This window comes from Pseudomonas sp. GP01-A4 (assembly GCF_058780865.1).
In genome coordinates, this window is sequence record NZ_JBYSWF010000023.1 from 1 (window position 1) to 53,806 (window position 53,806).

Annotated in this window: 61 protein-coding genes (1 of these 61 cut by a window edge); 27 read left to right on the forward strand and 34 right to left on the reverse strand. The window is 60.9% G+C overall.

What is annotated here, in order from left to right; all coding sequences use genetic code 11:
- From AC3WKX_RS15260 to AC3WKX_RS15280, 5 genes are all read right to left on the reverse strand, one after another.
- Positions 1-385, reverse strand: a 385-nt coding sequence (locus tag AC3WKX_RS15260; RefSeq protein ID WP_158244629.1) for a LysE family translocator, incomplete at its 3' end; no start/stop codon positions are given.
- 74 nt (positions 386-459) lie between these two features.
- Positions 460-1,251 carry a helix-turn-helix transcriptional regulator gene (locus AC3WKX_RS15265; protein ID WP_173883055.1) on the reverse strand — a complete coding sequence of 264 codons (792 nt, stop codon included), beginning with the start codon at positions 1,249-1,251 and terminating at the stop codon, positions 460-462.
- A gap of 80 nt (positions 1,252-1,331) precedes the next feature.
- Complete coding sequence (locus AC3WKX_RS15270) at positions 1,332-1,802, reverse strand: arsenate reductase ArsC (protein ID WP_087693911.1); 471 nt, start codon at positions 1,800-1,802, stop codon at positions 1,332-1,334.
- A 13-nt stretch (positions 1,803-1,815) separates the two neighbouring features.
- Positions 1,816-3,099, reverse strand: a complete 1,284-nt coding sequence (locus tag AC3WKX_RS15275; protein WP_003212605.1) for an arsenic transporter — start codon at positions 3,097-3,099, stop codon at positions 1,816-1,818.
- An 18-nt stretch (positions 3,100-3,117) separates the two neighbouring features.
- Entirely contained in the window at positions 3,118-3,474 is a 357-nt protein-coding gene (locus AC3WKX_RS15280; protein ID WP_102604921.1) for a metalloregulator ArsR/SmtB family transcription factor, read from the reverse strand.
- Between the two features lie 177 nt (positions 3,475-3,651).
- On the opposite strand from AC3WKX_RS15280, the gene AC3WKX_RS15285 reads away from it, so the two are divergent.
- From AC3WKX_RS15285 to AC3WKX_RS15295, 3 genes are all read left to right on the forward strand, one after another.
- Positions 3,652-3,867: a hypothetical protein gene (locus tag AC3WKX_RS15285; protein WP_003212603.1), complete on the forward strand. Its 216-nt coding sequence runs from the start codon at positions 3,652-3,654 to the stop codon at positions 3,865-3,867.
- 72 nt (positions 3,868-3,939) lie between these two features.
- Positions 3,940-4,635, forward strand: a complete 696-nt coding sequence (locus tag AC3WKX_RS15290) for an AzlC family ABC transporter permease (protein WP_003212602.1) — start codon at positions 3,940-3,942, stop codon at positions 4,633-4,635.
- Positions 4,632-4,943, forward strand: coding sequence for an AzlD domain-containing protein (locus AC3WKX_RS15295; RefSeq protein WP_008432487.1), 312 nt, complete (start codon positions 4,632-4,634; stop codon positions 4,941-4,943). The genes AC3WKX_RS15290 and AC3WKX_RS15295 overlap by 4 nt, the downstream gene beginning before the upstream one ends.
- Before the next feature lie 152 nt (positions 4,944-5,095).
- Here AC3WKX_RS15295 and AC3WKX_RS15300 read toward each other — a convergent pair whose 3' ends face one another.
- Positions 5,096-5,356: a hypothetical protein gene (locus AC3WKX_RS15300; protein ID WP_003212600.1), complete on the reverse strand. Its 261-nt coding sequence runs from the start codon at positions 5,354-5,356 to the stop codon at positions 5,096-5,098.
- Between the two features lie 109 nt (positions 5,357-5,465).
- Between AC3WKX_RS15300 and AC3WKX_RS15305 the strand changes: the two genes are divergently transcribed.
- A complete protein-coding gene (locus AC3WKX_RS15305; protein WP_087693907.1) occupies positions 5,466-5,819 on the forward strand; it encodes a hypothetical protein in 354 nt (117 codons plus the stop codon).
- Between the two features lie 141 nt (positions 5,820-5,960).
- Here AC3WKX_RS15305 and AC3WKX_RS15310 read toward each other — a convergent pair whose 3' ends face one another.
- The 7 genes from AC3WKX_RS15310 to AC3WKX_RS15340 all read right to left on the reverse strand — a co-directional run bounded on the left by AC3WKX_RS15310 (position 5,961) and on the right by AC3WKX_RS15340 (position 12,567).
- Complete coding sequence (locus tag AC3WKX_RS15310) at positions 5,961-6,665, reverse strand: YoaK family protein (RefSeq protein ID WP_003212598.1); 705 nt, start codon at positions 6,663-6,665, stop codon at positions 5,961-5,963.
- A 77-nt stretch (positions 6,666-6,742) separates the two neighbouring features.
- Positions 6,743-7,771, reverse strand: coding sequence for a DNA topoisomerase IB (locus tag AC3WKX_RS15315; RefSeq protein WP_003212597.1), 1,029 nt, complete (start codon positions 7,769-7,771; stop codon positions 6,743-6,745).
- A gap of 91 nt (positions 7,772-7,862) precedes the next feature.
- Positions 7,863-8,948 (reverse strand): molybdenum ABC transporter ATP-binding protein, encoded by a 1,086-nt coding sequence (modC, locus tag AC3WKX_RS15320; protein ID WP_102604920.1) that lies wholly within the window; start codon positions 8,946-8,948, stop codon positions 7,863-7,865.
- On the reverse strand, positions 8,948-9,628 hold the full coding sequence (modB, locus tag AC3WKX_RS15325; protein ID WP_102604919.1) for a molybdate ABC transporter permease subunit: 681 nt from the start codon (positions 9,626-9,628) through the stop codon (positions 8,948-8,950). Before modB ends, modC begins: the two co-directional genes overlap by 1 nt.
- Positions 9,629-10,396: a molybdate ABC transporter substrate-binding protein gene (modA, locus tag AC3WKX_RS15330; protein ID WP_102604918.1), complete on the reverse strand. Its 768-nt coding sequence runs from the start codon at positions 10,394-10,396 to the stop codon at positions 9,629-9,631.
- 117 nt (positions 10,397-10,513) lie between these two features.
- The gene (locus AC3WKX_RS15335; RefSeq protein WP_102604917.1) at positions 10,514-11,578 is read right to left on the reverse strand and encodes an NAD(P)H-dependent flavin oxidoreductase; all 1,065 of its coding nucleotides are present in this window, start codon (positions 11,576-11,578) and stop codon (positions 10,514-10,516) included.
- A gap of 110 nt (positions 11,579-11,688) precedes the next feature.
- Positions 11,689-12,567, reverse strand: coding sequence for an alpha/beta fold hydrolase (locus AC3WKX_RS15340; RefSeq protein ID WP_102604916.1), 879 nt, complete (start codon positions 12,565-12,567; stop codon positions 11,689-11,691).
- A gap of 176 nt (positions 12,568-12,743) precedes the next feature.
- Here AC3WKX_RS15340 and AC3WKX_RS15345 point away from each other — a divergent pair, with 176 nt between their 5' ends.
- Positions 12,744-13,328, forward strand: coding sequence for a CGNR zinc finger domain-containing protein (locus tag AC3WKX_RS15345; protein WP_087693903.1), 585 nt, complete (start codon positions 12,744-12,746; stop codon positions 13,326-13,328).
- 6 nt (positions 13,329-13,334) lie between these two features.
- Here the strand turns inward: AC3WKX_RS15345 and ada are convergent, their stop codons facing one another.
- The 5 genes from ada to AC3WKX_RS15370 all read right to left on the reverse strand — a co-directional run bounded on the left by ada (position 13,335) and on the right by AC3WKX_RS15370 (position 16,423).
- On the reverse strand, positions 13,335-14,399 hold the full coding sequence (gene ada, locus AC3WKX_RS15350; RefSeq protein WP_102604915.1) for a bifunctional DNA-binding transcriptional regulator/O6-methylguanine-DNA methyltransferase Ada: 1,065 nt from the start codon (positions 14,397-14,399) through the stop codon (positions 13,335-13,337).
- A gap of 76 nt (positions 14,400-14,475) precedes the next feature.
- Positions 14,476-15,156, reverse strand: coding sequence for a DNA oxidative demethylase AlkB (gene alkB / locus AC3WKX_RS15355; protein ID WP_102604914.1), 681 nt, complete (start codon positions 15,154-15,156; stop codon positions 14,476-14,478).
- Positions 15,146-15,862, reverse strand: coding sequence for a 2OG-Fe(II) oxygenase (locus tag AC3WKX_RS15360; protein ID WP_008432503.1), 717 nt, complete (start codon positions 15,860-15,862; stop codon positions 15,146-15,148). The genes alkB and AC3WKX_RS15360 overlap by 11 nt, the downstream gene beginning before the upstream one ends.
- Positions 15,863-15,944: 82 nt before the next feature.
- Entirely contained in the window at positions 15,945-16,109 is a 165-nt protein-coding gene (locus AC3WKX_RS15365) for a hypothetical protein (protein ID WP_166742130.1), read from the reverse strand.
- A gap of 11 nt (positions 16,110-16,120) precedes the next feature.
- Positions 16,121-16,423, reverse strand: a complete 303-nt coding sequence (locus AC3WKX_RS15370) for a DUF1883 domain-containing protein (RefSeq protein ID WP_003212586.1) — start codon at positions 16,421-16,423, stop codon at positions 16,121-16,123.
- 212 nt (positions 16,424-16,635) lie between these two features.
- Between AC3WKX_RS15370 and AC3WKX_RS15375 the strand changes: the two genes are divergently transcribed.
- The 4 genes from AC3WKX_RS15375 to AC3WKX_RS15390 all read left to right on the forward strand — a co-directional run bounded on the left by AC3WKX_RS15375 (position 16,636) and on the right by AC3WKX_RS15390 (position 19,046).
- Positions 16,636-16,986, forward strand: coding sequence for a hypothetical protein (locus AC3WKX_RS15375; protein WP_003212585.1), 351 nt, complete (start codon positions 16,636-16,638; stop codon positions 16,984-16,986).
- 195 nt (positions 16,987-17,181) lie between these two features.
- Entirely contained in the window at positions 17,182-17,832 is a 651-nt protein-coding gene (locus tag AC3WKX_RS15380; RefSeq protein ID WP_102604913.1) for a c-type cytochrome, read from the forward strand.
- Complete coding sequence (locus tag AC3WKX_RS15385) at positions 17,829-18,752, forward strand: c-type cytochrome (protein WP_003212583.1); 924 nt, start codon at positions 17,829-17,831, stop codon at positions 18,750-18,752. Before AC3WKX_RS15380 ends, AC3WKX_RS15385 begins: the two co-directional genes overlap by 4 nt.
- A gap of 63 nt (positions 18,753-18,815) precedes the next feature.
- Complete coding sequence (locus AC3WKX_RS15390) at positions 18,816-19,046, forward strand: hypothetical protein (RefSeq protein ID WP_003212582.1); 231 nt, start codon at positions 18,816-18,818, stop codon at positions 19,044-19,046.
- On the opposite strand, the gene AC3WKX_RS15395 is transcribed toward AC3WKX_RS15390, so the two are convergent.
- A complete protein-coding gene (locus tag AC3WKX_RS15395) occupies positions 19,047-19,331 on the reverse strand; it encodes a hypothetical protein (protein WP_003212581.1) in 285 nt (94 codons plus the stop codon). It abuts the gene before it with no gap.
- 144 nt (positions 19,332-19,475) lie between these two features.
- On the reverse strand, positions 19,476-19,661 hold the full coding sequence (locus AC3WKX_RS15400) for a hypothetical protein (RefSeq protein ID WP_003212580.1): 186 nt from the start codon (positions 19,659-19,661) through the stop codon (positions 19,476-19,478).
- Between the two features lie 307 nt (positions 19,662-19,968).
- Between AC3WKX_RS15400 and galU the strand changes: the two genes are divergently transcribed.
- Complete coding sequence (gene galU, locus AC3WKX_RS15405; RefSeq protein ID WP_003212579.1) at positions 19,969-20,808, forward strand: UTP--glucose-1-phosphate uridylyltransferase GalU; 840 nt, start codon at positions 19,969-19,971, stop codon at positions 20,806-20,808.
- Between the two features lie 55 nt (positions 20,809-20,863).
- On the opposite strand, the gene AC3WKX_RS15410 is transcribed toward galU, so the two are convergent.
- On the reverse strand, positions 20,864-21,631 hold the full coding sequence (locus AC3WKX_RS15410) for an AraC family transcriptional regulator (RefSeq protein ID WP_102604912.1): 768 nt from the start codon (positions 21,629-21,631) through the stop codon (positions 20,864-20,866).
- 133 nt (positions 21,632-21,764) lie between these two features.
- Between AC3WKX_RS15410 and AC3WKX_RS15415 the strand changes: the two genes are divergently transcribed.
- Entirely contained in the window at positions 21,765-23,903 is a 2,139-nt protein-coding gene (locus AC3WKX_RS15415; RefSeq protein ID WP_102604911.1) for a TonB-dependent siderophore receptor, read from the forward strand.
- Positions 23,904-23,959: 56 nt separating this feature from the next.
- Positions 23,960-25,318: a glutathione-disulfide reductase gene (gorA, locus tag AC3WKX_RS15420; RefSeq protein WP_102369015.1), complete on the forward strand. Its 1,359-nt coding sequence runs from the start codon at positions 23,960-23,962 to the stop codon at positions 25,316-25,318.
- Here the strand turns inward: gorA and AC3WKX_RS15425 are convergent, their stop codons facing one another.
- Positions 25,319-26,326, reverse strand: a complete 1,008-nt coding sequence (locus AC3WKX_RS15425; protein ID WP_102604910.1) for a DNA-binding protein — start codon at positions 26,324-26,326, stop codon at positions 25,319-25,321.
- Between the two features lie 161 nt (positions 26,327-26,487).
- Here AC3WKX_RS15425 and AC3WKX_RS15430 point away from each other — a divergent pair, with 161 nt between their 5' ends.
- From AC3WKX_RS15430 to ahpF, 3 genes are all read left to right on the forward strand, one after another.
- Positions 26,488-27,414, forward strand: coding sequence for a site-specific integrase (locus AC3WKX_RS15430; RefSeq protein WP_102604909.1), 927 nt, complete (start codon positions 26,488-26,490; stop codon positions 27,412-27,414).
- A gap of 149 nt (positions 27,415-27,563) precedes the next feature.
- Complete coding sequence (gene ahpC, locus AC3WKX_RS15435) at positions 27,564-28,127, forward strand: alkyl hydroperoxide reductase subunit C (RefSeq protein WP_003173835.1); 564 nt, start codon at positions 27,564-27,566, stop codon at positions 28,125-28,127.
- A 127-nt stretch (positions 28,128-28,254) separates the two neighbouring features.
- Positions 28,255-29,820, forward strand: a complete 1,566-nt coding sequence (gene ahpF, locus AC3WKX_RS15440; RefSeq protein ID WP_003212573.1) for an alkyl hydroperoxide reductase subunit F — start codon at positions 28,255-28,257, stop codon at positions 29,818-29,820.
- 63 nt (positions 29,821-29,883) lie between these two features.
- Here ahpF and gloA read toward each other — a convergent pair whose 3' ends face one another.
- Positions 29,884-30,405 carry a lactoylglutathione lyase gene (gene gloA / locus AC3WKX_RS15445; protein ID WP_008432524.1) on the reverse strand — a complete coding sequence of 174 codons (522 nt, stop codon included), beginning with the start codon at positions 30,403-30,405 and terminating at the stop codon, positions 29,884-29,886.
- Between the two features lie 193 nt (positions 30,406-30,598).
- On the opposite strand from gloA, the gene AC3WKX_RS15450 reads away from it, so the two are divergent.
- Positions 30,599-31,135: a DUF4946 domain-containing protein gene (locus tag AC3WKX_RS15450; RefSeq protein WP_008432526.1), complete on the forward strand. Its 537-nt coding sequence runs from the start codon at positions 30,599-30,601 to the stop codon at positions 31,133-31,135.
- 169 nt (positions 31,136-31,304) lie between these two features.
- On the opposite strand, the gene AC3WKX_RS15455 is transcribed toward AC3WKX_RS15450, so the two are convergent.
- The 3 genes from AC3WKX_RS15455 to AC3WKX_RS15465 all read right to left on the reverse strand — a co-directional run bounded on the left by AC3WKX_RS15455 (position 31,305) and on the right by AC3WKX_RS15465 (position 34,408).
- Positions 31,305-31,670 (reverse strand): histone-like nucleoid-structuring protein, MvaT/MvaU family, encoded by a 366-nt coding sequence (locus tag AC3WKX_RS15455; RefSeq protein WP_003212570.1) that lies wholly within the window; start codon positions 31,668-31,670, stop codon positions 31,305-31,307.
- 196 nt (positions 31,671-31,866) lie between these two features.
- Entirely contained in the window at positions 31,867-33,411 is a 1,545-nt protein-coding gene (locus AC3WKX_RS15460; protein WP_102604908.1) for an EAL domain-containing protein, read from the reverse strand.
- A gap of 124 nt (positions 33,412-33,535) precedes the next feature.
- A complete protein-coding gene (locus AC3WKX_RS15465; protein WP_003212568.1) occupies positions 33,536-34,408 on the reverse strand; it encodes a LysR family transcriptional regulator in 873 nt (290 codons plus the stop codon).
- 77 nt (positions 34,409-34,485) lie between these two features.
- Between AC3WKX_RS15465 and AC3WKX_RS15470 the strand changes: the two genes are divergently transcribed.
- From AC3WKX_RS15470 to AC3WKX_RS15480, 3 genes are all read left to right on the forward strand, one after another.
- A complete protein-coding gene (locus tag AC3WKX_RS15470; RefSeq protein ID WP_003212567.1) occupies positions 34,486-35,409 on the forward strand; it encodes a DMT family transporter in 924 nt (307 codons plus the stop codon).
- Positions 35,410-35,658: 249 nt separating this feature from the next.
- Positions 35,659-36,735: a 4-hydroxyphenylpyruvate dioxygenase gene (hppD, locus tag AC3WKX_RS15475; RefSeq protein WP_003212566.1), complete on the forward strand. Its 1,077-nt coding sequence runs from the start codon at positions 35,659-35,661 to the stop codon at positions 36,733-36,735.
- A gap of 158 nt (positions 36,736-36,893) precedes the next feature.
- Positions 36,894-38,126 (forward strand): dermonecrotic toxin domain-containing protein, encoded by a 1,233-nt coding sequence (locus AC3WKX_RS15480; protein ID WP_256579786.1) that lies wholly within the window; start codon positions 36,894-36,896, stop codon positions 38,124-38,126.
- Here the strand turns inward: AC3WKX_RS15480 and rarD are convergent.
- The 3 genes from rarD to AC3WKX_RS15495 all read right to left on the reverse strand — a co-directional run bounded on the left by rarD (position 38,095) and on the right by AC3WKX_RS15495 (position 41,103).
- The gene (rarD, locus tag AC3WKX_RS15485; protein ID WP_023658818.1) at positions 38,095-38,976 is read right to left on the reverse strand and encodes an EamA family transporter RarD; all 882 of its coding nucleotides are present in this window, start codon (positions 38,974-38,976) and stop codon (positions 38,095-38,097) included. The genes AC3WKX_RS15480 and rarD overlap by 32 nt on opposite strands.
- A 137-nt stretch (positions 38,977-39,113) precedes the next feature.
- A complete protein-coding gene (locus AC3WKX_RS15490) occupies positions 39,114-40,124 on the reverse strand; it encodes an aldo/keto reductase (RefSeq protein ID WP_102604906.1) in 1,011 nt (336 codons plus the stop codon).
- A 76-nt stretch (positions 40,125-40,200) separates the two neighbouring features.
- Entirely contained in the window at positions 40,201-41,103 is a 903-nt protein-coding gene (locus AC3WKX_RS15495; protein WP_008432540.1) for a LysR family transcriptional regulator, read from the reverse strand.
- Between the two features lie 100 nt (positions 41,104-41,203).
- Here AC3WKX_RS15495 and AC3WKX_RS15500 point away from each other — a divergent pair, with 100 nt between their 5' ends.
- Positions 41,204-41,908, forward strand: a complete 705-nt coding sequence (locus tag AC3WKX_RS15500; protein ID WP_102604905.1) for an SDR family oxidoreductase — start codon at positions 41,204-41,206, stop codon at positions 41,906-41,908.
- A gap of 65 nt (positions 41,909-41,973) precedes the next feature.
- On the opposite strand, the gene AC3WKX_RS15505 is transcribed toward AC3WKX_RS15500, so the two are convergent.
- Complete coding sequence (locus tag AC3WKX_RS15505; protein WP_023658819.1) at positions 41,974-42,327, reverse strand: hypothetical protein; 354 nt, start codon at positions 42,325-42,327, stop codon at positions 41,974-41,976.
- Between the two features lie 254 nt (positions 42,328-42,581).
- On the reverse strand, positions 42,582-43,892 hold the full coding sequence (locus tag AC3WKX_RS15510) for an MFS transporter (RefSeq protein WP_003212559.1): 1,311 nt from the start codon (positions 43,890-43,892) through the stop codon (positions 42,582-42,584).
- A gap of 161 nt (positions 43,893-44,053) precedes the next feature.
- On the opposite strand from AC3WKX_RS15510, the gene AC3WKX_RS15515 reads away from it, so the two are divergent.
- The 3 genes from AC3WKX_RS15515 (at position 44,054) to AC3WKX_RS15525 (ending at position 46,988) form a co-directional block, all read left to right on the forward strand.
- Positions 44,054-45,160, forward strand: a complete 1,107-nt coding sequence (locus AC3WKX_RS15515; protein WP_003212558.1) for a sugar diacid recognition domain-containing protein — start codon at positions 44,054-44,056, stop codon at positions 45,158-45,160.
- A 91-nt stretch (positions 45,161-45,251) separates the two neighbouring features.
- Positions 45,252-46,397 (forward strand): glycerate kinase, encoded by a 1,146-nt coding sequence (locus AC3WKX_RS15520; RefSeq protein WP_102604903.1) that lies wholly within the window; start codon positions 45,252-45,254, stop codon positions 46,395-46,397.
- 78 nt (positions 46,398-46,475) lie between these two features.
- A complete protein-coding gene (locus tag AC3WKX_RS15525) occupies positions 46,476-46,988 on the forward strand; it encodes a GNAT family N-acetyltransferase (protein WP_003212556.1) in 513 nt (170 codons plus the stop codon).
- Here the strand turns inward: AC3WKX_RS15525 and AC3WKX_RS15530 are convergent.
- Positions 46,985-47,680 carry an aspartate/glutamate racemase family protein gene (locus tag AC3WKX_RS15530; protein ID WP_008432548.1) on the reverse strand — a complete coding sequence of 232 codons (696 nt, stop codon included), beginning with the start codon at positions 47,678-47,680 and terminating at the stop codon, positions 46,985-46,987. The two genes, AC3WKX_RS15525 and AC3WKX_RS15530, sit on opposite strands and share 4 nt — an antisense overlap.
- Before the next feature lie 126 nt (positions 47,681-47,806).
- On the opposite strand from AC3WKX_RS15530, the gene AC3WKX_RS15535 reads away from it, so the two are divergent.
- Positions 47,807-48,301, forward strand: a complete 495-nt coding sequence (locus tag AC3WKX_RS15535) for a hypothetical protein (protein ID WP_003212554.1) — start codon at positions 47,807-47,809, stop codon at positions 48,299-48,301.
- A gap of 110 nt (positions 48,302-48,411) precedes the next feature.
- Here AC3WKX_RS15535 and AC3WKX_RS15540 read toward each other — a convergent pair whose 3' ends face one another.
- Together AC3WKX_RS15540 and ccoN are read right to left on the reverse strand one after the other, a co-directional pair.
- Entirely contained in the window at positions 48,412-48,633 is a 222-nt protein-coding gene (locus tag AC3WKX_RS15540) for a CcoQ/FixQ family Cbb3-type cytochrome c oxidase assembly chaperone (RefSeq protein WP_102369024.1), read from the reverse strand.
- The gene (gene ccoN, locus AC3WKX_RS15545) at positions 48,633-50,060 is read right to left on the reverse strand and encodes a cytochrome-c oxidase, cbb3-type subunit I (protein WP_102604902.1); all 1,428 of its coding nucleotides are present in this window, start codon (positions 50,058-50,060) and stop codon (positions 48,633-48,635) included. The genes AC3WKX_RS15540 and ccoN overlap by 1 nt, the downstream gene beginning before the upstream one ends.
- 208 nt (positions 50,061-50,268) lie before the next feature.
- Between ccoN and aldA the strand changes: the two genes are divergently transcribed.
- The 3 genes from aldA to AC3WKX_RS15560 form a co-directional block, all read left to right on the forward strand.
- On the forward strand, positions 50,269-51,693 hold the full coding sequence (gene aldA, locus AC3WKX_RS15550) for an aldehyde dehydrogenase (protein WP_102604901.1): 1,425 nt from the start codon (positions 50,269-50,271) through the stop codon (positions 51,691-51,693).
- 76 nt (positions 51,694-51,769) lie between these two features.
- Positions 51,770-53,080, forward strand: coding sequence for an MFS transporter (locus AC3WKX_RS15555; RefSeq protein WP_003212550.1), 1,311 nt, complete (start codon positions 51,770-51,772; stop codon positions 53,078-53,080).
- 1 nt (position 53,081) lies between these two features.
- A protein-coding gene (locus AC3WKX_RS15560) for a mandelate racemase/muconate lactonizing enzyme family protein (RefSeq protein ID WP_008432553.1) crosses the window boundary here: on the forward strand, positions 53,082-53,806 show its 5' portion. Its footprint extends 493 nt past the window's final position; only the first 725 of its 1,218 coding nucleotides appear in the window; its start codon is at positions 53,082-53,084; the stop codon falls past the right edge of the window.

Sequence of the window (53,806 nt, forward strand, 5' to 3'; positions counted from 1 at the left end):
CCCCCCAATAGACAATGTTCTTCGGATTGGCCAGGGAAATCGCCGCCCCCACCACCAGCGCATTCTGCCCGGACCTGGCCGGCGCACGCCCGGCCTCTGGCAAGCGCCAGGCATCCATCAGGCTGCGAATCCCGAGCCAGGCCAGATACAGCCCACAAACGGCCGTCAGCGGCACCCGCACCGACTCATGCTGGATCAACAACGCCATGCCCGTAAGCCCGATCACCGCCCACACGGCATCGCCCACCAGCGAACCGATCTGCACCAACAACGCAGGGGCAAACCCCTGCAACAGCCCACGGCGCAGCGTCTCCGCCAGCACCGCCCCCGGCGACAGGCAAAACACAAACCCAAACACCAGCGCCGAAAAAAAGATCGTCAACATGCCTGCCTTCCTTCAAGTGATGGCCGGCATTTTAGGGAAGGGTGTGTAAGTCGTCTTGAACCAGATTGCGCTTTTCAGCCCTTGAGCACGCGTTGATAGCGCCCCGGTGTGATCCCGTAGGCCGCCCGGAAATGCCGATTCAGATGGCTCTGGTCAGCAAACCCCAAGGCATGGGCAACCTGCGACGCCGCAACGCCTGAGCGCAACAGCCCCTTGGCGCGCCGGGTACGCAGTTGCATCGCCCACTGGCGTGGACTCAGCCCGGTTTCTTTCTGAAAAGCCCGCAGCAGATGGAATTTCGACAGGCCCAACTCGTCACCAAGGGGCTCGAGTGCCACCGCCTGGTGCAGGTTTTCAGCCAGCAATTCCTGGGCCTTGATCACCAACCCGCGTCCCACCGCAGTGCTGCCAGGCAAGCGGACGCCGCTGCAACCGACGACTTCGCCGAGCAGCACCACCAGGGCTTCCTCACTCAACTCCCGGGCCAGCGGATCGGCACTCAACGCACCTTCAATCGCCCCGGCGAGTTTCATCGCCAACGCCGGCTGGAAGCACAGCGAACGGTCAAACTCCAGGTGCGCCAGACCCAGGTCAGCCGCCAATTGCTCGGCAGTCGCATACAAGCTGACAAACCGCCACGGCTGCCCTTCGGCCGCGCCTCCGCCTTGAATCTGCCCCGGGTTGTACAGGGTGATGCTGCCGGGGCCGGCCTCGAAGGTGCGACGATCCAGCCACACCTGTTCCTCGCCGAGCAGGTTGACGCCGATCACGCATTCATCATGGCTGTGGCGGGCAAATGTCAGGCCGGTGCAGGCGGTGCTGCTGACTTCGTAGTTGCCCAGCCAGGCGTGCTGCATGGAACTCATTGAGGGGGCTCGCTGTGACCGTTGCCCGCGAGCATACGCCGGAAAAGGGCTTCAGATCGACTACTCGCCCGGCTCTTCGGTTACGGCGTGGCGATGCGATCAAGCTCGGCCTTGATTTCGATGGGACTGAGGCTGGCGAACGGAATCTCGAAAAAAGCCCGGCAGCGCCGTTCAATGATTTCCAGGGTGGCGCGGAACGCGGCGTCGACCTGGGCTTCATCGCCTTGAACATCCGACGGGTCCTCCAACCCCCAATGTGCCTTCATGGCCGGGCCGAAATACACTGGGCAAGCTTCTCCAGCAGCCTTGTCGCACACGGTGACGACGATGTCCGGCGGGCTGCCTTCAAAGGCGTCGTTGCCCTTGCTGTACAAGCCTTCGGTGCTGATGCCGGCGGCCTTCAGCGTGGTCAGGCTGCGTGGCAGCACCTGGCCCTTGGGGAAACTCCCGGAGCTGATGGCCTGGAAACCGTCCGGCGCCAGATGGTTGAACAAGGCTTCCGAAAGAATGCTGCGGCAGCTGTTGGCGGTGCACATGAACAGGACTTTCATCAAGCGAACTCCGTCAGAAACTCAGGCGCAAGGCCAGGGCGGCGAGGGTGATCAACAGTACCGGCAGGGTCAGCACGATCCCGACCTTGAAGTAGTAACCCCAGGTGATGGTGATGCCTTTGCGTGCCAGGATGTGCAGCCAGAGCAAGGTCGCCAGGCTGCCGATAGGGGTGATTTTGGGGCCTAGGTCGCTGCCGATCACGTTGGCGTAGATCATCGCGTCCTTGACCACGCCCACGGCGTGGCTGGCCTCGATGGAGAGCGCGCCGATCAGCACGGTTGGCAGGTTGTTCATCGCCGAAGACAGCAGCGCGGTGAGTACACCGGTGCCCAAGGCCGCGCCCCATACGCCATAGCTTGCGAAGGTGTCGAGCCAGGTCGCGAGGTAGTCGGTCAGCCCGGCGTTACGCAGGCCGTAGACCACCAGGTACATGCCCAGGGAGAAAATCACGATCTGCCAGGGCGCTTCCTTCAGCACCTTGCGGGTGGAGATTTTGTGGCCCTTGGCGGCGATCACCAGCAGTAATATGGCGCAGGCGGCAGAAATTGCGCTGATGGGAATGCCCAGCGGTTCCAGGGCAAAGCAGCCCACCAGCAGGATGCCCAGCACCCACCAGCCGGCGCGGAAGGTGGCGCGGTCGTGGATCGCACTGGCAGGGTCGTCGAGGTCTGCCGGGTCGTAGGTTTGCGGAATGTCCCGGCGGAAAAACCACAGCAATACGGCGAGGGTCGCGGCGACGCTCACCAGGTTCACCGGCACCATCACTGCGGCGTATTCGTTGAAGCCGATCTTGAAGTAGTCGGCCGAGACGATGTTCACCAGGTTGGAGACTACCAGCGGCAGGCTCGCGGTGTCGGCGATAAACCCGGCGCCCATGACGAACGCCAGGGTGGCCGCCGGAGAAAAGCGCAACGCCAACAGCATCGACATCACGATGGGCGTGAGGATCAGCGCCGCGCCGTCGTTGGCGAACAAAGCCGATACCAGCGCGCCCAGCAGCACCATGTACGCGAACAGTCGCCGACCGCGCCCACGGCCCCAGCGCGCCACATGCAAGGCAGCCCAGGCAAAGAAGCCCGCCTCATCCAGCAGCAGGCTGATGACGATCAGCGCGACGAAGGTCCCGGTGGCGTTCCAGATGATGTGCCACACCACCGGGATGTCGGCCAGGCTGATAACCCCGCACGCCAGGGCCAGGATCGCGCCCATCGTGGCGCTCCAGCCCACGCCCAGGCCCTTGGGCTGCCAGATGACCAAAATGATGGTGAACAGAAAGATAGCAACGGCTACAAGCATGAAAAGCTCTCCGCAGGATCAGCAGCAGGCGCTGGCCCGTTGTGGTCGGTCACCCATGGTTTCCAGACGCTGGGCGTCTGTTTTTAACCAGGCTTGGTTGGCTTGCAGGGTGTTGTCGAGCACTGCCGTCACCCACTCCGGCAAGGCCGGGTTGAGGCGGTAATAAATCCACTGGCCCTGGCGACGGTCCAGCAGCAACCCGCAACTGCGCAGTTGCGCCAGGTGGCGGGAGATTTTCGGCTGGCTGTCGTCCAGAGCATGGATCAATTCGCACACGCAAAGTTCGCCTTCACGCAGGATCAACAACGTCAGCCTGGCGCGGGTGGCGTCGGCCAGGCATTTGAAGACGTTGGGCGGGGAGAAAAGATCTGACATGGTCAGTGCCTTGATACATATGGAAATACGAATATACGTATTTCCATATGTATTGGTCAAACCTTGTTTCGATTGACCTGCGTCAAGTGCCCGACAATCGATGACAAGTGGTTGAAATTAAACTGAAACACAAATGTCCTAAAGTGCCTGCCCATTGGTGATGAAGGAAGAAAACGTGTGACCCGTGCCACTCGCAACCTGCGCAAGACCCTGGATTCCGTCGCGGACAATAACGAAACCGCGGCGTTTGACCTGATGCGCGCCGTCGAAAAGCTCAGCGATGAAGTGCTGCGCCAGCGCCTGCTCAATACCATCCACCGGCTCAACCAGGACGCCCACGAACTGCGCGAAGCCCGGGACGCGGTGGAGCGGGTGTCGGTCAAACTGGCTTGAGCACGATCGTTCAAGACAATCCCTGATACCGCTGGCATGCTTGTCGACTGACTGTCGATGAGCTTGTTGTGTATGCCTAACGCTCTGCCTCTGAATGCCTTTTCCCGTGGCGCGATTGCGATCATTCCATTGTCCCTGGCGTGTGCGCCGTGGGGATTGCTGGCCGGTTCGACTGCAATTGATGCCCAATTCACGCCGCTGGAAGCCCAGGGGCTGTCGACCATCGTGTTTGCCGGTGCCGCACAATTGGTGGCCATCGGCATGGTCAAGAGCGGCGCCAGCCTGATTTCGATCCTGCTGACCACCTTGCTGCTGACCTCCCAGCATTTGCTCTACGGCATGCACATGCGTCCCACGCTGTCGCCGCTCAAACCACGGTGGCGCATGAGCCTGGGCTTTTTGCTGACCGACGAATTCTTCGCCCTGGTCAGCCAGTACGACCGCCAGACCTTCAATCGCTGGTACGCCCTGGGCGTCGGCCTGACGTTCTATATCATCTGGAACGTCTTTACCTTCGCCGGCATCGTGCTCGGAAAAAGCATTCCCGGGCTGGATCAACTGGGCCTGGAATTCTCGATTGCCGCGACCTTTATCGCCCTGATCACCCCGGTAGTGCGCGACGTGCCGACCATTGTCTGCGTAGCCGTGTCGTTGCTGTGCTCGGTTTGGCTGAGCTACCTGCACTGGGAATCGGCGGTGGTGGTGTCCGGTGTGTTGGGGATGAGCGCAGGGTTTGCCTGCAAGCGGCTGGGAGTAGGGCAACAATGATCTTCGTGATGATTTTTGGCATGGGCCTGATCGTGTTTCTTAACCGCTACCTGTTTCTCGAGCCGCGCCTGCCGGTGCGCCTCAATCGCGGGGCGCGGGAGTTTCTCGGGTTTGCCGTACCGGGGATGCTCACCGCCATCTGCGGCCCGATCATTTTCCTGGCTGATCACAAGCTCAACCTGAGTGTGGGCAACCCCTACCTGCTGGCCGGAATCAGCGCCGTGGCGTTGATGTTCTGGACCCGCAGCGTGCTGATCACCGTGTTGCTGAGCATGGCGCTGTTCTATCTGTTCCGCTGGCTGCTCTGACCAACAAACTCCTGCTACGGGGGGAGCAAAACCAAGGCAAAAAAAAGCCTGCGGGAGGGCAGGCTGGAAGGGAGACTTCTTAAAAATGAGCCTGCCGACTATAGGCGGCGAGGTCTTCCTTCACAGTGAAACAAAGTTCATGAATCTGTCAGCTATTCGATAACCGGGGCGGCGGCTTTCTTGTTGGCTTTCGCCTCGGCCGCCAGGCATTCCAGGGCAAATTGCTCGGTGTAGGTCATCTGGATCGGGGTGCTTTCGCCCTTCACGGTGCGCTCGCCGTCAAGGATGTAGCGGATGCGCTTGTCGGTCACGCCGATGCGTTTGGCGATCCACGAAGGCGTCTGGCCGATGCGGCTGATCAGCTTGTCGGCGTAGTCGGTGGAGGGGTTGTAGCGCTCGGCATTGGGTGTCATGGGGGTTCCGGGTAAAAGCGGGTTCGTAAGTAGGCGGCAGGGTGACGCAATAATCCTTCGGTGTCGCCTGCTAATGGTACAGTCGCGGTTTTTCCAAGGAAGCTTCGGTATGCGGATGGTGGTAATTGGCGCTTTGGTCCTGGCATCGCTGGCCGGTTGCGCGGGCTCGAAGATGAAAGAGGCGCGTACCGGCGCGCCCTACAAAACCCTGGCCTCGGACAAGGCTCCGCTGGTGGTTGCCCAGTGCATCCAGTTCGGCTGGCAGGATGAAGCGGTGTTCGGGGTGGATGCCGGTGGTTTCATGGAGCCTGCACAGGCTGGTGGCTTCACCATCTACACCACGGCAGGTGACTATTTTGTCGACGTGCGCAGTGCCGGCGCCGGCGCCTCCGTCAACTATTACGCGGCCCAGGATGACTATCCGGCCAAGCGCCGCCTGGCGGCACTGGCGACCTGCCTGTAATCCATTCCGTTAGAAAAGTTCAGAAATGCCCTGCGGACAGTCCCGCAGGCATTGTTTTAGTATTTTCCCGCTCACCCGGCGTGACGGCTCTTTACCGGTACAGGGATGTCGAGGCCGGAGCGTCGGGAGGGCAACTGTTTTCTAGCGGGGCATGTACCCCAGGTGCCAGCGCCGCGGAATCTTCAGCGACACCAGCCCCAACAGCGCCGACAGCACCCCGCTGACCAGCAGCGCACGAATCCCCATGTGGTGCTCCAGCAACGCACCGATCACCGCACCCACAAACATCCCGGCCCACGGGATCAGTTGCACGCGCCAGCCGTTGCGGCGTTCACCGAGCATCCAGCGGCCCAGTCCGCGACCAAAGCGTGACAGCGCCCCGGTGACATAGGTAAGCCCCACGGGCAACCCGTTCACTTCTTCGACGGCGGCATTCAACATGCCCATGGCGATGATCGCTGCCAGCAACGCCGGCAATTGATCGGCAAACGGCCAGGCCGCAGCCCCGCACAGCAGGGTGGCGATGCACAGCAACAAGGGCAGGGCGTGGCGCCGGCTGACGCGGCTGACCATCACGCCCAGCGCATTCCCGGCGATAAACGTCGCCACCAGCAACGTCAGGCGCCCGGTAAGGCCCAGGTCGCCTTCGCTGATCGCCACGGCGAGGCGCGTGGTGTTGCCGCTCATGAACGACACAAAATCCCCGCTGGCCATGAAACCAATCGCATCGGTCATGCCCGCCAGCACGGAAAGGCTGGCCACCAGCAGCAACCCGACACGCCCGCGCCATTTGTGGCGATGCAGCAAGGCGGCGTTGGTGTAGGGCTTCAGGGATGAAGGCAGCATGGGGCCGGGTTCCTCGGTGAGATTATCCGGCCACTACCGTAGGGCGCTTCGTGCTCCGCTGCAATGACTTGGCGCACTTACAGGCGTTCGGCCAGTTGCTCCAGAAACATCGCCAGCCCGACTTCCTCGGCTTTCAAGCCTTTGCGCACTCGGGGCTTGGGCAGTTTCGCCAGTTCGCCCAGGCTGAAATGCTCCAGCACCGCCGGGTGGATGTAGCACTTGCGGCACACCGCCGGGGTGTTGCCCAGTTGCTTGGCAACGTTCTTGACCATCTCCACCACATGTTTCTTGGCGTCGGATTCCGGCTGCCACTCAAGCTCGCGCAGCACTGCCAGCGCCAGGGCGCTGCCGGCCCAGGTGCGGTAGTCCTTGGCGGTAAAATCCGCGCCGGTCAGGGTGTGCAGGTAGGCATTCACATCGGTTGAGCTGACGGTATGGCGCTCGCCGTTCTCGTCCAGGTACTGGAACAGGTTCTGCCCCGGCAACTCCAGGCAACGCTTGATCACCGTGGCCAGGCGCCGGTCCTTGACGCTGATCTGGTGCTCGATGCCGCTCTTGCCACGAAACTGGAACAGGATCTCGCTGCCCTTGATATCCACATGGCGGGTGCGCAGGGTGGTCAGGCCGTAGGAGCGGTTGTCGCGGGCATACTGGGTATTGCCGACGCGGATCAGGGTGGCGTCGAGCAGCAGCACCACCGTGGCCAGGACCTTTTCCCGATTGAACCCGGGCGCCTCGATCTGTGCTTCCAACTGTTTGCGCAACTTGGGCAGCGCGCTGCCGAACTGTTGCAGCCGGGAGTATTTGTCGGTGTCGCGCACCTCGCGCCAGCGCGGGTGGTAGCGGTACTGCTTGCGCCCCCGGGCATCCCGCCCGGTGGCCTGCAGATGGCCGCGCGGGTCGGCGCAGATCCACACATCGGTATAGGCCGGCGGCACTGCGAGGGCGTTGATGCGCTTGATTTCGTCGGCATCGGTTATGCGTGTGCCGTCGGCCTTGAAGTACTGGAATTTGCCCCGCAGCTTTTTCCGGGACAGGCCGGGCTGGGTATCGTCGACGTAATGCAGGTCGCGGGGCAGGTCGGCAAGCAACGCAGGATCGGGCATGGCGCAAATTCCTTGGCAGGTATTTCTGATTGACCGCAGGGTTTTGCGGTCGTGCCAACAAGTTTGCTCCCCCGTAGCAGCTGTCGGGCAGTCAGGCCAGTACCGCCACCGCCTTGATTTGCGCCCACAGCGTCTGGCCGGGATGCAGCTGCAACTGGTCCCGCGAGTAACGGGTGATGCGCGCCAGCAGCGGCGTGCCGGCGGCGTCCAGGCTTACCAGCACGTGGGCTGCGTTGTCCGCCGGGATTTCCTGGGTCACCGTCACCGGCAGGCGATTGAGGATGCTGCTGTGTTCCTCGGCCTGCAGGCTCAAGCTGACATCCCGCGCCTGGATCTTGAAACGCAACTGTTTGCCCAGCGCCAATGGTGCATGGGCCACGCGCATCTGCAATTGGCTCGCGGGCAATTGCAGGGTGAGCAACTGGTAATGCTCGTCGTAGGCGCTGACGGTGCCGTTGATCACCACGCCGGCGTCGTCGCCCAGCGCCATGGGCAGGTCCAGCCGGGCCAGGGTTTCGCCGATGGGACCGCTGGCCAGGGCCTTGCCGTCGCTGAGCAACACGATGTGATCGGCCAGGCGCGCCACTTCGTCCTGGGCATGGCTGACGTACAGCACCGGAATCTCCAGTTCGTCATGCAGGCGTTCGAGATACGGCAGGATCTCGCTTTTGCGTTTGCTGTCCAGCGCGGCCAACGGTTCATCCATCAGCAACAGGCTCGGGCTGGTGAGCAGGGCGCGGGCGATGCCGATGCGCTGGCGCTCACCGCCGGAAAGGTGCTGCGGATGGCGGTCCAGCAGGTGGCCGATGCCCAATAGTTCGGTGGCGTGGCTCATCTCCACCCGGCGTTGCTGGCGCGGGATGCGCTTGAGGCCGAACTCCAGGTTGGCCAGCACCGACAAATGCGGGAACAGGCTGGCTTCTTGAAACACGTAGCCCAGGGCGCGTTTGTGGGGTGGCACGAACAGTCCTTTGCGGCTGTCTTGCCAGACCTCGTCGTTGATCTGCACGAAACCCTCTTCAGCCCGCTCCAGCCCGGCGATGCAACGCAGGCAGGTGGTCTTGCCGGAGCCGGAATGGCCGTACAGCGCCGTCACCCCGCGACCGGGCAGGTGCAGGTCGACGTCCAGGGCAAACCCGGAATACTTCAGTTGCAGGCGTACCTCGATCATCGACATCAGCTCCAGCCCGCCTTGGTTTTACGGCTGGAGTAGAGCGCCAGCAACACCAGGAAAGAAAACACCACCATGGACCCCGCCAGCCAGTGGGCCTGGGCGTATTCCATGGCTTCGACGTGGTCGTAGATCTGCACCGAGACCACCCGGGTCTTGTTGGGAATATTGCCGCCGATCATCAGTACCACGCCGAACTCGCCGACGGTGTGGGCAAAACCGAGAATCGACGCGGTGATAAACCCCGGGCGCGCCAGGGGCAGGATCACCGTGAAAAAGGTGTCCCAGGGATTGGCCCGCAAGGTCGCGGCCACTTCCAGCGGGCGATTGCCGATGGCGGAGAAGGCGTTTTGCAACGGCTGCACCACAAACGGCATCGAATAGATCACCGAGCCAATCACCAACCCGGCGAAGCTGAAGGTCAGGGTGCCCAGGCCCAGCCATTGGGTGAACTGGCCGAAGTAGCCGTTGGGGCCCATGGTCAGCAGCAGGTAGAAGCCGATCACCGTGGGTGGCAACACCAACGGCAAGGCCACCACCGCGCCAATGGGGCCGCGCCACCACGAGCGGGTGCGCGACAGCCAGAGGGCTATCGGAGTGCCGATGATCAGCAGGATGACCGTGGTCAGCGACGCCAGTTTCAGGGTCAACCAGATCGCGGAAAAATCGGCACTCGACAGCGGCATTTACAGCTCGTAACCGTAGGACTTGATCACCGCGGCGGCTTTCGGACCTTTCAGGTATTCAACCAGGGCCTTGGCGGCGGCGCTGTCCTTGCCCTTGTTGAGGATTACCGCGTCCTGCTTGATCGGGTCATGCATCGACGACGGTACGATCCAGGCCGAACCGCTGGTGACTTTGCCGTCCTTGTAGATCTGCGACAGCGCTACAAAACCCAGTTCGGCGTTGCCGGTGGAGACGAATTGATAGGCCTGGGTGATGTTCTGGCCTTCAACGAGCTTGTCCTTGACCTTCTCGGTCAGGCCTTCCTTCGCCAGCACCTGGGTGGCGGCCAGGCCATAAGGCGCGGCTTTCGGGTTGGCGATGGACAGGTGCTGGAACTGGTTTTTCTTCAGCACTTCGCCCTTGGCATCGACGTAGCCTTCCTTGGCCGACCATAGCGCCAGGGTGCCGACCGCGTAGGTGAAGCGCGAGCCCTTGACGGTGTCGCCCTCGGCTTCGAGCTTCTGCGGGGTGGTGTCGTCGGCGCTGAGGAACACTTCAAACGGCGCGCCGTTCTTGATCTGGGTGTAGAACTGGCCGGTAGCGCCGTAGGCAGCGACCAGTTTATGGCCGGTGTCTTTTTCAAAGTCGGCGGCAATCGCCTGGATCGGTGCGGTGAAGTTGGCAGCCACGGCCACCTGTACTTCATCGGCATTCGCCGAGGAGAAGGCAAACGCGGCGATCAGGGTAGCGAGGGCCGTGGGGGCCAGGCGTGAGGCGCGAATCATCATCAAGAAGCTCCTTGGGGTTTGCGGCTTGTTAGGCAGAGGGGGACTACCGCTATGTATGGGAATATATAGCGGTTGGCCACTGCCGGTACAGCGCAAAGTTGTCCCGGGAGTTCAGGTTCAGCGTCGGCCGAGTTTTTCCAGGGTTTGCGCGGCCAGTTCGAGCGTCAGGTCATAGCTGGAGATGTCTTTGCCGAGGCGCAGCGCCTGGCCCGACCACAAGTTGCTGAAGCCGGCTTCGTCCTTGGCCTTGAGCGGCATCAACGCACCGCCGGACAGCGGGAACGCCGGCGCCGTGGGGTTGATCGCGCCCAACTCACGCATTACGCGGTTGATGATGCCCCGCGCCGGGCGCCCGGTGAACAGGTTGGTCAGCGCGGTTTCACTGGCCTGGGCAGTGCGCAAGGCGTGGTGGTGTGACTTCGAGACGGTGGCCTCGGGGGTAAACAGGTACGCGGTGCCAATCTGCACCGCTGACGCGCCAAGGGCGAAGGCCGCGACAATGCCCCTGGCATCCCCGATGCCGCCGGCCGCAATCACCGGCACGCGCACGGCATCGACAACCTGTGGCACCAGGGCCATGGTGCCGATCTGGCTATTCAGGTCGTCGCTGAGGAACATTCCGCGATGGCCACCGGCTTCGTTGCCCATGGCGATGATTGCATCGCAGCCGTGCTGTTCCAGCCAGATGGCTTCTTCGACGGTGGTAGCCGACGACAGCACTTTCGCCCCGGTGGCCTTGACCCGGTCCAGCAGGGATTTTTCCGGCAGGCCGAAGTGAAAGCTCACCACTTCGGGGCGGAATTCTTCCACCACTTCACAGGCGGCGTTGTTGAACGGTGCGCGGTTGGAGACGGGCGTCGGCGCGTCAAAATCGGCGCCCAGCTCGCGGTAGTAGGTTTCCAGCAGGTTCTTCCACTGAAGGTCGCGGTGAGCATCCGGCGTCGGTGGCTGATGGCAGAAGAAATTTACGTTCAGCGGCCGCGAACTGGCCTGGCGAATCGTGGTGAGTGCTTCGCGCAGTTGCTCGATGCTGAGCGCCGCCGCCGGCATTGAACCGAGGGCGCCGGCCTGATTGGCCGCAATCACCATGGCCGTGCTCGTGGCATTGGCCATGGGCGCCTGAATGATCGGTAAATCGATGCCCAGCAGGTCAAGAATTCGGGTGTCTGGCCAGGTGCTCATGGGACGCTTCTCCAACGGTGGAATGCTGTTCCGTCGTTTTAGCAGGGCCAGGCAGCACCAGGCCAGTCTGTATTATTCACTGGACGAATCCAGTGTTTCATGGGCGGTTATCAGTTGATGGCGTCGCCCAGTACTGCATGAATCCGTTGGGCAATGTGCGCGGCGTGGGTTTCCAGGGCGAAGTGGCCGGTGTCGAGTAATTCCACCACGGCGTTGGGGTTGTCGCCTTTGTAGGCATGGGCGCCCGGCGGGATGAAGAAGGGATCGTTCTGGCCCCAGATCACCAGCGCCGGCACTTGCGTGGCCTTGAAAAACGCCTGGAACGCCGGGTACAGCGTCAGGTTGTTGCGGTAGTCGAGGAACAGGTCCAACTGGATCTCGTCATTGCCGGGACGCTGCATCAGGAGCACGTCGAGCATATAGGACTCCGGCGCCACCAGCTCCGGTTGCGACACGCCATGCAGGTACTGATAGCGCGTGCCTTCCAGGCTGATGACCGCGTTGCGAATCACCTCGCGATTGGCCTGGCTCGGCTCGGCCCAGTAGGCCCGGATCGGATCCCAGGCGTCACCCAAACCTTCCAGGTAGGCATTGCCGTTTTGCGATATCAGCGCGCTGACCCGTTCCGGGTGGGCCACGGCCAGGCGCAGGCCCACCGGTGCGCCATAGTCGAACACATAGAGGGCATAGCGACTGAGGTTCAGGGCGTCGACGAAGTGGCCAACGGTGATCGCCAGGTTATCGAAGCTGTAGTGGTAATTGCGTTCGGCGGGGACTTCGGTGAAGCCGAAGCCTGGCAAGTCCGGGGCGATGATCCGGTAACGGGTGGCAAGCAGCGGGATCAGGTCACGGTACATATGGGACGAACTGGGAAAGCCATGCAGCAGCAACAACACCGGCGCGGAGGGGTCGCCGGCTTCACGGTAGAAAATGCGCACACCATCGGCATCAACGTGCTGATAGCGAACAACCGGGGCTGAAATCGACATGATCGGAGTCCTCTGCGTAACTGGTTAAATTGATTTGTCGGGTTACTCGTTTTGCAGGCTGCGCTTGAAAATGTAACCTGTCAAATTAATTTAATGGGTTACTGATTGACGAATTTAGTAACTATTCAAAAGCGAAATCAGCGGTTACGATGGCGCGGACTTGAAGAGGATTTGCCATGCCCGCCATCACCCCATCCCCATTGGAACCCTACGTCCTGGCTGATCATCCCGTGCTGGACATGCTCAATACCCGGGCGAATGTCGACGGTGTGCCCTTTGAATTCTGGCAAGGCGATGCCGATGTCGAGCGCTGGCTGGTGCGGCTTGGCTGGGCCGAGGAGGGCGCAGTACCGGTATTTGAGGAGGGGGCACTGCTGGGCGCGGCGCGGGGATTGCGGGAAGTGATCCGCGTGTTACTGGAACAGCGCAAGGCCGGCCAGCAGGGCGATCCCGGCGCGCTGAATGCGTTCCTGCGCAAGGCGGTCAGTCACCCGCAACTGGCTTGGCCGGCGCCTGGCGAGTTGCGGCTGGAGCGCCAGCGCAAGGTGCAGACTGCCGAGCAGTTCCTGGCGCCGATTGCCGAAGCCGCCGCGACGTTACTGGTGGAAGGGGATTTCGGCCTGGTCCGCACCTGCGAACATCCCGAGTGCGTGCTGTGGTTCTACGACCGCACCAAGGGCCACAAGCGCCGCTGGTGCAGCATGGCGCTGTGTGGCAATCGGCATAAGGTGGCCGAGTTTCGCAAGCGCAAACTGGTGTAGACGTCCTCAGGATTCTGCCGGGCTTTCGCGCTCCAGCAACTGCCGCTTGCGCTCGACACCCCAGCGGTAGCCCGACAGATTGCCGTCGGCGCGCACCACGCGATGGCAGGGAATCGCCACCGCCAGGCTGTTGGCACCACATGCCTGGGCCACGGCGCGATAGGCGGTCGGCGCGCCGATGCGCTGGGCGATCTCGGCGTAGCTGGCGGTGCGCCCCACCGGGATTTCCCGCAAGGCTTGCCACACGCGTTCCTGAAACGCAGTGCCGCGCAAATCCAGGGGCAAGTCCAGGCCCAGGGCCGGCGCTTCGATAAAGCCCACCACCTGGGCGATCAATTGTTCGAAGTCGTGATCGGCACCCAGCAGATTGGCGTGGGGAAACTGGTCCTGCAGGTCGCGCACCAGTTTGTCCGGGTCATCCCCCAGCAGGATCGCGCACACACCGCGATTGCTCTGGGCCACCAGAATGGCGCCCAATGAGCATTGGCCAACGGCAAAGCGAATATCCGTGTTGGTGCCGCCGGCTTTGTAGTCGCGGGGCTTCATGCCGAGCAATTGGTCGGCAGCCTCATAAAAGCGGCTGTTGGAATTGAAGCCGGCGTCGTACAGCGCATCGGTCACCGAGTGCTGGTCCTTGAGGCCGTCCCGTACCTTGCGCGAGCGATGAGCACTGCCGTAGCGCTTGGGCGTCAGGCCGGTCACCGCCTTGAACACCCGATGAAAATGGAACGGGCTCAAGCCGGCGAGGGCGGCCAGATCTTCAAGGGGCGGCAGGGTTTCGGCCTGTTCGATGTGCCGACAGGCCGCTGCCACCAGTTGCGCATGGCGTGCGGCCACCTGGGTCTGGTCCCCCGACGCGCGCTTGTTGGGCCGGTAGCCCGCCGCTTCAGCCTGTTGCGGGGTGTCGAAGAACTCGACGTTCTCCGGGCGCGGCCGCCGCGCGGAACTGCTGGGGCGGCAGTACACACCGGTGGTTTTCACACCATAGACGAAGGTCAAGTCGGCCTTGGCGTCACGGGCGACAATCGCGGCCCAGCGGGGGTCTTGTTCGGTGGCGTGGCGCGCGGTCATGGTGGTGGCTCCTGGTTGAAGAATGCCAGGTTAGTCCCGTGGGGCATTCCCATCACTCCGATGCTTGCGGTCAAATTCATCCGGCCGTGCGAAACGTCAGGTTGATGCGCTGCGGCCCCATGACCGGATGCGTGCCGGGCTTGATCGGCATCACGCCGTGAAAGCGCAGGCGGTCCACGCCGCCCCACACCACTACGTCGCCATGGAACAACGAGACTTTTTGCGTCTTGTCGCTGCGCTCATGGCCGCCGAACAGGAAGATCGCCGGTAAACCCAATGACACGGAGACCACCGGGGCGGCATAGCGCCGCTCGTTCTTGTCCTGGTGCAGGGACATTTTCGCGCCTGGCACATAGCGGTTGATCAAGCAGGCATCCGGCTCGAAATCGTCGAAACCTGCATCTGCTGCGGCCATCACGGCCAGTTCGCGCAATGCGGCCGGCAGGGCTGGCCAGGGTTGTTGGTTATTCGGGTCAATCGGGGAGTAGCGATAACCGGTGGAGTCGGTCGTCCAGCCCAATTCACCGCAACTGCTTAACGCCGCCGACATGGTAAAACCACCGGGCGTGACCATTTGCCGGAAGGGCGATTGAGCCAATACCCGTCGCAGTTCCGGTAGCAAACGCTCGAGCCAGGGCAGGGCATAGCCCCTGAGGACGTAGGATTGTTCACCGATTTGCTCGCGCCCCGGGGGCTGTTGCAGCGCCTCATCGGCGAACAAATCGGCGGTTGATCCGGGAAGGGTCTTACTGCGCATCGTGAAAAATCACTCCCAAGGTATGCCGGGTACCACTGTGCAGAACACTGACCCCGTGGCGCAAGGTCACCCGATGAAACCCCCTCACACTCGGCATGGGTCGCTGATTGACCGCGAAGATTACCGCGTCACCCTGGTTGAGAGGGACAACCTGAGCCCGGGATTGCATTCTTGGCCGCTGCTCCGTCAGCACCAACTCCCCGCCACGAAAGTCCTCTCCCGGCTGCGACAACAGGATGGCTACTTGTAGGGGAAACACATGTTCCCCGTACAGATCCTGATGCAGGCAGTTGTAGTCGCCTGGACCGTATTGCAGCAATAACGGGGTAGGGCGTTGCTGCCCGGCTGCGTGGCAGCGGGCAATGAAGTCGGCATGGTGCGCCGGATAGGTGATCGGCAGGTTCATCTGTTCGTTCCAGCGATTGGCCTGGGGCGCCAGGAACCCATACAGCTGTTCACGCAGCGCGCAGATCGGCGCTGGCAGCGGGTAGCGGAAATATTTGTATTCGCCCCGGCCAAAGCCGTGCCTGGCCATCATCACATGGGAGCGAAACAGTTCGGGTCGGGGGTAGTGGCCGCTCAGTTCAGCGCATTCCTGCTGATCCAGCAGGGCCGGAATCAGTGCGTTACCCTGTTCATCGAGGGCTTGCTCGATGGCGGCCCAGTCCAGCTTGGCCAGGCGTTCATGCAGTGGAGTGGAAGGCATCGACAAGTTCCTGTGGCAGCGCATTAGGGCTGCCAGTCTAGAAAGTCGTCAGCGTCAGAACACTCCGATGCTTGCGCTCGAATTACAGCGCCTTGCTCACATTGATGTCGGTAATCTCATCGCTGGCATCGTGGATTTTCGCCAGGGCTTCCTTGGCTTCCTCCACGCTGCCTGCTTGCAGTTGGGCGAACTCGAAGCGGCGCTCACCGTTGAGTTTGTACTTGATCACATATTTGGTGGTAGTCACGGGCATTCCTGTCAGCTCAGTTTCGAATTGGTGCGGCGCACAATGCGGATCTTGTGGGACAAGGTCGGCTTTTTGGTCACGCTGATGGCGCGGCGGGTCACGACGTCCAGGGTGATGTTCCAGAACCCGGTGCTGGGCGCAGTGATTTTTGCCGGGAACTTGTCGAACGCGCCGCCGTGGTAAGTATGGCGGCCGCCGTTCTTGAAGCTGCGAAAGTTGGCATCGCTCATCAGGCGGATGTTGCAGGTTTGCGAGCATTCAATGACGACAATATCTCCTTCATTGAGGTGCTCACGCTGGTGGATGAATTTCATAAGGTGTCTCCAGAAGGGCTTTTTCTGAAAAATCAGAACGATACGTAGGTTAAGATGGAGTTTATCAGCCCCAGCACGTTTATTATCGGACCGTCGTCGACGACTTCGACAATTTAAAACAGTTATTTACCGAGTTATCAGGGATAAATCCTACGTGGGCGGGAGAAAAATACCTTCTTCGCTGTCGTAGGGTCTTTATCGGAGGTTTTTATATGAAGTGGAGTGTGTTGGTTCTGGCCCTGGCGTTGGGTGGATGTGCTTCGGTGGCGGATATCAAGCAGACCCCACCAACGCTGGCAGTGATCTCCGGGAAAAAACCACAGGAATACGCGGCGTGCGTTGTCCAGAAATTGTCTAAAACCCGCAGGCCTTCGCAGATCGAGCCTCACAAGGATGGTGTTCAAGTTATCGTACCGCAGAAGTTTTCTGCCGACCCGTCGGCCATTTTTGAAATTGAAGAGCGCTCCAGCGGGAGCAGTATCAAGCTCTACGAGAGCATGTCCAATGTGCCTATTCGTCCAGGTGACGTGAAGGCTGCGGGGGAAGCGTGCATTTCCGGCTGAGTCTGTAGCCGCCCACCTCGAATCCGATCAAGAAGCCCGACCCTGCTACCGCAGCGTCGGGCTTTTTTGTGCGCGATGTTCAGTGCACCGTCCTTTTGCTCGCGGATGAGTGTTGTCGCGACCGGGCCATTGCCCTACCATTTGTAGGCTTATGCCTAATTCGCCTAAGCATATAACTATAAAAATGGAGTCGTGATGATGTCTCTGGAACGAGTTCTGATGGGTAGCGCGTTGTTGCTGATGTTGGGCAATGCACACGCGCTGGAGGGGAAAAACGTTTATATGCAGGGCGGCTCGCAGCCGGGAGCTGCGCCGTGCGTGGCCTGCCACGGGGCTGATGGCCTGGGGCTGGCAGCCGCGGGTTTTCCGCGTTTGGCCGGTTTATCGGCGGGGTATTTGCGTAAGCAACTGCAGGATTTTAAAAGTGGCGCCCGTAACAGCCCGGTGATGCAACCGCTGGCCAACGCCCTGACGGAAGAGGAAGTCAGCGCTGTAACCCGGCAGCTGGCGGCAATGCCTGCGCCCGCACCTGTGCCGGTGCACCGCAGCGAGATGCCTACTGACGCTGCGCAAAAGATTGCCCTGCAAGGTGCGTGGGAGCGCCAGATTCCGGCCTGTGTCAGCTGTCATGGCCCGGCCGGCGTGGGCGTCGGCGACGGGTTTCCACCCCTGGCCGGACAATCTGCGGCCTACCTCGCGGCGCAGTTGAACGCCTGGCGCAGCGGCACGCGCCATAACGATCCGAATGATCTGATGGGCCATATCGCCAAATCCCTCAGCGCTGAAGAAGTGCAGGCCGTGGCCGCCTATTTTGCCTCGTTGAGCGGCCAGGAGGCCAAGCCATGAAGCGCTTCTTGTTTGCTCCGCTGCTGGGAAGCCTGATCGGCGTACCCGTCCATGCCGCCCCTATTGCCATGGAAGACCAGTCACAGTTGCAGCCAGCCGGCGCTCATGGGGCTGCCGTGCAGTTCCAGCCGCCCAAAGAAAGCGAGCTGCCGGACAACGCCTACGGCAAGCTGGTGAAACAGGGCTACGCGCTGTTTGTCGACACCAAGCGCCTGGCGCCGCAATTTGTCGGTAATGGCCTCAATTGCAGCAATTGCCACCTGGACCAGGGTCGCCTGGCCAATTCGGCGCCGCTGTGGGGTGCCTACCCGATGTACCCGGCGTATCGAAAAAAGAACGACAAGGTCAACACCTTCGCCGAGCGTTTGCAGGGCTGTTTCCAGTTCAGCATGAATGGCGGCACGCCACCGGCTGCAGACAGCCCGGAGATTACCGCGCTGTCGGTGTATGCCTACTGGCTGGCGAGCAAGGCTCCCTTGGGCGTCGAACTGCCGGGCCGTGGCTACCCGGACGTGCCGGCACCCGCCAAGGGTTACGACCTGGCCCAGGGCGCAGAGGTCTACAAGGGCCAGTGCGCGGTGTGCCATGGCGCCGAAGGCCAGGGCCAGAAAGTGGGCGACAACTACGTGATGCCGCCGCTCTGGGGTAAAGACTCCTACAACTGGGGCGCCGGGATGCATCGAATCAATACGGCAGCGTCCTTCATCAAGCACAACATGCCCCTGGGCCAGGGCGGCAGCCTGACCGACCAGCAAGCCTGGGACGTGGCGGCCTACGTCAACCGTCACGAGCGTCCTCAGGACCCGCGCCTCGTGGACGGCTCCGTGGAGAAAACCCGGGTGAAGTTCCACGCCAATGACGGCGTCAATCTTTACGGGCAGACGGTCGATGGCGTACTGATCGGGCAAGGCATCCGTTAAACTGTCGATAACCCATAAAAAATGCCGCTGAATCAGCGGCATTGTCTTTTCGGAAACTCAGTCATGAAACGTGAGCAAGTCAGGGAACAGCATGCAGGGGGGCATATTTCTGCGACCCATGTGATTCAAAATCCCGCGGATACGGGCGAGTGGATCGTGTTCTTCAAGAAGAGCGGCGGTCGCAGTTACTTCCTGGTGGATGACCAGGATGAAGTCGAATCCTTCTCCCGCCTGGACGACTTGATCGAGACCATTCGCGGCCTGGGCATCAAGTTCGCCGAAATTCACATGTAATTATTTGCAGACCACCGTCACGCTGCGGGTCTTGTAGTTGCCGACATCCTTGCCCAGGGTCTTGTCGCTTTCTTTCAGGGCCGGTGTGCCTTCGGTGCCGACAATCCGGTAGCCGGTGCCCGCGCAGGACGCATCAGCCTTTTCATAACAGCTGGCCCAGGAGTTGGCTTCGCCGGAGCAGTCGATGGCCAGTCCTTGTTCGCCGTTCTTCAGGACCGTGTCGGAAGTGGTGGTGCAGCCACCGGTAAGCGCCAGTACCGCAATCAGTGCCAGGATCTTGTTCATGTAGGAGTCGTCATCAGGGTGTTGGAGGGGAGCGCTGACACTGTCGTGGGGCGTTACAGGCGAGATTATAGCGAACCGCCATCAACGTACAGACAAACACAAAAAAGCCCCGTCAAACGAGGCTTGATTGGCGTTACCGCGGTGTTACTTGGTTTTCGGACGCTTGCTCGACGCGTGGCCGGCCTCATCCACAAACACTTCGGCCACGGCACAGGCTTGAGCTTCGGTCGCGAATGCGCCGGCAACGCTGTCGCCATGGAAGTTGATCAAGTGCCAGCCGTCCGCTCGCTTGGTGATCAGGTAGCCGTTCACGCCTTTTGGTTCTGACATCTATCAATCTCGTTGTCTGGTTCAAGGGCGTAATGATAGCGCCAAACGGCGTGGGGCGGCGCAAGTTGTTGCAGGTCAGTGCCGATCGTCATAAAGCGTGCTAAAAAGGTTGGAGCCCTTTGAATGACGGGCACAAGCCGACGATTTCTAACAGCGGCGAAGGTACTTGATTGAATGCCGGCGGAACTTACGCCGACATTTTTTCTCTATGTTGACATCGCAACGCCAGCAGGACCCATTGTAAGGTGACTGCGGCCTGATTAGACTGCGCCGAATTTCGTACGCACAGCCCTTTGTAAGGACTCATATGATCAAGAAATGCTTGTTCCCAGCAGCCGGTTACGGCACTCGCTTCCTGCCAGCGACCAAGGCCATGCCCAAAGAAATGCTGCCGGTGGTGAACAAGCCACTGATCCAGTATGGCGTGGAAGAAGCACTGGATGCCGGCCTGAACGAAATCTCGATCGTGACCGGCCGTGGCAAACGCGCCCTGGAAGACCACTTCGACATCAGCTACGAGCTGGAAAACCAGATCAAGGGCACCGACAAGGAAAAATACCTGGTCGGCATCCGTAAGCTGCTCGACGAGTGCTCGTTCTCCTACACCCGCCAGACCCAAATGAAAGGCCTGGGGCACGCGATCCTGACCGGTCGTCCGCTGATCGGTGACGAACCGTTCGCCGTGGTACTGGCCGATGACCTGTGTGTAAACCTGGAAGGCGACGGCGTCCTGACCCAGATGGTCAAGCTGTACCAGAAGTACCGTTGCACCATCGTCGCGGTTCAAGAGGTCGATCCTCAGGAAACCAACAAGTACGGCGTGATTGCCGGCGACGATATCGGTGATGGCCTGATCCGCGTACGCGACATGGTTGAAAAGCCAGCGCCGGAAGATGCTCCGTCGAACCTGGCGATCATCGGCCGCTACATCCTGACCCCTGACATCTTCAAGCTGATCGAAGAAACCGAGCCAGGCAAGGGTGGCGAGATCCAGATCACCGACGCCCTGCTGAAGCAGGCAAAAGACGGTTGCGTGATTGCCTACAAGTTCAAGGGTCGTCGTTTTGACTGCGGTGGCGCTGAAGGCTACATCGAAGCGACCAACTTCTGCTACGAGCACTTCTACAAGACTGGCAAGGCTTACTGATTCATCGTTGCCAGCCCGTTGAAAAAGCCTGCGAGTCGAAAGACCGCAGGTTTTTTTATGCCTTGCCCAAATAGCGGCTGGGGGCTTCGCCCAGTACCCGCTTGAACATTGCACCAAACGCATTGCCGTTGGCATAGCCCATGTCCCGTGCAATAGCCCCCAATGGTCGGCCCTGGGCTAACTGGCAAACGGCTTCGGCAATCCGTAGCTGCTGGCGCCATTGGTTGAAGCTCAGCCCGGTTTCATCCCGAAACCGCCGGCGCAGGGTGCGCACGCTGGCGCCGATGGATTCACTCCAGTCTTCCAGGGTGGCCGGGTTCGCCGGGTCTTCCAGAAGCATTTCACACACACTGAGCAGGCGTTTGTCCCGGGGCAATGGCAGGCTGCAGCCTTCGGTTTCAGTCGCGGATATCAACTGGTGCAGCAGCAATGGCGTGAGCAGGGCAGTGTGGGCGTCGGGTGCGAGCATGCCCAGAATCAGCTCCCGCAGCAGCGGCTCTACCCTGATCAATCGGCAGGATTGCCACGCCGTGGGTAATTGATCGCTTTCCACGTACAGTGCGCGCATCGCAACCTCACCGACCATGTGCAATTCATGGTCGACACCCGGCGCAATCCAAAAGCCGTATGCCGGCGGGACGGTCCAGGCGCCCATGCGGGTCAACACCCGGATCACGCCTTGGGTGGCGTGCACCAGTTGGCCATATTCATGGCTGTGCCAAATCTCTCGTGCGCCATCGACATAGTCATGGGCCCGAACCCGTAATTCCTCGCTGGTGCTGCGAGCGGGCGCCCCAAAGCGTTTACGCCAGATGTTGTCCAATCAAGAATGATTCCTGAGATGTAGGTTGGAACGGTCATTAATTGACCCGTGCGCGTAGAAGAATGACCGGATCTTTAACGCGATTCAATATTAAATAAGAACGATTAACAAAAAGACTTTTCAAGGAATCGTCATGTCCGGTGCGTTGTCTTCTCCTCCGTTTTACCTTTCCAGGCTGGCGCTGGTGGTGTTGGCGCTTGCTCCTGTTGTGTGGGCCGATGACGCGCCCATCGTGTTGAAGGACACCGCGGTGACAGCCGCCGAGGCCGAGCCGGCAGAGGGCGTGGTGCCAGGCTATGTGGCGCGCAACACCACCGTGGGCACCAAAACCGGCGCGCCGATCGTGGAGACGCCGCAATCGATCTCGGTGGTCAGCCGCCAGCAGATGGATGACCAGGCGGCGCAAACCGTCGACCAGGCATTGCGCTACACACCAGGGGTTTACTCCCAGGATAACGACCTGCGGTTTGACCAGTTGAGCATTCGCGGCTTCGATGCCGACTCCTACCTCGACGGGCTCAAGCTCAATCGCACGACCTGGTTCGCTACGCCTCGGGTCGACCCTTGGTTTCTGGAGCGCATCGACGTGCTGCGCGGGCCAGCTTCCGTGCTGTACGGCCAGAGCGGGCCGGGCGGCCTGGTGGACATGCAGAGCAAGCGGCCGACGGATGAGCCACTGCACGTGTTGCAAATGAGCGTGGGCAATGACAACCGCTATCAGGCCGGCTTCGATTTTGGCGGGCGCCTGGACGAGCAGGGCGATGTGACCTATCGGCTGACCGGGCTGGGCCGCATGGCCGATACCCAGACCGATCACATCAAGGACCAGCGCATCGCCATCGCGCCGGCCATCACCTGGAACATCGACGACGACACCAGCCTGACCCTGCTGGCCAACTATCAATACGACCCGGAAGGTGGGCTGTTCAACCCGGTACCCGCGTATGGCACCGCGCTGCACAACCCGAATGGGCGCTTGCGCCCCGATGATTACCTGGGCGACCCGGACCGCGATCGCTTCAAGCGCAATCAGTTTTCCCTGGGCTACGCGTTCAGCCACCGGTTCAACGACACCTGGAGCTTTCGCCAGCACCTGCGCTATATGCATGATGACGTCGACTACTACCAGACTTCCCTCACCGGGCCGCTGGACGCCAACCTTGCCACCGCGCCGCTGTGGGCCAACGTCAATCATGAGCACCTTGGCCAGTTCGCCCTTGATAACCAGTTGCAGTCCGACTTCAGCACCGGCCCGGTCAAGCACACTGTGCTGATGGGGGCGGACTTCCAGCGGCTGTTGCAGACCATCAACCGGGGCGGTCAGTATTTCCCGAGTGCGATCAATATCTACAACCCCGACTTCAGCGCCTTGCCGAGGGTGCCGGTGTCCATCAACCAATACACCACCCAGAGCCAGTTTGGCGTGTACCTGCAGGACCAGCTCAGCTTCGACCATTGGCGCTGGCTGATCGGTGTGCGGCAAGACTGGGCGCGTACCTACGACAATCAGGACAGCGCGTTGACTGGCGCCAACCTGAGCAACACGCGCCAGCACGACGAGAAACTCACCTGGCGTTCGGGCCTGAGCTACGTGTTTGATAACGGCGTTGCGCCGTATGTCAGCTACAGCGAATCGTTCCAGCCGCAACTGGGCACTGACCGGCTGGGCGCGACATTTGTGCCGACCACCGGCAAGCAGTACGAAGCCGGCGTTAAATACCAGCCTGTGGGCTCCCGCAGCCTGTACAGCGCGGCAGTGTTCGACCTGCGTCAGCAAAACGTCCTGACCACCGACGATGTCGACCCCAATTTTGCCACGCAGAAAGGCGAAATCCGCTCCCGCGGCATCGAGCTGGAAGCCCATGCCGAGGTCACCTCGAACCTCAGCCTGATCGGTTTTTACACCTGGATGGACCAGCGCATCCTCAAATCCAATGACGGCGACCAGGGCGAACACCCGACCGGCATCCCGGGCAAGAGTGCCTCGCTGTGGGCGGACTACACCTTCCACGACGGCCCGCTGCAGGGCGTCGGTTTCGCGGCGGGTGCGCGCTACTTCGGGCCGAGCTACGGCAGCGCCGACAACACGCTGGAGGTGTCATCGCGCACGCTGTTTGATGCCGCGGCGCACTATGACGTGCAGAACTGGCGCCTGGCCCTCAACGCCAGCAACCTGTTCAACAAGGAATACCTGGCCTACTGCAGCAACGGTTTCCTTTGCTACTGGGGCGCAACCCGTTCGTTGCAGGCCAGCGCGACGTATCGCTGGTAAGGCGCTGACCTCTGGCGCGGCAGCAGGTATGCTGTTGTCCTGCCGAGGAGAGTGAAATGGCCTACGATTTTGACCTTTATGTAATTGGTGCCGGTTCCGGCGGTGTGCGCGCTGCACGATTCGCTGCGGGTTTTGGCGCCAAAGTGGCAGTGGCTGAAAGCCGCTACCTGGGCGGTACCTGCGTGAATGTGGGCTGCGTACCGAAGAAACTGTTGGTGTACGGCGCGCATTTCGCCGAAGACTTCGAGCAGGCCAGCGGTTTTGGCTGGTCCCTGGGTGAAGCGAATTTCGATTGGGCGACCCTGATCGCCAACAAGGATCGTGAAATCAACCGCCTCAATGGCATCTACCGCAACCTGCTGGTCAACAGCGGCGTGACCCTGCACGAAGGGCATGCGCGGCTGGTGGACCCGCACCAGGTAGAAATCAACGGCGAGCGTTTTACCGCCAAGCACATTCTGGTGGCCACCGGTGGCTGGCCGCAGATCCCGGACATCCCGGGGCGCGAGCACGCCATTGGCTCCAATGAGGCGTTTTTCCTCAAGGAACTGCCCAAGCGTGTGCTGGTAGTCGGCGGTGGCTATATCGCCGTCGAGTTCGCCGGGATTTTCCATGGCCTGGGCGCACAGACTTCGCTGCTGTATCGCGGCGACCTGTTCCTGCGCGGTTTTGACGGCTCGGTGCGCACGCACTTGAAGGAAGAGCTGACCAAGCGCGGCCTGGACCTGCAGTTCAACGCCGACATCGAGCGTATCGACAAACAGGCCGATGGCAGCCTCAAGGCCACCTTGAAAGATGGCCGCGTGCTGGAAGCCGATTGCGTGTTCTACGCCACCGGCCGGCGCCCTATGCTCGATAACCTGGGGCTGGAAAACACCGGCGTCAAGTTGGACAAGCGCGGCTTTGTCGAAGTGGATGAGCTGTACCAGACCGCCGAACCGTCGATCCTGGCGATTGGTGATGTGATCGGCCGCGTGCAACTGACGCCAGTGGCCCTGGCTGAAGGCATGGCCGTGGCACGTCGCTTGTTCAAGCCTGAGCAATATCGTCCGGTGGACTACGCGATGATCCCGACGGCGGTGTTCAGCCTGCCGAATATCGGCACCGTGGGCCTCAGCGAAGAGCAGGCCCGTGAAGACGGGCACAAGGTGCAGGTGTTCGAAAGCCGCTTCCGGCCGATGAAACTGACCCTGACCGACTGCCAGGAAAAGACCTTGATGAAGCTGGTGGTCGACGCCGAGACCGACAAGGTCCTGGGTTGCCACATGGTCGGCCCCGACGCTGGCGAGATCGTGCAGGGCCTGGCGATCGCGCTCAAGGCGGGCGCGACCAAGCAGCATTTCGATGAAACCATCGGCGTGCACCCAACGGCGGCGGAAGAATTCGTCACCATGCGCACGCCAGTGGCGCAGTAATCAGCCCTCGGTAGTTGCTTCCGGCACCGTCGCAACGACGGCTGCCAGGCGCAGCGCATCAATACTGGCCTGGGCCTTGACCAGGTCCAGTTCCAGGGTTTTGTTGGCCTTCTGATGCTCGGCCAGCGCTTCCTGGCGCGCCTGATTCTCCAGTTGGGCAACCCGCAAGCGCTCCTGCAACAGGGTACGCTCGCTGTCGATCACACTCACTTGCTCGCTCAATTGACGCTGCTGTTCGCGGTCCTGGCGAGCCTGTTCCTGCAGTGCGCTCAATTCCTTCACGGTCACTCGATGCTCGATCAGCAGGCGCTCGTTATCGCGGTGCAACTGAGTGATTTCATCCTGGCGCACCATCGCGCTCTGCTGGGCCTGGCGCAGCTCTGCCTGGACCTGCTGCAACTGGCCTTCATGGCGACGCTGTTCCTGTTCACGCTGGTCCTTGATCGCATTGCGGTAATGCTCCAGGGCGTCCCGGGCATGCAGGTGCTTTTCTTCCAGTGAGCGAATCTGCTCGTCCTTGTCGTTGATCCGCAACTCGTAATCGCTGCACGCCTGGCTCAGCCCGGCGTTGCGGGTTTGCTCGGTTTGCAGGCTGGAGCGAGTGCTTTGCAAGGCCGCGCTTTCATCGGCCAGGGCGGCGGACTGGATACCGAACTGCTGCTTGAGCTGGGAGTGGGCCGCTTCCAGCTCCTCAACCTGGGCGAGCAGGGCGGTTTTCTGTTGCTGGAACTGCGCCAGGGCCAGGTCGATAGGCTCCTGGGCCTTCTCCTTCAAGCGCTGGGCCAGTCGCGCCACCAGTTCACCCAATTCGTCGTCAATGGGCGCTTCGGTGATGGTCTGGCGGGTTTCGCTTTCGTCCAGCTCCTTCAGATAGCGATGAATCGTGGTTTTCGAGCCGGTATTGCCCATCTCGATGCGTACTGCATCGATGCTCGGGTTTTCGCCACGGGCAAGGATCGCCAGGCGTGCCGTTTGAACTACTGCTTTATTGATGCCGCCGCGAGCCATGGAGTCTCCGTCGATTTGGTACTGTGGTACGTAGTATGTATATACGTACTATATCACGATTGTTTTAAAGCCGAAATTGATGATTTATCAGATGGGATATTGGCGTATTATCCCGTGTGATACAGGTTTTGAAATGGACAACAGCCAATGGCAGTACAGGCATGAGTGAGCTGGACCGTTATCTGAATGCGGCCACCCGCGATAACACCCGCCGCAGCTATCGAGCGGCAATCGAGCATTTCGAGGCGAATTGGGGCGGATTCCTGCCGGCGACCAGCGACAGCGTGGCGCGCTATCTGGTGGCGCATGCGGGCGTGCTGTCGGTCAACACGTTGAAGCTGCGTTTATCGGCGCTGGCCCAGTGGCACACCAGCCAGGGGTTTCCTGATCCGACCAAGGCGCCAGTGGTGCGCAAAGTCCTGAAAGGCATTCGCGCCCTGCACCCGGCTCAGGAAAAGCAGGCGGAGCCATTGCAACTGCAGCACCTGGAGCAGGTCATCCAGTTCCTCGAACAGGAAGGCCACGACGCCCGGCGCGCAGAAGACCATCCTCGATGGCTGCGGGCCAAGCGTGACGCGGCGTTGATCCTGCTGGGTTTCTGGCGTGGCTTTCGCAGCGATGAGTTATGCCGGTTGAATATCGAGCACGTGCAGGCGGTGCCCGGTTCGGGCATCACCCTGTATCTACCACGCAGCAAAAGTGATCGGGAAAATATCGGCCGCACCTACCAGACGCCGGCGCTGTTGCGGCTGTGCCCGGTGCAGGCCTACAGCGAATGGCTCAGCGCTTCAGCGCTGGTGCGCGGCCCGGTGTTTCGCGGCATTGATCGCTGGGGCAACCTGGGCGAGGAGGGCTTGCACGCCAACAGCGTGATCCCGCTGTTGCGCCAGGCGCTGGAGCGCGCCGGGATTGCGGCCGATCAGTACACCAGCCACTCCCTGCGCCGGGGCTTCGCTACCTGGGCTCATCGCAGTGGCTGGGACTTGAAGTCGTTGATGACTTACGTCGGCTGGAAAGACATGAAATCGGCCATGCGCTATGTTGAAGCGACGCCCTTTCTCGGCATGACCCGGGCATCCCTCGAGTGATTCAAGGTTTCTTCTATTAATACAGTCTCTTGATAGTGAAAACCAATCGTCAGCATCAGGTTTGCCAATGAGCCATCGGCCGGAAGAGTGGGTAGGATTCACCTCATCAACTTACTAAGCCCTTCTACAAACCTGACGGAGAGTCAACGATGCCTATCATCAACAGCCAAGTAAAACCGTTCAAAGCTACCGCCTACAAAAACGGCAACTTCGTAGACGTGACTGATGCTGACCTGAAAGGCAAATGGTCTGTCGTCTTCTTCTACCCAGCCGACTTCACCTTCGTCTGCCCAACCGAACTGGAAGACCTGGCTGACAACTACGCCGAATTCCAGAAACTGGGCGTCGAAATCTACAGCGTTTCCACCGACACCCACTTTGCCCACGCTGCCTGGCACAACACCTCGCCAGCCATCGGCAAAATCCAGTACACCATGATCGGCGACCCGACCCTGACCATCTCCCGCAACTTCGACGTGCTGATCGAAGAAGCTGGCCTGGCAGACCGTGGCACTTTCGTGATCAACCCTGAAGGCCAGATCAAAATCGTTGAACTGAACGATGGCGGCGTTGGCCGTGACGCTTCCGAGCTGCTGCGCAAAATCAAGGCGGCCCAGTACGTTGCTGCTCACCCGGGCGAAGTCTGCCCAGCCAAGTGGAAAGAAGGCGAGGCCACCCTGGCTCCGTCCCTGGACCTGGTCGGCAAGATCTAAGTCTGTGAAATGCCAAGGGCGGGTTACCGCACCTAAGTAAGCTGCATCCGCCCTCGAAACGCCCGGGCGAGATTCGCTCGGGCGTTTTTTTGTCTGCAATAAACCGAATTAATAGGAAATCGCCCGTATGTTGGACGCCAATCTTAAAGCTCAGTTGAAGTCATACCTGGAACGGGTCACCCAGCCGATCGAGATCGTCGCCTCCCTCGATGACGGTGCGAAATCCCAGGAAATGCTTGCCCTCTTGCAAGATGTAGCCAGCCTTTCGACGCTGATTACCCTGAAAAGCGATGGCAATGATGCGCGCAAGCCATCGTTCTCCATCAACCGCCCGGGTGCCGATATCAGCCTGCGTTTTGCCGGCATCCCAATGGGCCATGAATTCACTTCGCTGGTGTTGGCGCTGCTGCAAGTCGGCGGCCACCCCTCGAAGGCCAGTGTCGAAGTGATTGAACAGATTCGCGCCCTTAAAGGCGAGTTCAGCTTCGAGACTTACTTCTCGCTGTCGTGCCAGAACTGCCCGGACGTGGTCCAGGCGCTGAACCTGATGGCAGTACTGAACCCGAACATCCGCCACGTCGCCATCGACGGTGCGCTGTTCCAGGCAGAAGTCGATGATCGTCAGATCATGGCCGTGCCCAGCGTTTACTTGAATGGTGTGAACTTCGGCCAGGGCCGCATGGGCCTGGAAGAAATCCTCGCCAAGCTCGACACCAGCGGTATCGAAAAAGCCGCCGAGAAAATCAGCGCCAAAGATGCGTTCGACGTACTTGTCGTCGGCGGTGGCCCAGCGGGTTCGGCAGCGGCTATCTACGCTGCACGTAAAGGCATCCGTACCGGTGTTGCAGCCGAGCGCTTCGGCGGGCAGGTGCTGGACACCATGTCGATCGAGAACTTTATCTCGGTACAGGAAACCGAAGGGCCGAAACTCGCCAGCGCCCTGGAGGCCCACGTGCGTCAGTACGACGTGGACATCATGAACCTGCAGCGTGCTACTGCGCTGATCCCGGCGAAAAACAACGGTGAGCTGCACGAAATCCGTTTCGAAAGCGGTGCGACCCTCAAGTCCAAGACCGTGATCCTGGCCACCGGTGCCCGCTGGCGCGAAATGGGTGTACCGGGTGAGCAGGAATACAAGGCCAAGGGCGTGTGCTTCTGCCCGCACTGCGACGGCCCGCTGTTCAAGGGCAAGCGCGTGGCGGTGATCGGCGGCGGTAACTCCGGCGTTGAAGCAGCCATCGACCTGGCCGGTATCGTCAGCCACGTGACCTTGCTTGAGTTTGACAGCAAGTTGCGCGCCGACGCCGTGTTGCAGCGCAAGCTGTACAGCCTGCCGAACGTTGACGTGATTACCAGCGCGCTGACCAGTGAGGTCAAGGGGGATGGCCAGAAAGTTACCGGCCTGGCCTACAAGGATCGCGACAGTGGCGAATTCAAGACTATCGACCTGGAAGGCATCTTTGTACAGATCGGTTTGCTGCCCAACACCGACTGGCTCAAAGGCACTGTGGAGTTGACTCCACGTGGCGAGATCATCGTCGATGCACGTGGTGAGACTTCGCTGCCAGGTGTTTTTGCCGCCGGTGACGTAACGACTGTGCCGTACAAGCAGATCGTGATTGCAGTAGGCGAGGGCGCCAAGGCTTCCCTGAGTGCTTTCGATCACCTGATCCGCACTTCCGCCCCGGCGTAAATTCCGGCCCGGAAATGAAAAACCCCATGAGTGATCATGGGGTTTTTTATTGCCGGCGGAACCTTACAGCGGCGTTGGCTGAATGATTTCAACCCAGTACGCATCCGGGTCTTTCACGAAGGCCAGGCTTTTCATGCGGCCGTCACTCAGGCGCTTCTGGAAGTCGCAGCCCAGTTCTTCAAAGCGCGCGCAGGCAGCAACGATGTCCGGCACCGAGATGCAGATATGGCCAAAGCCACGCGGGTCGGTGTTGCCGTTGTGGTAGGCAAAGTCCGCGTCGTTTTCGGTGCCGTGGTTGTGGGTCAGTTCGAGGATGCCCGGGATCGACTTCATCCACTGGGTGCGGGCGGCAGCGTCGGCCGGGATCTGGGCCTTGTCGACCAGGGCCAGGAAGTACAGGCTGAATTCGGCTTCCGGGAAGTCACGTTTTTCAACCAGGGAAAAACCCAGTACGCGGGTGTAGAAATCCAGCGACTTGGTGATGTCCTTGACCCGCAGCATGGTGTGGTTGAATACGAAGTTCGTGGTGGCGGCGTCAGGCTGGGCGGTGACGCCCGGGAAAGTGTTCAGTTCGTGCAGGCTCATGGGCCCTCCAGAGAAAAATGGGGCAAACGTGGCTCCGGTTGGAGCATCCCTTGGCTTGCGGCTGGCATCCGTGCAGCCGGTCCATGATACGCAGCCCTGCCGGTTGCGCCAAATGAAAAAGGTCACGCAACCCTTGCGGCCAGCGGGTGCAGGGGCCCAAACTTTGTCGCTTGAACCTTGAGTGTTTTTCGTAATGACCGGATTTCGCGCACCGTTGTTGAGTACCCTGGGCCTGTTGCTGGGCAGCACCGCTGCATGGGCGGCTGACCCGGAAATTCATTGGCCCAGCGGCTGGCAGGTAGAGGAAGTGGCGCCCGACGACCAGGCCCCGGCACAACCGTCGGCGGTGTCCCGCCAGCGGGCCATAAAGAATGATGAGAATGGCGCGACCTTGATGGTCATGGAGTTGACGGGCACGCCAATCGAAGCGGGGCATACGGTCAACCTGCAAGGCGTGCTGCTGGAAATGCGCAAATCCATCCAGAAGGACTTTGCCCAGGGTGGTTATCAAAGTGTGTGCACCAAGATGCACCCCACAACATTGAGCCGGCTTGAGGCATTGGAAACTACCTGTGTAATCACCGAGAACGGTCGGCATGTGCTGTCGCAAACGTTGGTGGGGGCTGTCGATACCGATAAGGCCTATGTTTTTTCATACGCAGGCCAGGCCGACGCTTACGAATCAAGCAAGGATGAAGTCAGTTCGGTGCGTGACAGCCTTAAACTTTGAGCGTTGTAGGCATCGCGACAAATAAGTGGATTTGAACAAAGTGAAATGTTTTTTAAAGTTCGCTTTTGAAAGTGCCAGCGTCCTGATTTGTTTCACTATCGATGCCTGTAAACAAAAAAGCCCTGCATGTGCAGGGCTTTTCTTAGTGCGTTGTACTAGCCGCAAAGCATTAGCCGCGAAGCCAGGAGTCTACAGTGGCTGCGCCGTACTGTTCTTTCCACGCCTTCAGGCCGCGATGGTTGCCGCCCTTGGTTTCGATCAGTTCACCCGTGTGCGGGTTGTGGTAAACCTTGACGACGCGGGCACGGCGCTGTTTGGGTGCGGCAGCGACGGAAGCGCCGGACTTGCCCGGGTTAGGATCCAGGATGGAGATGATGTCGCGCAGGCTTTTGCCGTAGGTCTTCATCAGCCCTTGCAGCTTTTCTTCGAATTCGATTTCTTTCTTCAAGCCAGCATCGTTCTTCAGGGATTCCAGCTGGGCAAGCTGCTCTTGAAGGGCTTTTTCTGCTGCGCGAAATTCGGCGAGTCTGGACAAAATCTATACTCCAATAGTGTATTTGGCTGATATCTACTGCAAACAAAGCGATAAGCCAAGAGCCTTAAGGCGACTCAATGAAAGTGGCCTTCCTGCCAATTCAGCACAGGCAGGAAAAATTGTAGTAGTTAATCAGTCATGAGTAAATCATGTCTTTTGTATAAATAACAATATTTCCGTTGAAGTGGCTGGCTATTCAATGGCTGTTCAGGAATCTAATGAACTCGTCGCAAGGTACAGGCTTGCCAAACAGGTAGCCTTGCAAGAAATCAACGCCTTGGGCCGCCAGATAGTCGCATTGTTCTTGTGTTTCGACGCCTTCGGCAACGATGCCCAGGTCCAGCTTGGCAGACAGTTCAATGATGCTGTCGAGTATATGCCGCGAGAGTGCATCAACACCGATCATTGCCACGAAGCTTTGATCTATCTTCAAGTAATCGACATTGAAGTTGCGCAAATAACCCAGGCTGGAGTGGCCGGTGCCAAAGTCGTCGATCGCGATCATTACCCCCATTTCATGCAGCGCCTGGAACAGCTGGCGGGTGATATCCGTGGGCTCGATCAACTCGCGCTCGGTCAATTCCAGGACCAGGATCACCTTGCCCGGCGGGAAGGCAGCGAGGAACTCCCGGCAGTCCTCCACCAGCTCCAGGTCGTGACAATGGCGAGCGGTAATGTTGATGCCCACGTGAAAATTGTCGGCAAACTGCGCGGTGTGGGGCGCCAACTGTGCGGCGGTCTGGCGCATCAGGGCGCGTGTCATCGGTACGATCAGGCCCGAATGTTCGGCCAGGGGAATGAACAGGTCCGGGCGCACCAGGCCTTCCCTGGGATGATTCCAGCGCATCAGCACTTCACAGCCGGCCCACTGCCGGATGTTGTCGCCACGCACCACTGGCTGGTAATAGGGCACAAATTCATTGGCGCCCAGGGCCCGTTGCAGTTCCAGGGTCGGTGCCGATGAGCGCTTTTGCAGCCAGTGGGCGAGGATGCCTGCCAGCACGCCGAAAAACACCACCAGAACGAACAGCGCGGGATACCGTGCCTGCATGTAGCGCCAGGTTTCACCCTCCGGCATCCCGGCCTCCACGCTGTAGGTATACCGCGTGGAGTCGAGATGATGATGCGCGACGGAAAATGTCGGCAGCGCTGTGCTGTGCACCTTGCCATCCGACGCCAGCCAGTTAGGCCCCACCTGCAACACCAGGTCGGTATATCGGCTGATCAGGCGCAACGCGTTGGTCAAGTGGTAGCCATCAATGGAGGCGAAGGCCCCCCGGTCACCCTCGGTGAGGCGATACACCAGCAATGCGGTGTCGGGTGTCACCGGGTTGCCTTTCATCAGCCAGAGACGGCCGCCGACGTAGTCCTCAGGGTTGACCGGTGACTGGTAGTTGCCACCAAACAACGAGCTGCAATAGATGTTGCGCTGCCAGGACAAGGTGGTGGCGCGCACGAAAGGCCGGCGGGTGACCTGTTCCCGCAGCTTCAGTTGAGTCGGGTTATCACATTCATGGCCGGCCAGTGGCAGCAGGTCCTGGGCGGCGAGGGCGGTGTTGTCGAGCATCAGGTCAAACTGGCGCACGGCCTCCTGGGCGGTTTGCGCGGTGCTGTGCTCGAGGGTGCGCCCGGCTTGCCAATACAGGATAAGCACACCCAGCAAAATGGGCAGCGCGCCACTGAGCAGGGTGATCAGGTGGCGAGTGGAGGCTTTTCGGGGGCCTTTGACGGTCAGTGGCATTTGCGCAGCCTGTAGCGGGAGAGGGCAATAGGACGCTCAAATGCGGTCGGGACAACCTCGGTGGCCTTCCAACAAAGCGTATCGGTATTGGCCATGATAGATGGCGGCAGGCGTCTGTGCATGTTCAATAAAGCTTCAACCGTGTGGCCAGTTGAATAAATGCCAGGGTTGCCGGCGAGGACTGCCGACGGTCCAGTACCGCCAGCCCCACCTGGCGTTTGACGGCAGGCTTGAGCGGTTTGATCAGGTAATCCGCCTGCGTGGATTCAGGCAGCGACAACTCGGCGACAATGGTCACGCCGTCGCCCCGGCGCACGGTGTCCAGGGTGCTGAGCAGCTGTGAGCAGCGGTAACGCACATCCGGCTGCAACCCTGCACCGACGAACAGCCTTGAGACCAGTTCGGCCGAACCGGCCTGGGTCAGGATAAAAGGTTCACCGCACAGCGCTTTCAGGCTGACACTTGGCTGCGCGCCCAAGTGATGCCCCAAGGGCAGCAGCGCGACCAGTTGGTCCTCAATCAACGGGAACGTATCGAAGCGCTCTTCAGGCAGCACCACAAACCCAACGTCGACGCGCCGCTCTTCCAGCCACTGCGTCACCTGGCGATCGGGGCCTTCGTCGACATGCACCTCGATGCCCGGATGCTGCTCGCGAAAATGCTGCAGGATCGCGGGCAACAAGCGAATCGATGAGGTCGGCCCGAACGAGCCGATGCGCAGCGTGCCGCGCTTCATCCCGCGGGCATCGGCGGCTTCCTGTTGCAGCGTGTTGGCCAACCCGAGCATGGCCCGGGCGCGCAACAGCAGTTGTTGGCCGATATCGCTGAGTTCGACCTGGGACTGATGACGTCGGATCAACTCCACACCCAGTTCCTGCTCCAGGGATTTGATCGCATGGGACACCGCCGATTGGCTGATGCCCAGGCGATTGGCGGCGCTGGTGAAACCTTGCAGTTCGGCCACCAGGGAAAAGATTTCCAGTTGGGTAAGGGTCATGAGTATTTACTCATTTTACGATGATCGTGGATTAGCCAAACAATAAGCCAATCCCGTGTCTTGTGAGTAGAAATCTGATGAACCCGAGCCCTGACCGTCTGACGTATCTGAAGCTGGCGGCCGTGACCATGATCTGGGGCGGCACCTTCGTTGCCGGGCGCTATCTGGCGGCAGGCCTGGACCCACTGTTGGCGGCGACCGTGCGCTTTGCACTGGCCAGCCTGGCGCTGCTGGCCTTCCTGGGCGTCGCGCGTATTCGCCTGGTGCGTCCGACCACCGCGCAATGGGTGCAATTGATGGTGCTGGGCTTTTTCGGGATCTTTTTCTACAACCTGTGTTTTTTCTACGGCCTGCATTACATCAATGCGTCCCGGGCCTCGTTGATCGTGGCGCTGAACCCGGCAGTGATTGGCCTGGCCTCGTGGCTGCTGTTCAAGGAACGCCTGGGCTGCTTCAAGCTGGTGGGGATCGCGCTGTGCCTGGGTGGCGCAGGGCTGGTGATCGTCAGTCGCAATCCGCAGTTGCTGCAGGGCACGGCAGATGCGTGGGTCGGTGACCTGCTGATTTTCGGCTGCGTGGTGGGGTGGGGCGTGTACTCGCTGTTTTCCCGGAGTCTCAACCAGCGCCTGGGGCCGTTGCAAACCGTGACCTGGTCGATCCTGCTGGGCACGCTGATGCTGACGATCACCACGCTGGTGACGGGCCGACTAACGTTGGCCGCATTGGGCCGGATTGATCTGCCCCAACTGATGAGTTTGCTGTACCTGGGCGTGCTGGGCTCGGCACTGGCCTACATCGGCTACTACGATGGCCTGCGCCGCATCGGCGCCACCCGTGCGGGTGTATTTATCGCCCTCAATCCGCTGACGGCAGTGATCTGCGGCGCATTGCTGCTCGGCGAGCAACTGACCGTGCCGATGCTGCTGGGTGGGGCGGTCATCCTGCTGGGCATCTATCTGTGCAACAAACCCCTTGCGCGGGCCAGGGCAATGGGGATTTGATAAGAGTACGGACAAATCTGTTTACGCTGTGTAGAATCGATTTACGCATACAAGAATAAGGACTTGCGCTAACGCAAGCCTCGCCCGTCAGAGACTGATGTAACCATGAAGCTACTCGGGTCCCCCCTCATCTTTGGTGACTTCCTCGCCCGCAGCGTGCGGGGTATCTCCTGTGCGCCACCCGCTGACCTCATCCTTGCTCGCAAATAAACATTTGTTAATTACAAGAATGATGATGAGGCACCGAAAATGGCAGACCTGTACGAAAACCCAATGGGCCTGATGGGCTTTGAGTTCATCGAATTCGCATCGCCAACCCCGGGCACCCTGGAGCCGATCTTCGAGATCATGGGCTTCACCAAGGTCGCGACCCACCGTTCCAAGAACGTACACCTGTACCGGCAGGGCGAGATCAACCTGATCCTCAACAACGAACCCAACAGCATCGCCTCCTACTTTGCGGCCGAGCACGGCCCGTCGGTGTGCGGCATGGCGTTTCGCGTCAAGGACTCGCAACAGGCCTACAACCGGGCCCTGGAACTGGGCGCCCAGCCTATCCATATCGAAACCGGCCCGATGGAGCTGAACCTGCCGGCGATCAAGGGCATTGGCGGCGCGCCGCTGTACCTGATCGACCGCTTTGGTGAAGGCAGCTCGATCTATGACATCGACTTCGTGTACCTCGAAGGTGTCGAGCGCAACCCGGTGGGCGCGGGCCTCAAGGTCATCGACCACTTGACCCACAACGTGTACCGCGGCCGCATGGCCTACTGGGCGAACTTCTACGAGAAGCTGTTCAATTTCCGTGAGGCGCGCTATTTCGACATCAAGGGCGAATACACCGGCCTGACCTCCAAGGCCATGAGCGCCCCGGACGGCATGATCCGCATCCCGCTGAACGAAGAATCGTCCAAGGGTGCCGGGCAGATCGAAGAGTTCCTGATGCAGTTCAACGGCGAGGGCATCCAGCACGTTGCCTTCCTCACCGATGACCTGGTCAAGACCTGGGATGCGTTGAAGAAGATCGGCATGCGCTTCATGACCGCGCCGCCAGACACCTATTATGAGATGCTCGAAGGCCGCCTGCCGAACCACGGCGAGCCGGTGGATCAACTGCAGGCACGCGGCATCCTGCTGGACGGCTCGTCAGTGGCGGGGGACAAGCGCCTGCTGCTGCAGATCTTCTCGGAAACCCTGATGGGCCCGGTGTTCTTCGAGTTCATCCAGCGTAAGGGTGACGACGGCTTTGGTGAAGGCAACTTCAAGGCGCTGTTCGAATCCATCGAGCGCGACCAAGTGCGTCGTGGTGTGTTGACCGCTGACTGATCGCCTGGGCGATACACAAAAAAGCCCGACCGGGATTGCACCCGGCCGGGCTTTTTGTTGCCCGGCAGAAACATCGGGACACAGGCGGTTGCCAGCGGCCAGGAACGGAATTCACTGCCAGCGTTACTCAGTGTCATATGCCCAGTTGAGGTTCATGTATGACAGTCATTGCGCACACCGGTAGTCCACCTCCAGGTTTGAATCAGGCAGCAGCCGTCAACGACGAACCGGCCATCAGTCCCTTGGCCCCAACTGCTCTCTCCCCATTAAGTCCTGCCACTGTCGCCCGCGTGACGTTTTCCTCGAACGTGGAATGGAGCAGTGCGCAGGGCGAGCTGACCGCCGCAGGCGTCGAACTGGCCAATGCCGTATTGGCCCCGGGTACCTCATCAACCGTCGGCGCGCAGGTCTGCACGTTCGCGGTGGACGGGATCCAGTCGAGCGACATTCTGGTGGTCAAGCGCGTACCCGCCTCTGAAACCGGAACGAATATCCTGTTGTACATTCCTGACGTTGAGGGCAATTCGTTCTTCGAATTCAATAACCTTGAAGAAATGAACGCCTGGCTCAAAGAGGTCGCCATCGACCCTGACACGTTGGATGTATTTGCCGGGCATTTTTCCCGCAATGCGCCTGCCGATCAGACAAAGCGGGTAAAAGACACGATGACGCGCTTCGCCGCAGGCGATATCAATGCCGTGGTCGGGCCTTTTGGCTACGAAAAGGGCGATATCTTCAATCGCCTGGACAAGCACACAAGCGTGCCGCCGGTACCGGTCAACGGGCTGACGGGGACCTACCTGAAAGTTGAGACCCGTGATGGCCGGGTGACTTTCGCAGGCACACGTCCGGACGGAGAAACCGTACTCTATCAGTACGATGCCTACGGCAACTTCCATGGAGGAGGTAACAAGGGCAACTTCTACTTTGTGAAAAACGGCCTGAACAATGACCAGCCGCTGTCGCCTGTTTCGCGAGAGCAATACTTGAAAACGGTCGTCAGTGTCAGCCTGGATAATGTGGGTGCCAACGATTTATGGGGGCTGTTCGACGAGTTCATCCGCCAACTGAAGAACCCGGGTTCAGGCATTGGGACGGCCTTGATCGCACTGGGCGTGCCTGAGGATGTGGCGCAGTCCATCGAAAAAATCGTCAAGAACCCCGTCACCGGCACCTTGCTTGAACTCAATCATGGCAACCGGCTCGGTAAGCTGTTTGGCGTTGAAAAGGCGCAAATGGACGCCGCACTGACGCAAATAGGCGACGAAATCCAAGGCAGGATTCCGTATTACGGGGCCATCCGAGGGGGGTTGTCGCAAACGGCTGTAATGCTCGAAATGGCAGCAAAAAAAAGCGCTGTCAGGCCTTCTGCTGACGCACCAAATGCTTGAAGCCTTCAAACACCAGCACCATCACCGCGAGCCAGATCGGAAGATACGTCAGCCATTCCCCCGCCTTGATGCTTTCGCCCAACAACAAGGCCACGCCGAGCAGCAGCACCGGTTCTACATAGCTGAGCAGCCCGAACAGGCTGAAGGCCAACAAGCGGCTGGCGACGACGTAGCACACCAGCGCCGACGCACTGATCAAGCCCAACATCGGGATCAAGGCGTACAAGCCCTTGTGGGCGTCGAGCACGGCAAAACCCTGTTCGCCGCTTTGCACGAACCACAGTGCCACCGGCAACATCAGCGCCATATCGAGCCACAGCCCGCCGAGGTGGTCGGTCTTCAGGCGTTTGCGCAGTACGAAGTAAACCGGGTAGCCGATGATCACTACCAGGGTTGCCCAGGAGAATCCGCCCACCTGATACAACTCGTTCAGCACACCAGCACCGGCGAAGAACACCGCAATCTTTTGCAGGCGTGACAATTGTTCGCCATACACCAGCCGACCGGTCAGTACCATCGTCAATGGCAGCAGGAAATAGCCCAGCGATACATCCAGGCTGCGACCGTTGAGCGGCGCCCACATGAACAGCCACAACTGCACCCCCAGCAGGGCCGAAGACACCACGACCCCGCCGATCAGCGCGGGTTTGGCCGCAACCAGCCGAACCAGTTCCCACACCCGTCGCCACTCGCCGCTGACAATCATGAACACGGTCATGCAGGGCACCGTCAACAACATGCGCCAGCCGAAGATCTCCAGGCCGCTCAAGGGCGTAAGCAGCGACGTGAAGTAATACATCACGGCAAACAACACCGAGGCCAAGACCGATAACACAACACCTTTAGACACACTGTCCTCACGAAAGCCGATTGATACAAAAGAAGGGGGGATTTCAGGGAGGGAATATAGTGCTTTTGAGGTGAGATGTTTGCTCTGTTTTGGAGCGGTTTATGGGAGGATTTCTCAGGTCCCCCCATAAAAGGGACTTATGGCCGGGCAACTCGCCCCGACACAAAGTGGCTCACATCATTGAACCCTGGCGTCGACGCATGCCCTGGCGTGACCAGCGAGTCGATGAATGCTTCGTCCTCCGCCGTGATCTTCACCTCCAGCGCGCCGGTGTAGGCATCCCACTGCGCCTCGGTGCGCGGCCCGACAATCGCCGAACTGACCGCCGAGTTGTTCAGGACCCAGGCAATCGCGAACTCGACAATCCCCACGCCACGGCCCTGGGTGTATTGCTGGATCTGCTGGGCGATGCGCAGGGATTCAACGCGCCATTCGGTTTCCAGGATGCGCTTGTCCTGGCGCCCGGCACGGCTGCCGGCTTCAGGCGTTACGTCCGGCGCATATTTGCCGCTGAGCACGCCACGGGCCAGCGGGCTGTAAGGCACCACGCCCAGGCCATACGCGGCGGCGGCGGTGATCTGCTCCACCTCGGCCTGGCGGTTGACGATGTTGTACAGCGGCTGGCTGATGATCGGTTTGTCCACCCCCAGGCGCTCGGCCACGCGGATCACTTCAGCGATCCGCCAGCCGCGGTAGTTGGAAAGGCCCCAGTGGCGGATCTTGCCCTCGCGGATCAAGTCGCCAATCGCTGAAATCGTGACTTCCAGTGGCGTGTTGTGGTCTTCGCGGTGCAGGTAATAGATGTCCAGGTAATCGGTGTCGAGGCGCGTCAGGCTGGCTTCCAGCGCATTGAAAATCCGCTTGCGACTCAGGCCGCTGCGGTTCGGCAGGCCATCCGCCGGGCCGATGCCGACCTTCGAAGCCAGCACCCAATCCTGGCGCTGGCGGGCGATGGCTTCGCCGACGATTTCCTCGGAGCGCCCTGCGGTGTAGACGTCGGCGGTGTCGATAAAGTTGATGCCTTGATCCCAGGCCTTGTCGATGATGCGCAGCGAGTCCTCGGTGTTGGTCTGCTCGCCAAACATCATGCTGCCCAGGGTCAGTGCGCTGACCTTCAACCCGGACTGGCCCAGTGTGCGGTAAATCATCGTGAACACCTCAAAAGGGGGAGACAGGCCCTATCCAATACCAGAGAGCAAGGCTCTGGAACAAGCCCCGCGACGGTTATTGCGGTAATAGTTCGGCGCAGCGCAGTTGCAGGAAGCGGTGCAGTACCTTGACCCGCTCCGACACCTGCAACCGATGGGGACACATCAGATTGAACGGGGTCGGTTCGCCTTGCCAATCGGTGAGCAACGGCACCAGGCGCCCGGCCTTGATATCGCGCGCTACATCCAGCCGCGCTTTATAGGCGATGCCGTGCCCGGCCAATGCCCAGCGCCGCACGATCTCGCCGTCATCACTGAGGTAGTCGCCGCCGACCTCGACTTCCTGCAGCACCTCGCCCTGGCGAAAGTACCAGGTGTTGTTCGCCCGACCCTGGCGCATATAGCGCAGCGTGCTGTGTTGTGCCAGGTCCTGGGGGAGGCGTGGCGTACCGTGGCGCGCGAGGTAGTCGGGGCTGGCGCACGCCACCCGCGTGTGGTCGGGCACCACCGGCAACGCGACCAGGCTGGAGTCCCGTGGTACGCCGAAACGCAGGGCGATGTCGACGGTTTCGCGGAACAGGTCGGCATTGCTGTCGTTGAGCAGCAACTGAAGGCGCACGTTCGGGTGTTCGAGCTTGAACTCATCCAGCCAGCCCAGCAGCACATTGCGCCCGAAATCCGAGGGCGCGGCCAATTGCAGTAACCCGCTCAGGCTCTGGCCTTGCTGCTTGACCGCCTGTTCGCCTTCCGACAGCGCCTCCAGAGCCACGCGCACACTGTCGAGGTAGCGCCGGCCTTCTTCGGTCAGGCGCATGCTGCGGGTGGAACGCGCCAGCAGCCGGATGCCCAGGCGGGTTTCCAGGCGCTTGAGGGCAATGCTCGCTGCGGCCGGGGTCAGGCTGAGGCTGCGGGCGGCTGCCGACAGGCTGCCGGTGTCGGCGGTGCGCACGAACACTTCAAGGTCGAGGATTGAGCTCATTTGTAAAAATCCTTTAAAGATCTTGTCGTTTTACCGGGATTTTTCAACGATTGCCAAGCTGGGAAGATGAAAGCTCATTTTCTCAGCCAGGTATTTCCCCATGACATCTCCCCTCAACGGCACAACCATCATCGTCATTGGCGGCAGCAGCGGCATTGGTGCCGCGGTGGCCAAGCAGGCCGTGGCACGCGGTGCCCATGTGGTGCTGGCCGGGCGGCGCTTGTCTTCAACCGTGGAGAACGGGGTGCGCAGCGAGCAGGTGGACGTGACCGACGCAGCCTCATTACAGCGCTTGTTCGAAACCGTGGGGCCGTTTGACCATCTGGTCTACACCGCAGGGCCTGCGGTGCAGGCCAAGGCGTTGATCGAGACCGACCTGAACATGGCGCAAGACAACTTCAACGTGAAGCTCTGGGGTTCCCTGCGGGCGATCCAGTCGGCGCTGCCATTTCTCGCCGAGCGCGGCAGCATCACCCTGACGTCGGGGCAGTTGGGGCGCAAAACGGTTGCGGGGCAATTCATCAAGACCGGCATCAATGCGGCGACCGAAGCGCTGGGCAAGCAACTGGCCAAGGAACTGGCGCCACGGCGGGTCAATGTGGTCAGCCCGGGGGTGATCGACACCGAGGCGTATGCCGGGTTGTCCGATGAGCAGCGACTGGCAATGTTTGCCAAGGCGGGCGGGGCGTTGCCGGTGGGGCGCGTGGGGCAGGCCGAAGAAGTGGCTGCCGGGTATGTGTTGGCGATGGAGAACGGGTTTGTCACCGGTAGCGTGATTGATGTCGACGGCGGCGGATTACTCTAAAGGCAGCTGAATAAAAAAGGTCCCGCTTTCAGGCGGGACCTGCATTATCAGTAATAGGGCCGTGCTTAATAACGTGGCACCGGAACCGGTTGTGGCGGGTAGTAATAGCCTGGAGGCGGCGCCTGGTAATAGACCGGCGGCGGCTGTTGGATGTACACCGGCTGCGGCTGCACGTAAACCGGTTGCTGCTGCACATAGACCGGAGGCTGGGAGTTGGCGACCACCGAACCCACTACGAGACCGCCGACAACCGCACCCAGCAAAGCCGGGCCACCCCAGCCCCAACCACCGCCATGCCCGTACCCATAACCGTGACCCCAGCCATAGCCATATCCTCCACGGGCTTCTGCTTGCCCTGCGATGGCGAGGGTGGCAATGAGCAACATGGCTACTTTCATTTTTGAGAGTCGACTGATCATGATAAGTCCTCTACGTATGCACCGAACCGGTCTTGATAATATCCCCGGGCATAGGCTTCAGACAGCGGTTTCGGACGGGATGATGGAGTACGAAAGTAAAGGCTGGGTAAAGGTTGTAGCCTATTTGTTACGTGGAGTGGGCGTAGAGGTTAATAGGGCTTTTGGGCGGTTGTTTGCCTATAAAAACTCGCTTTTATATGAGCGAATAGATGACCGGCGCCGCCCTTGATATCACGGCACCGGTCAGCGCTGATTCAAGCCTTGAGTGTGCGCGTCATGCGCAACGCCAACACACTGCCCGCGACGATCACCGCCGCCAGCAGGTACAGCGCCAGGTCCGTAGACCCGGTGGCATCTTTCACAAACCCGACGATATACGGGCTGAGGAACCCCGCCATCTGGCCCATGGAGTTGATCAACGCCAGACCACCCGCTGCCGCACCTGCGCTGAGCATCGCGGTTGGCACCGGCCAGAACATCGGCAGGCCGGTGAGGGCACCCATGGTGGCGATGGTCAGGCCGAGGATCGCAATGGCCGGCGTGGTTGCAAAGTTCACCGCAATCACCAGCCCGATCGCGCCCATCAGCATCGGCACCACCAGGTGCCAGCGACGCTCCTTGCGCAAGTCGGCAGAGCGGCCCACCAGCAGCATGAACACCGCCGCCAGCAGGTACGGGATCGCACTCAACCAGCCAATCACCAGGTTATCGCTGAAGCCCATGTTCTTGATGATCGATGGCAGCCAGAAGTTGATGGCGTACACACCGCTCTGGATGCAGAAGTAGATCAGGCCGAACGCCCAGATCGCCGGGTTCTTGAACACTTCCAGCAGCGAGTCGCTGGTGGTCTTCGGCTTGTTGGCCAGGTCGGTCGCCTGGTCGGCTTCCAGCACCGCGCGCTCATGGGGTGTGAGCCACTTGGCGTTGGCAAAGCTGTCGCTGAGCAGGAAGTAGGCGAGGGCGCCGAGGATCACCGTCGGCACGCCTTGCAGCAGGAACATCCACTGCCAGCCCGCAAGCCCGCCCTGGCCGGCGGCGAAGTGGTTGAGGATCCAGCCGGAGAACGGGCTGCCGAGCAGGCCGGATACCGGAATCGCCGACATGAACAGCGCCATGATCCGCCCACGGCGGAAGGTCGGGAACCACTGCGAGAGGTACAGCACCACGCCCGGGAAGAACCCGGCTTCAGCGGCGCCGGTCAGCAGGCGCAAGCCGTAGAAGTGCGTCGGTGTGGTAACGAACAACAGGCAGGTGGACAGGGCGCCCCAGACGATCATCATCAGCGCAATCCAGCGCCGTGGACCGAATTTGGTCAGCGCCAGGTTGCTCGGCACGCCGCACAGCACGTAGCCGATAAAGAAGATCCCGGCACCGAGGCCGTACACGGTCTCGCTGAATTTCAGGTCGTCGAGCATCTGCAACTTGGCAAAGCCGACGTTGACGCGGTCGAGGTAGTTGAACAGGTAGCAGATGAAAATGAAGGGGATCAGGCGCAGGGTGATGCGCTTGTATACGGCGTTTTTATCGTCATCGGTGGCCTGGGTAACAGCGGCGCTCTGTGACATGGCAGTCTCTCTTTATTATGATTTTTCGCGATGCGAGGGTAACGTTGATCGCCCAACGAGTCTCGGCCACCTCAAGGGGTGCTGTCTTTGTGCTCGCGCACAGTGAAGCATGGTTTGCGCTGTGCCTATGAACAACCGGTTTTTTTCAGGAATTTAGCCCCATGTTCGAGCTGGATCATGACCTGGCGCAGGATATCGTCAATCGCACCATGGCGATCCTGCCCTATAACGTCAACGTCATGGACAGCCAGGGCCTGATCCTGGGCAGCGGCGAACCCGAGCGGATCAACACCCGCCACGAAGGCGCGCAGTTGGTGCTGGCCAACGGGCGGGTGGTGGAGATCGACGGCCAGACCGCCAAGCACCTCAAGGGCGTGCAACCCGGGATCAACCTGCCGCTGCTGCACGACCAGCGCCTGATCGGCGTGCTGGGCATTACCGGTGAGCCGGAATTGCTGCGCACCTATGCCGAACTGGTGCGCATGACGGCCGAAATGCTGGTCAGCCAGCGTCACCAGCAAGCCGAGCAACAATGGCGGCGCCAGCGCTGCGATGATCTGCTGGCACTGCTGCTGGCCGAGACCGGCGATTCGCCACGCCTGGTGGATGAAGCCCAGCAACTGGGCCTCAAGCCGCAGCTGGCGCGCACGCCGTACCTGTTCGAGCTGGGCAGCGGCCAGTCGGCCGAGGCCTTGAGCGCCTGGCTGACCTCGCGCTACCCCGACAGCTGGTGCGTCAGCTCCGCGCAGTTTTCCCTGCTGTGGTGCCGGCCGGCGTCGGTGCAAGTCGATAACCCGCGCCTGCTGGAAAAGCTCGACGGCCTGGGCTGGAACATCCTGCGGGTCGCCGTCGGCGGGCAAGCGGACGGGCTGGCCGGCCTGCGCCGTTGTTACCGGCGAGTCGGCGACCTGCTCGCCTATGGCCGTGATGTGCTGCCCGAATCGCGGTTGCTGACCCTCAATCGCTACCGCCTGCCGGTCATGCTCTGGCGCCACCGCAACGACGACGCCCTCGATGAATTGCTCAACCCGCTGCGCAAGGTACTGGCCAAGGACAGCAACGGCCAGTTGCTGGCGACCCTGCGCAGCTGGTGCGACCACGACGGCCAAAGCCAGGCCTGCGCCGATGCCCTGGGGATCCACCGCAACAGCCTGCGCTACCGCATGGAACGCATCGCCGAGCTGAGCGGCGTCGACCCGCTGACCCTCGACGGCATGCTCGCGTTGTACCTCGGCGTGCAGCTATTGCCGCAAGCTTTGTCCAAATGAACAACAAACCCCAGCCACTCTTGTGCAATGGACCGGCGTTATTGCCGGTGCCAACTGGCAGCATGGGCGTTATAAAAACCGGAGAAAGCCCATGAAAATCATCATCGCCCCCGACTCGTTCAAGGACAGCCTGAGTGCTGAAGGCGTGGCGAATGCCATTGCCGAGGGGTTGGTCAGCGTGTGGCCCGACGCCGAGCTGATCAAGTGCCCGATGGCGGACGGTGGTGAGGGCACGGTGGAATCGGTACTCGCCGCCTGCCAGGGCGAGCTGCGCACCAGCCGTGTGCAAGGGCCATTGGGCGGCAGTGTCGACGCGCATTGGGGCTGGTTGGCCGAGAGCCACACCGCAATCATCGAAATGGCCGAAGCCAGCGGCCTGCAACTCGTGCCACCGGGTCAGCGAAATGCGTGTTCCAGCAGCACCTTCGGCACTGGCGAACTGATCCGCGCCGCCCTGGATGCCGGCGCCCAGCGCATCATCCTGGCCATTGGCGGCAGCGCCACCAACGACGGCGGCGCCGGGGCGATGCTAGCCCTGGGTGTGCAGTTGTTTGATGCCGAGGGAGCAGCGCTGCCCCTTGGCGGCCTGGCGCTGGGCAAGCTGTCGCGCATCAGCCTTGAACAACTGGATCCCCGCCTGAACGAAGTGCGCTTCGAAATCGCCGCCGACGTGAACAACCCTCTATGCGGTCCTCACGGGGCCTCGGCGATTTTCGGCCCGCAAAAGGGCGCCACTCCCCAGCAAGTCGAGCAACTGGATGCGGCCCTCGGCCATTTTGCCGATCACTGCGCCAGGGTATTGCCCAAAGACGTACGCGACGAACCCGGCAGCGGCGCCGCCGGTGGCTTGGGTTTCGCCGCCAAGGCGTTCCTTGGCGCGCAGTTTCGCGCGGGTGTTGAAGTGGTCGCAGAGCTTGTTGGGCTTGAGCAAGCCGTGCGTGGCGCCGACCTGGTGATCACCGGCGAAGGCAGGTTCGATGCCCAGACCCTGCGCGGCAAGACCCCGTTTGGCGTGGCGCGGATCGCCAGGCAGCACAACGTGCCGGTGATCGTGATCGCCGGCACCCTGGGGGATGGCTACGAGCAAATGTACGCCCACGGTGTGGATGCCGCGTTCGCCTTGCCGTCCGGCCCGACTACCCTGGAACAGGCCTGCAGCGACGCACCGCGCCTGTTGCGCGAGCGCGCCTCGGACATCGCGCGGGTCTGGAAATTGGTGGCTTCGCGTTCCCGATGAGTGCAGTGCAGGGCTCGCCATTCTGAGGCTTTGCCGCCTACACTGGTCGGCCACGTGTTTTTCAAAGGACGAAACACCATGCACACACCTGAACCCAAGATCGTTATCACGCGCTTCACCGAGGCCCACCTTGAAGGCGTCGCTGCGCTCTACAACGACCCGGCTGTCTGCCGTCAGGTGCTGCAAATGCCTTTCCAGTCAGTCGAGGCCTGGCGCAAACGCCTGGTGCAGGACAACGAGCGGCGGCTACAGCTGGTGGCGCTGCATGCCGGTGAAGTGATCGGCCAGCTGGGTTTGGAACAGTATTTGCGCGTGCGCCAAAGCCACGTCGGTTCATTCGGCATGGGCGTCGCCACCGCCTGGCAGGGCAAGGGCGTGGGCTCCCGGCTGCTGGGCGCGGCGCTGGAGGTGGCGGATAACTGGATGAACCTGCACCGGGTGGAACTCACGGTGTACGCCGACAACGAAGCCGCCCACCGGCTGTACCACAAGTTCGGCTTCGAGACCGAAGGCCTGCTGCGCGACTACGCCGTGCGTGACGGCGCATTCGTCGACACGCTGACCATGGCGCGCATCCGCAAGCCGGCCTAGTCGTCCTGCAACGCAAACGCCACCGCAGCCTGCGCATGCAGCTCGGTGGTGTCCAGCAAGGGCAGGTCGCTGTGCTGCGGCTTGATCAACAGGCTGATTTCCGTACAGCCGAGGATGATGGCCTGGGCGCCACGGGCGGCCAAAGACTCGATCACCCGCTGGTACACCTCGCGCGATGCGTCGCTGATCACCCCGACGCACAACTCTTCGTAAATGATCCGGTGCACGGCCTGGCGCTCTTCAGCGTCCGGCACCAGCACGGTCAGCCCCTGCGCCGCCAGGCGTGACTTGAGAAACTCCTGCTCCATGGTAAACGCGGTACCCAGCAGGCCAACGCTCAGGGTGCCAGCTTCCACGGCCGCCGCGCCGGCAGCGTCTGCAATATGCAGAAACGGTATCGACACCGCCGCTTCAATCTGCGGCGCTACCAAGTGCATGGTGTTGGTACACAGCACGATGCATTCGGCGCCACCGGCTTGCAGGCGGCGGGCGGCGTCTTCGAGGATCAGCGCCGCGTCGTCCCAGCGCCCGGCGTGCTGGGCCTGCTCCACCGGGCCGAAGTCGACGCTGTACATCAACAGTTGTGCCGAGCGCAGCGGCCCGAGCTGGTCGCGCACGTTCTGGTTGATGATGCGGTAATACTCGGCGCTGGACTCCCAGCTCATGCCGCCGATAAGGCCGATGGTGCGCATGCGATGCTCCTGAATTGGACGGGCGAGGGCACCACATTACCCGCGCGCTGCGCTTTAGTCATACGCCGGTGTGCGGCATCTGCCATGATCAAGGCTCGCAACATGGGTCACCCAAGGAACACGGCAATGGACGATGTACAACAACTGGGCGAGATGCTGCGTCATTACGCCGACAGCGAAGCCCACAAGAAACAGCAGTTCGAAGTGCAGTCGGCCCATTGGGCGCAGAAGATCGGCGAGTTGTTCGGCCAGATCGAGCAGTGGCTTGCGCCTGTGAAGACGGTCGGTTTGCTGGAAGTGCAGCGCGAGGCGTACGTGGCTTCCGGCCCCAGCGTGCCGGTGGAGACCTCCACCTTCAAGACCGAGAAACTGACCATCCATATCGCCGGCAAACCGGTGGAGTTCGTGCCGGATGTGATGGGCGCCGGCGGTTTGATTTCGCTGTCGGTGATGGGCTTGACCGCCGCCCGCTACGGCAGCATTTCCCTGGTATTGCTGCCGGGGAAAAACGACTGGCTGTGGAAGAAAACCAACGGTTTGAAAGACCCGGATACGTTCGGCTTCGATGCCAACTTCCTGGCGTTGCAGTTGCAGAGCCTGATTCCCCGCGAACGCGGCTAGTCGCTCAATGTGGTGCTTGTGTGGGAGCGGGCTTGCTCGCGAAAGCGGTGTGTCAGTCGCTGTATATGTTGACTGAACCACCGCATTCGCGAGCAAGCCCGCTCCCACAATTAGATCTCTATATTGCCCCAGTCCTGCTTTGTTTCCTCAGGCGCCACCGCGTTGACCCGCTTGCCCGTGGCCAGCTCCACCCGCCGTGCGACTTCCGGGTCATCGGCGAACGGCGTCAGGCTGGCCTCATCCAGGCTCTCCTTCGACTGGCCCCGCAGGCAATACTCCACCGCGCCATACAGGCCGATCACCGCCGCCAGGTTCAGCGCTATCTCCCACATCAGGCGATCTGCGCGTCAAGCTGCGCTACCTTCAAATCCGCCACACGCACGGTGCGCCAGGTGTTGTACGCCATCAGCAACATGCCGCTGAGGAAGAACACCCCGCCGACGAATCGCACCACAAATCCCGGATGGCTGGCCTGTAACGCTTCCACAAACGAGTAGGTGAGGGTGCCGTCATCGTTCACCGCCCGCCACATCAGGCCCTGGGTGATGCCGTTGACCCACATCGACGCGATGTACAGCACCGTGCCGATGGTCGCCAGCCAGAAGTGCATATTGATCAGCCCCACACTGTGCATCTGCGCGCGCCCGAAGATTTTCGGGATCATGTGGTACAGCGAGCCAAACGTGATCATCGCCACCCAGCCCAGGGCGCCGGCGTGGACGTGGCCGATGGTCCAGTCGGTGTAATGGGAGAGGGCGTTGACGGTCTTGATCGCCATCATCGGCCCTTCAAAGGTCGACATCCCGTAGAACGCCAGCGACAGCACCAGGAAGCGCAGGATCGGGTCGGTGCGCAATTTATGCCAGGCCCCGGAAAGCGTCATCATGCCGTTGATCATCCCGCCCCAGCTCGGCGCCAGCAGGATCAGCGACATCGCCATCCCCAGCGACTGCGCCCAGTCCGGCAGCGCGGTGTAGTGCAGGTGGTGCGGACCGGCCCAGATGTAGAGGGTGATCAGCGCCCAGAAGTGCACGATGGACAGGCGATAGGAATACACCGGCCGCCCGACCTGCTTCGGCACGAAGTAGTACATCATCCCCAGGAAACCGGTGGTCAGGAAGAACCCCACGGCGTTGTGCCCGTACCACCACTGCACCATAGCGTCGGTGGCCCCGGAATACACCGGGTAGGACTTGAACCAGTCCACCGGGATCGACAGGTGATTGACCACGTGCAGCATCGCGATCACCACGATAAATGCACCGAAGAACCAGTTGCCGACGTAGATGTGCTGGGTCTTGCGCTGCACCACAGTGGTGAAAAACACGATCGCATAGGCCACCCACACCACGGTCATCCACATCGCGCCGCTGAACTCGATCTCGGCGTATTCCTTGGTGGTGGTGTAACCCAGTGGCAGGCTGACCAGCATGATCACGATCACCGACTGCCAGCCCCAAAAGGTAAAGGCAGCGAGCTTGTCCGAGTACAGCCGTACCTGGCAGGTGCGCTGTACTGCGTAGTAGCTGGCGGCGAATTGCGCGCTGCCGGCAAAGCCGAAAATCACCAGGCTGGTGTGCAGCGGGCGCAGGCGGCCGAAGGTGGTCCACGGCAGGTCGAGGTTCATCTCGGGCCACACCAGTTGCGAGGCGATCCACACGCCCATGGCCATGCCGACCACGCCCCAGACGATGGTTGCAATGACGAATTGACGCACGACCTTGTAGTTGTAGGCCTGTGCGGTTGATGGTGGTTGCATGCTTAGTCCTCCCACGGTTCCAAGTGGGCGGCACTGTAGGAAGTATGGGTAGAACAATACAGACTCAGACCCGGGTCATTAATACGGATCAGCCACTAACCTGCATTTTTCGCACGTTACCCCCGTCAATAAATCGTTTGTCCAACCCCCGCCCAATGACAAAACTGCAAGTCACTCGCAAAACAACAACGATTGGGCAAAAAACCATATGCAAATCGAGCGCAACTTTTACAACGGCCACTTCGCCGAACCTGCCAGCACCGCCCAAATCGCGGTCTACAACCCCGCGACCGAGGCCCAGGTAGGCCGGGTGTCCGCCGCCACCCCTGATGAAGCCATTGCGGCCGTCGATGCCGCCGCCAGCGCACAGAAAACCTGGGGCAAGCTCACCAGCATCCAGCGCGCCGAACACCTGCGGGCTTTCGCCGCCGCCCTCGAAACCTGCGCTGAAAGCATAGGCCGGGCGCTGGCCAGCGAATCCGGCAAAAGCCTCGACGACGCCAGCAACGAAGCGCGCTACGCCGCCCAGATCACCCGCTACCACGCCGAATGGGCACGCCGCATCGAAGGCGAAATCATCCCCAGCGACACCCCGGACGAAAACCTGTTCCTGCAACGCGAGCCGATTGGCGTCGTGGCTTGTCTGATTCCGTTCAACTACCCGGTCTATACCCTGCTGCGCAAAATCGCCCCGGCGCTGATTGCCGGCAACACCGTGGTGGTGCGCCCGAGCAACAACACGCCGTTGTCCGCCTTTGAAATCGCCCGTGCCGTCGAGCAGTCGGGCATGCCGGCCGGCGTGATCAACATCCTGACCATGGATCACGCCACCGCCGCCGCCCTGTGCACCCACAAGGCCGTGGGCCTGATCACCCTGACCGGCAGCGTCAACGCCGGGCGCATCGTGCTCGACTACTGCAAGGCCAACATCGCCAAGCCGTCCCTGGAGCTGGGCGGCAAGACCCCGGCGATCATCGAGGCCGACGCCGACCTGGAAAAAGCCGCCAGCGACATCATCGCTTCCAAGACCACCCACTGCGGCCAACTGTGCACGGCCGTCGAGCGGGTGTATGTGCAGGAAAGCGTCTATGACCGATTCCTGGCCCTGCTCAAGGCCAAGATCAGCGCCGTCAAATTCGGTGACCGTGCCACGGATGCGGGCCTGATGGGCCCACTGGTCAACGCCAGCTCCCGGCAGAATATTCACGCCATGGTCGAGCGCGCCATCGCCGACGGTGCTGTACTGGAAACAGGCGGCGTACTCCCCGAAGGTCCGGGCCATTTCTACCCCCCGACGCTGCTCAGCGCCTGCCGCCAGGACATGGAAATCATCCAGGAAGAAATCTTTGGCCCGGTGCTGCCGGTGCTCAAGTACCGCGATATCGACGAAGCGCTGGCCATGGCCAACGATCACCAGTTCGGCCTGTCGTCGGTGCTCTATACCGAGAACTACCGCACGGCCATGAAAGTCGCCAACGCCATCGAGGCCGGCGAGTTGTACGTCAATCGGACCCCGGCCGACCCTTACCAGGGTTTCCACGCCGGCTGGAAACGCTCAGGGCTGGGCGGCGATGACGGCAAGCACGGGATGCTTGAATTCACCCAGACCCGTTTGGTGGTCATGAAGTACTGATTCACCGATCACCGGCTTTACCTTAATAAAAACAATTATCGGGGCACCTGCTCAGTGGGTGCCCGAGGTCTACAAGATGTCCAAGCCTGCACCCGTTGCCCAGGGTTTCGATGCCGTGTCCGCGGCTAAAAGCGACAAGGCCAGTCGCTACTTCCAATTGATGTTGCTGGTACTGGCTGCCGGGGCGATCTACCCGATCCTCTACCTGCGCCAGGTCTACCAGACCACCATGCTCGAGGTGTTCCAGATCAACCACAGCCAGCTGGGTTATCTGTACTCGATGCTCGGTACGATCTTCCTGCTCAGCTACCTGCCGAGCGGCTGGTTGGCCGATCGCCTGCCGCCACGCTTCCTGATCTTCTTTTCGTTGGTGGCCACCGGGGCCCTGGGTATCTGGTACTCCACTGTGCCGTCGATGACCGGCCTGATGATCATCTTCGGCTGCTGGGGCCTGACCACCGGCCTGACCTTCTGGGCTTCGGTGCTCAAGCGGGTGAAGATGATCGCCCATCACAGTGAGCAGGGCCGCTTCTTCGGCATCCTCGACGGCGGCCGTGGCCTGGTGGAAGCCTTGCTGGCGACCGTGGCCCTGGGGCTGTTCGCCTACGCCACCGAGACCCGCAGCCAAACTGCGGCCGAAGGCTTCAAGCACGTGGTGTACCTGTATTCGTTCGTGTGTATCGCCATTGGTTGTGTGCTGGTGCTGCTCAAGGACCCCAAGTCCATGGCCGAAACTGCGGCGGTGGAGAAGGGCAAGTTCAACCTGATCGCCGACCTCACCACCCTGGTGAAAATCCCCGAGCTGTGGCTGGTGACCGCCATCGTGTTCTGCGGTTACCACATGTTCTGGGCCACCTACAGCTTCTCCGATTACCTGCAAGGCAGCGGCATGACCGCCGTGATGGCCGGCACCATCACCACCATCAAGTTGTGGATGCGGCCCATCGGCGGGATCGGCGGCGGCTGGCTGGGGGACAAGTTTTCGAACATCTCGGTGCTGATCGTCGCGCTGCTGCTGGTAACCCTGGCGATGGTTGGCCTGATCGTGTTCCCGGCCATTGGCAGCCTCGGCTTGCTGATCGGCACGGTGATCTTTATCGGCCTGATGACCTACGCGATTCGCGGCCTGTATTGGGCGATCCTCGACAGCTGCGACATCCCGCTGCGCATCACCGGCCTGGCCATCGGCATCGTCTCGGTGGTGGGTTACCTGCCGGACACCTTTATCCCGCTGATCAATGGCTACCTCACCGACACATACCCGGGGCAGGTCGGCTACAACCTGTACTTCGGCTACATCGCCTTCATCGGCGTGCTCGGGACCCTCGCGGCCCTGACCTTGCGCGCCCGGATCAATCGTAAAAAATTCAACCAGACAGGTGCCTGAGATGAAAATCGTCGCCCTTGAAACCCATATTGTCGCCGTACCGCCGCCGCACATCGGCGGCATGTATTGGCTGTTCGTCAAACTGAAAACCGACTGCGGCATCGAAGGCGTGGGCGAGATCTACGCCGCCACCTTCGGCCCCAAGGCCATGCTGCCGATCATCGAGGACGTGTTCGAGCGCTACCTGCTCAACCACGACCCGCACCATATCGAGCGCTTCTTCCGCCAGGCGTACTCCAGCGGCTTCACCCAGCGTCCCGACCTGACCATGATGGGCGTGGTCAGCGGCCTGGAAATGGCCTGCTGGGACATCATCGGCAAGGCCGCCAACAAACCGGTCTATGAGTTGCTGGGGGGCAAGGTCAACGAACGCCTGCGTTCCTACACCTACCTGTACCCGGTCAACAGCAAGGGCGAGTACGACTACGACGACCCGGACCTGGCCGCCGAATGCGCGATCGAGAACATGAACAAGGGCTTCACCGCCGTGAAGTTCGACCCGGCAGGCCCGTACACCGCGTACTCCGGCCACCAGATCTCCCTGGAAGTGCTGGAACGCTGCGAAACCTTCTGCCGCAAGATTCGCGAGGCGGTGGGCGACAAGTGCGACCTGCTGTTCGGCACCCACGGGCAGATGGTGCCCTCGTCGGCGATTCGCCTGGCCAAGCGCCTGGAGAAATACGACCCGCTGTGGTTCGAAGAACCGGTGCCTCCGGGTCAGGAAGA

What these genes read in the sequence shown, in the direction of transcription:
- AC3WKX_RS15265 (WP_173883055.1), bottom strand. Translation starts at nt 1,251, where the DNA reads ATGAGTTCCATGCAGCACGCCTGGCTGGGCAACTACGAAGTCAGCAGC.
- AC3WKX_RS15270 (WP_087693911.1), bottom strand. Translation starts at nt 1,802, where the DNA reads ATGAAAGTCCTGTTCATGTGCACCGCCAACAGCTGCCGCAGCATTCTT.
- AC3WKX_RS15275 (WP_003212605.1), bottom strand. Translation starts at nt 3,099, where the DNA reads ATGCTTGTAGCCGTTGCTATCTTTCTGTTCACCATCATTTTGGTCATC.
- AC3WKX_RS15280 (WP_102604921.1), bottom strand. Translation starts at nt 3,474, where the DNA reads ATGTCAGATCTTTTCTCCCCGCCCAACGTCTTCAAATGCCTGGCCGAC.
- AC3WKX_RS15290 (WP_003212602.1), top strand. Translation starts at nt 3,940, where the DNA reads ATGCCTAACGCTCTGCCTCTGAATGCCTTTTCCCGTGGCGCGATTGCG.
- AC3WKX_RS15295 (WP_008432487.1), top strand. Translation starts at nt 4,632, where the DNA reads ATGATCTTCGTGATGATTTTTGGCATGGGCCTGATCGTGTTTCTTAAC.
- AC3WKX_RS15300 (WP_003212600.1), bottom strand. Translation starts at nt 5,356, where the DNA reads ATGACACCCAATGCCGAGCGCTACAACCCCTCCACCGACTACGCCGAC.
- AC3WKX_RS15305 (WP_087693907.1), top strand. Translation starts at nt 5,466, where the DNA reads ATGCGGATGGTGGTAATTGGCGCTTTGGTCCTGGCATCGCTGGCCGGT.
- AC3WKX_RS15310 (WP_003212598.1), bottom strand. Translation starts at nt 6,665, where the DNA reads ATGCTGCCTTCATCCCTGAAGCCCTACACCAACGCCGCCTTGCTGCAT.
- AC3WKX_RS15315 (WP_003212597.1), bottom strand. Translation starts at nt 7,771, where the DNA reads ATGCCCGATCCTGCGTTGCTTGCCGACCTGCCCCGCGACCTGCATTAC.
- modC (WP_102604920.1), bottom strand. Translation starts at nt 8,948, where the DNA reads ATGTCGATGATCGAGGTACGCCTGCAACTGAAGTATTCCGGGTTTGCC.
- modB (WP_102604919.1), bottom strand. Translation starts at nt 9,628, where the DNA reads ATGCCGCTGTCGAGTGCCGATTTTTCCGCGATCTGGTTGACCCTGAAA.
- modA (WP_102604918.1), bottom strand. Translation starts at nt 10,396, where the DNA reads ATGATGATTCGCGCCTCACGCCTGGCCCCCACGGCCCTCGCTACCCTG.
- AC3WKX_RS15335 (WP_102604917.1), bottom strand. Translation starts at nt 11,578, where the DNA reads ATGAGCACCTGGCCAGACACCCGAATTCTTGACCTGCTGGGCATCGAT.
- AC3WKX_RS15340 (WP_102604916.1), bottom strand. Translation starts at nt 12,567, where the DNA reads ATGTCGATTTCAGCCCCGGTTGTTCGCTATCAGCACGTTGATGCCGAT.
- AC3WKX_RS15345 (WP_087693903.1), top strand. Translation starts at nt 12,744, where the DNA reads ATGCCCGCCATCACCCCATCCCCATTGGAACCCTACGTCCTGGCTGAT.
- ada (WP_102604915.1), bottom strand. Translation starts at nt 14,399, where the DNA reads ATGACCGCGCGCCACGCCACCGAACAAGACCCCCGCTGGGCCGCGATT.
- alkB (WP_102604914.1), bottom strand. Translation starts at nt 15,156, where the DNA reads ATGCGCAGTAAGACCCTTCCCGGATCAACCGCCGATTTGTTCGCCGAT.
- AC3WKX_RS15360 (WP_008432503.1), bottom strand. Translation starts at nt 15,862, where the DNA reads ATGCCTTCCACTCCACTGCATGAACGCCTGGCCAAGCTGGACTGGGCC.
- AC3WKX_RS15370 (WP_003212586.1), bottom strand. Translation starts at nt 16,423, where the DNA reads ATGAAATTCATCCACCAGCGTGAGCACCTCAATGAAGGAGATATTGTC.
- AC3WKX_RS15375 (WP_003212585.1), top strand. Translation starts at nt 16,636, where the DNA reads ATGAAGTGGAGTGTGTTGGTTCTGGCCCTGGCGTTGGGTGGATGTGCT.
- AC3WKX_RS15380 (WP_102604913.1), top strand. Translation starts at nt 17,182, where the DNA reads ATGATGTCTCTGGAACGAGTTCTGATGGGTAGCGCGTTGTTGCTGATG.
- AC3WKX_RS15385 (WP_003212583.1), top strand. Translation starts at nt 17,829, where the DNA reads ATGAAGCGCTTCTTGTTTGCTCCGCTGCTGGGAAGCCTGATCGGCGTA.
- AC3WKX_RS15390 (WP_003212582.1), top strand. Translation starts at nt 18,816, where the DNA reads ATGAAACGTGAGCAAGTCAGGGAACAGCATGCAGGGGGGCATATTTCT.
- AC3WKX_RS15395 (WP_003212581.1), bottom strand. Translation starts at nt 19,331, where the DNA reads ATGAACAAGATCCTGGCACTGATTGCGGTACTGGCGCTTACCGGTGGC.
- AC3WKX_RS15400 (WP_003212580.1), bottom strand. Translation starts at nt 19,661, where the DNA reads ATGTCAGAACCAAAAGGCGTGAACGGCTACCTGATCACCAAGCGAGCG.
- galU (WP_003212579.1), top strand. Translation starts at nt 19,969, where the DNA reads ATGATCAAGAAATGCTTGTTCCCAGCAGCCGGTTACGGCACTCGCTTC.
- AC3WKX_RS15415 (WP_102604911.1), top strand. Translation starts at nt 21,765, where the DNA reads ATGTCCGGTGCGTTGTCTTCTCCTCCGTTTTACCTTTCCAGGCTGGCG.
- gorA (WP_102369015.1), top strand. Translation starts at nt 23,960, where the DNA reads ATGGCCTACGATTTTGACCTTTATGTAATTGGTGCCGGTTCCGGCGGT.
- AC3WKX_RS15425 (WP_102604910.1), bottom strand. Translation starts at nt 26,326, where the DNA reads ATGGCTCGCGGCGGCATCAATAAAGCAGTAGTTCAAACGGCACGCCTG.
- AC3WKX_RS15430 (WP_102604909.1), top strand. Translation starts at nt 26,488, where the DNA reads ATGAGTGAGCTGGACCGTTATCTGAATGCGGCCACCCGCGATAACACC.
- ahpC (WP_003173835.1), top strand. Translation starts at nt 27,564, where the DNA reads ATGCCTATCATCAACAGCCAAGTAAAACCGTTCAAAGCTACCGCCTAC.
- ahpF (WP_003212573.1), top strand. Translation starts at nt 28,255, where the DNA reads ATGTTGGACGCCAATCTTAAAGCTCAGTTGAAGTCATACCTGGAACGG.
- gloA (WP_008432524.1), bottom strand. Translation starts at nt 30,405, where the DNA reads ATGAGCCTGCACGAACTGAACACTTTCCCGGGCGTCACCGCCCAGCCT.
- AC3WKX_RS15450 (WP_008432526.1), top strand. Translation starts at nt 30,599, where the DNA reads ATGACCGGATTTCGCGCACCGTTGTTGAGTACCCTGGGCCTGTTGCTG.
- AC3WKX_RS15460 (WP_102604908.1), bottom strand. Translation starts at nt 33,411, where the DNA reads ATGCCACTGACCGTCAAAGGCCCCCGAAAAGCCTCCACTCGCCACCTG.
- AC3WKX_RS15465 (WP_003212568.1), bottom strand. Translation starts at nt 34,408, where the DNA reads ATGACCCTTACCCAACTGGAAATCTTTTCCCTGGTGGCCGAACTGCAA.
- AC3WKX_RS15470 (WP_003212567.1), top strand. Translation starts at nt 34,486, where the DNA reads ATGAACCCGAGCCCTGACCGTCTGACGTATCTGAAGCTGGCGGCCGTG.
- hppD (WP_003212566.1), top strand. Translation starts at nt 35,659, where the DNA reads ATGGCAGACCTGTACGAAAACCCAATGGGCCTGATGGGCTTTGAGTTC.
- AC3WKX_RS15480 (WP_256579786.1), top strand. Translation starts at nt 36,894, where the DNA reads ATGACAGTCATTGCGCACACCGGTAGTCCACCTCCAGGTTTGAATCAG.
- AC3WKX_RS15490 (WP_102604906.1), bottom strand. Translation starts at nt 40,124, where the DNA reads ATGATTTACCGCACACTGGGCCAGTCCGGGTTGAAGGTCAGCGCACTG.
- AC3WKX_RS15495 (WP_008432540.1), bottom strand. Translation starts at nt 41,103, where the DNA reads ATGAGCTCAATCCTCGACCTTGAAGTGTTCGTGCGCACCGCCGACACC.
- AC3WKX_RS15500 (WP_102604905.1), top strand. Translation starts at nt 41,204, where the DNA reads ATGACATCTCCCCTCAACGGCACAACCATCATCGTCATTGGCGGCAGC.
- AC3WKX_RS15505 (WP_023658819.1), bottom strand. Translation starts at nt 42,327, where the DNA reads ATGATCAGTCGACTCTCAAAAATGAAAGTAGCCATGTTGCTCATTGCC.
- AC3WKX_RS15510 (WP_003212559.1), bottom strand. Translation starts at nt 43,892, where the DNA reads ATGTCACAGAGCGCCGCTGTTACCCAGGCCACCGATGACGATAAAAAC.
- AC3WKX_RS15515 (WP_003212558.1), top strand. Translation starts at nt 44,054, where the DNA reads ATGTTCGAGCTGGATCATGACCTGGCGCAGGATATCGTCAATCGCACC.
- AC3WKX_RS15520 (WP_102604903.1), top strand. Translation starts at nt 45,252, where the DNA reads ATGAAAATCATCATCGCCCCCGACTCGTTCAAGGACAGCCTGAGTGCT.
- AC3WKX_RS15525 (WP_003212556.1), top strand. Translation starts at nt 46,476, where the DNA reads ATGCACACACCTGAACCCAAGATCGTTATCACGCGCTTCACCGAGGCC.
- AC3WKX_RS15530 (WP_008432548.1), bottom strand. Translation starts at nt 47,680, where the DNA reads ATGCGCACCATCGGCCTTATCGGCGGCATGAGCTGGGAGTCCAGCGCC.
- AC3WKX_RS15535 (WP_003212554.1), top strand. Translation starts at nt 47,807, where the DNA reads ATGGACGATGTACAACAACTGGGCGAGATGCTGCGTCATTACGCCGAC.
- AC3WKX_RS15540 (WP_102369024.1), bottom strand. Translation starts at nt 48,633, where the DNA reads ATGTGGGAGATAGCGCTGAACCTGGCGGCGGTGATCGGCCTGTATGGC.
- ccoN (WP_102604902.1), bottom strand. Translation starts at nt 50,060, where the DNA reads ATGCAACCACCATCAACCGCACAGGCCTACAACTACAAGGTCGTGCGT.
- aldA (WP_102604901.1), top strand. Translation starts at nt 50,269, where the DNA reads ATGCAAATCGAGCGCAACTTTTACAACGGCCACTTCGCCGAACCTGCC.
- AC3WKX_RS15555 (WP_003212550.1), top strand. Translation starts at nt 51,770, where the DNA reads ATGTCCAAGCCTGCACCCGTTGCCCAGGGTTTCGATGCCGTGTCCGCG.